Below are 57120 nucleotides of genomic sequence, written 5' to 3' on the forward strand. Positions count from 1 at the left end.
CGCGGTCATCTGCCGGATGGACGCGGCTTCGCCCTGACCGCGGGCGATGTCGCCGGGCTGGAACCAGTCGAAGCACTGGCTGATGTTGTTGGCGGTGGTCTGGCCCGGTAGTACGACCGAGAAGCCCCACCGGTCGGCGAGGGTCGTCCATCCGCTCTGCGTCCCGTAGTCGCGGGCGTTCTGGGTACAGCCGTGCAGGGCGACGACGACGGGGCGCCCCTGGGGGAGTCCGGCGGGGACGTACCGGTACATCTTCAGCGCGCCGGGATTGCTGCCGAAGCCGGTCACCTCCTCGATCGTGCCCGCGGCCCGGGCGGTGGCGGGTGGCAGGAAGGCGGCGGCGAGCGCCGCGATCAGAACGAGCAGGACCGCGCGCAGGCGGCCCGTGCGATGTTCGGCTGCGTGTGTGGTCATGGTGTCGGACGGTAAGTGCCCCGTCCCGTGCCCGACATGGGACGGGGCACCACATCACGCGTCCCCGGCGTGGTGTCCGCGCCGCGGGTCAGGAGCGGCGTCCGTCTCCGGAGGACGGGGGAGTCGCCACCTCCTGGTAGTGGTCGAATTCGTACTCCAGCACGCCCTCGCCGCGGGTGAGCGACGGCATCCGCTGCTCCAGGGCGTGGACGGACGCGGCGGGGATGTCGCCCTCGACGACGTACGAGGCCCCGTGCGGGGACGAGGTGCGCGGCACCGCGCGCAGCCGTCCGAGCACCGGCAGGACCGTGCCGTAGACGTCCGCCGGGATCTCGAGGCCGAAGCGGTGCACGGGCTCGTACACCCTGGTGCCGGCCTGCCGCAGGGCGCGCGCCAGCACCAGTGCGGTCAGACCGCGGAAGTCCCCGGCCGTGCTGGACATGCTCTTGTCGAAGACGGCATGGGCATGGCTCTGACGGGCGGCGTACCCGGAGTGCGTCATCGTGACCGTGCAGTCGGTGACCTGCCAGCCGTGGAGCCCGCCGCGCCGCAGCACCGCATGGACGCTCTCCTCGACGGCGCGGATGAACGCAGGGGGCATGGAGCCGAGTTCGACCTCCAGCCGGAAGTCCACGCCACTGCCGACGGGCGCGGGATCGACGCGCAGTCCAACGGTCGCCAGGAACGGGTTGGAGTCGGCGTGCAGGATCTCGACGGCGCAACCGGTGCCCTCAGGGCGTTCGATGTGGATCGTCGTCGTCTCGCGGAAGGTGACGTCCACGCCGAAATCGTCCGCCAGGGTCGCCTGGATGACCTCCTTCTGCACCTCGCCGTAGAGCGACACGGACAGCTCCCGGCGGGCGTCGTCCTGCCGCAGGTCGATGAGCGGGTCCTGTTCCGCGAGGCGGCTGAGCGCCAGGTGCAGTGCGGCCCGGTCGGCGCTCCGGCACGGGACCACGACCGTCTCCAAGGTCGGCGGGGAGAAGTGGCGGCCGCCTCCTGGTGGCGCGCTGTCCGGCTCGCCGATGGTGTCGCCGATACGGACGCCGCCGAGCCCCCACAGCCTGCCGATCCGCCCCGCGGACACCGAAGGCGACGGGGCATCGGTCCCCTGGTCGAAGACGCTGACCGCGGTGACCTTGCCCTCCTCCCCCTGTGCGCCGTAGCGCACCCGGTCCCGGACGCCGAGGGTGCCCGAGAACATGCGGACGTAGGCGATCTTCTCCCCGGCGGGCCCCCGGCCCACCTTGAAGACGGTGCCCGAAACAGGGCCCCTGGTGTCGCCCCCGGCGGCTGGCAGCAACTCGGTGATGCCGTCGACCAGGGTGTCCACGCCCGCACCGGTGATCGCGGAGCCGAAGTACACCGGGTGGACCTGTGCCCGGCGGGTCTGTTCGGCGAGCGCGGCGCGCAGCCGGCCGTACGGGAGGGCGGCCTCGTTCACATAGGCGGCGAGCAGTGCTTCGTCGCCGTCGGCGAGGACCTCGGCCAGCCGGGCCGTGAAGTCCGCGTCGTCCGCTGTGTACGCGACGGTGCGCGCGGTCCGCGTGCCCGGGTGCTCGACGCGGCACATCGCGACACTGGTGGCGGCGAGCTTGCCGGTGACGGCCCGCAGGACCGCGTCGCAGCGGGCCCCGGTGCGGTCGGTCTTGTTGACGAACACCAGGGTGGGGATGCGCAGCCGCCGCAGGGTCCGCATCAGGACGCGGGTCTGGGCCTGGACGCCCTCGACAGCCGAGACGACCAGCACAGCGCCGTCGAGAACGCCGAGCACCCGCTCGACCTCGGCGATGAAGTCGGGGTGACCGGGCGTGTCGATCAGGTTGACCGTGATGTCGCCGATCCCGAAGGAGGCGACGGCGGACTTGATGGTGATGCCGCGCTGTCGTTCCAGCGCCATGGAGTCGGTCCGGGTACTGCCGTCGTCGACGCTGCCGATCTCGTCGATGACGCCGGCGGCGTGCAGGAGCCGCTCGGTGAGGCTGGTCTTTCCGGCGTCAACATGCGCCAGGATTCCCAGGTTCAGCACGTGCATGGAACGTCGTGTCCTTCGCGTAGGCGATGATTCCCGGCTGAATGGACATCGACAGTCCCCGCATGATCACTTCTCCTGGGTCGAATCGGTCTTTCCCGGGCAGTGCAGCAGAGGGCGCGCGCGGCGGGCAACCGAATTAGGGCCGGTAGTGCCGCAAGGGGCCGGGCCGCGAAGATTTTTTATCGATCAATCCACAACCGTGCTACGGTGGGCACCATGGGACGCACCCGGGAGTTCGACACCGACCAGGCCATCGATCGAGCGATGGACCTGTTCTGGCGCCGCGGCTATGCCGAGACGTCCCTGCAGGACCTGCTCAAGGAACTGTCGATCGGAAGCGGCAGCCTGTACTCCGCCTTCGGGTCAAAGGAGCAGCTCTACGCCAGAGCCCTGGAACGGTACTGCTCACAGCAGGCCGGAGGCCTGACGGAGATCCTGGAGAACGCGACCGAGATCCGGCCCGCGGTGCACCAGGTGCTCACGGAGATGGTCGAGGCCGATCTGGCCGACCCCAGCCGGGGGTGCCTCGTCGTCAACGCCGCCACCGAGCGCGGCGACGACCCCGACACGGTGGACCGCGTCGCGGCCGCCATGCGCTCGGTCGAGTCGGCCCTGGCGGGCGCCCTGGAACGGGCGAAGTCCCGTGGCGAACTGTCCCAGGACAAGAATCCGGTGGAACTGGCGCGCTTCCTGACCACCTTCGTCCAGGGCCTCCGCGTCGTCGGCCAGGCACGCCTCGGCCGGACGTTCACGCAGGACGCGGTCGCGACCGCGCTGCGCAGCCTGGACTGACCTCCTCCCCCGCACTCCCTCGCCACAGTGGCGGCGCTGCACTGGCGCCCGCCCGCAGCTCACCGTACCGTCATTGTTTATCAATCAATCCAGAAAAGGACATGTCATGGAACTGCGCCTCAAGGACAAGGTCGCTGTCGTCACCGGGGCCAGCAAGGGCATCGGCCTGGCCATCGTCGAGGCGATGGGCCGGGAAGGGGTCCGCGTCGTCGCGGGCAGCCGCGGCTCCACCCCCGAACTCGACGCGCTGCGCGACACCTACGACGTCACAGTCGTCCCGGTCGACCTGTCCACCGCCGAAGGGGCCGAGACGCTGGTGCGGCGCGCCGTGGAGCAGCACGACCGGATCGACATCCTCGTCAACAACCTCGGCGGCGCGGACGCCCGTTCCGGCTTCCTGGAGGTGGGCGACGCCGAGTGGCAGCGGATCTTCGACCTGACCTTCTTCAGCGCGGTGCGCACGAGCCGCGCGGCGCTCCCGCACCTGCTCGCGGCCGAAGGCGCCTCGATCGTGAACATCAGCTCGATCAACGCCCGGCTGCCTTTTCCCATGGTCGTGGACTACTCGGCGGCGAAGGCCGCACTGACCAGCCTGACCAAGGCACTGTCGGAGGAGTTCGCGCCCCGCGGCGTGCGCGTGAACGCGGTCTCCCCGGGGCCGGTCCGCACCCCGTTCTGGACGGCCCCGGGCGCCTTCGCCGACGCCACGGCCAGCGCCGCCGGCACCACGGCACAAGAGGCCCTCGACGTGGTCGTGCCGCAGAGCATGGGCATCAGCACGGGCCGGATCACCGAGCCGCACGAGGTCGCCGACCTCGCGCTCTTCCTGGCCTCGCCGGTGGCGGCCAACATCACCGGCGCCGAGTTCCTCATCGACGGCGGCCAGAACAAGACCATCTGAGCGCCGCCCCGGAACCGCGGCCCCCGGCGAGGGGGCGACACGGGGCAGGGGCGCCCGGGCAGGCGCCGACGATGAGGCGGCAGGGGGGGAGCCGTCCGGGGGCGGACCGGGCGACCCGTAGGCTGCGCCCGCCGGAAACCACCGCACCGAGGGATCACTGTGAAGCTCACCGCCGCACTGCTCGATCTGCTGAACCGCCCCAGCACGTGCTACCTCGCCACGACGATGCCGGACGGCTCGCCGCAGCTGACCCAGACCTGGGTCGACACCGATGGCGAGCACGTGCTCGTCAACAGCGTCCAGACCCACGTGAAAACCCGGAACATCCAGCGGGATCCGCGCGTGGCGGTGACGATCTCGGACCCCGACCACCCGTCCCGCTACTTCCAGGTCCGCGGGCGCGTGATCGAGGTGACGACCGACGGCGCCGCGGAGCACATCGAGAAGCTGTCCCAGAAGTACACGGGCGGGCCCTACGCATGGTTCGGCGGGCGTGACCAGGTGCGCGTCCTCTTCGTCATCGCTCCGGAGAGCATCAGCGGCACGGGCTGACCCCACCGCCACCCCACCGCCACCTCAGCGCCGGCGGTTGCCCGGCGAACTTCGTCTCACCCGTTCGAGAGCACTGCTCTTGACTCTGATCAATGCACCACGAGAGCATTGCTCACAGTCCGAAGCATGCGTCAACGTTCATGAATGGGGTTCGCCATGAAACTGCTCTACCACGGCCCGAGCCGGCAGGTCCTCCACGACCAGCTCGCCAAGCGCCGGCGCATCGACGCCGACGCGCCGGTCGTGAGCATGTCCGAGGTGCGGATCGAGGCGCCGCCGGAGCGGGTCCGGCGGATCATCGCCGACCCCTCCGGCCGGTCGTCCGTGCCGCCCGGCCGCCGTGTCGTGCGGCTCGACGACGGCGCGACCCGCGGCGCCGAGTTCATCTGGGCCATGGGCCGGAAAAACATCAGGTCCCGCTTCGCCGTGGTCGACGAGGGGCGAGAACTCACCCGGACCGGCGTCGCCATGGGCGTCAAGGCGGTGGACCGCCAGGTGCTCACGGCGACGCCGGACGGCGGGACCGTCCTGCGCATCGAGGAGTCGATGGCGGCCCCGCTCGTCCGCCTCCTGTTCAGTCCCCGCAAACTCAGTGCGCAGCACGGGATACGGCCGGCCGCCGTCAAGGCCGCCGCGGAGGCCCGGGCTCGTGCCGGGGCGGGTGCTCAGCCGCGCGGATAGCCGATCTGCTCGATGTCCTTGACGAGATCGGCCGGGTCCACGTCCGGGTTGAGCGCAGCGATCACGTCGCCGGTCAGCGGGCGCAGGTCATGGACATGTCGGACGGCCTCCAGGTCGACCGCGCGCTCGTAGTAGTCCTCGGCGAACTCCCGATAGGCCTCTGCCGAGCGGTCGGCCAGCAAAGCGAAAAGAGCGCCCGCACCGTCCGGGTCGTCCGTCCCGTCCTCGGGGAAGTCGATCGTCCCCGCCCGCCACGCGTCGTCCTGCGGCTGCCGCCACATACAGACGGTCACCACCGGAGTGCCGTCCTCGTCCGAGAACGCCGGCTCATCGACGTACGGGCGGAAGACCTCGGGCACCTCGTCGAGGACACCCGGCCAGGGGCCGTCGGCCGCATAGGGGCTCATGTGCGAGTCATGGGCGAACCCGCAGACGTAGGCGCCCGCCGGCGAGAAGACGATCGCGTACTCGTCGCCTGAGCCGTTCCGCATCGAGGCCATTTCCTCGGTCCCGGACCACCGGGAGTCGAAGGAGTAGTAACGGTCCGCCCACTCGGGGCTGAGGATCGCATCCAGCATGGCCAACGCACGGCAGTGGTCACGGAGTACAGGGATGCCGGGCAGGCGCCGGGCGGTGTCGTGAACGGTCATGCCCACATCCAAGAGCATGCCGTTGGCGGACCCGCACCCGCCCACGGCAATGCCGGCCGCCGGCCGACCCCGGATTCCGGACACCTCCGCGAACCATGACGTGGAGTAATCATCAGGCGCTCTCCAGCAACTGGAGCGACACCTATCGAGGAGGTAGTCACTTCACTTGACCCACTCCAGAAAAGTAGTAATGTCGCATTTGAGGCTTCCTTGCCCATCCATCCCCTGGGCAGGTGTTGATCATGGACGCCGCACTCCTTCCCTCCCATATCCCTTGTTCCGGCGACCACGGACCGCAATCCACGCCGTCCGCGGCCGTGGGCTCCTGGGCCCTGCCCTGGTCCAGTCAGGCCTGCCACCATGCGCGCGCGGCGGTCCGCGGGGCGCTTCACCAGTGGGGCCTGGACGATGTCGCGGACACCGCGGAACTCCTGGTCAGCGAACTGGTCGGCAACGCTCTGCGGCACGCTCGCGCACCGCTGGCGCTCAACTGCGTGCTCCTGGGCGACACCGTGTGCTGCGTCGTCATCGACGGAAGTCCGGACCTGCCCCAGGTCATGAGGGCCGGTTCCGAGGACGAGAGCGGGCGCGGGCTGGCGCTCGTGGAACAGCTCTCCGCACGCTGGGGCTCCGACAGCACCCCCGTGGGCAAGGCCGTGTGGTTCGAGCTGCACCGCCGGCCCGATGGGTCCCCGGCCGGCACGGAGAGTCACCGGTGACCGCCGTCGAACCCATGGCCGCCGCCACCGCCCGGCTGCGCGCGGCGGGGTTGCGGGTGACGGCGCAGCGCATCGCGCTGCTCATGGCCGTGGACGAGTCATCTGGCCACGCCGACGCCGAGACCCTGCGTGAGGTGGCCGGCCGTGTCACGGGAGGCCTCTCCCTGCAGGCCACCTACAACGTCCTGCGCGCCCTCGTGGACGCGGGGCTCGTCCGTTGCACCCTGATCCCGGGCCACCCCGGCCGGTACGAGACCGAGAGCGGCGACAACCACCACCACTTCGTCTGCCGGTCCTGCGGCAGCATCCGCAACGTGAAGTGCGCCGTGGGCCGTGCGCCGTGCCTGGACCCCGGTCTCCCCGACACGTACACGGTCGACGAGGCCGCCGTCACCTTCTGGGGGCGGTGCCCCGACTGCGCCGTGGCGGACTGACGCCGAACACGAACGGAGGGCCCGCCTCCACAGCGGGCCCTCCGTCACAGCGACCGTCGCATCGGCCGGCGCGGCCGCGTCAGGCGGCGGTGCGCCGGTTGCGCCGGACCGTGAACCAGGTGCCGGTGCCACCGGCGGCCAGCAGCGCGCCGACGGCCAGGCCCACCGGCAGCGCCGGGAACGCCGGGGCGTCGCTGGTCGCGGCGGTGGTCCTCATGGCCGGCCCCGGCGTGATGCTGGTGCGGACCGGTGCCACGTGCCGGATCGGGCCGTAGGACTTGACCGAGCCGTCCGTGTTCAGCACCAGTTGCTTGTTGTTCGGGTGCCGGAAGTCGAACATGCCCGTGAGCGAGCCGGCCGTGGCGTCGAAGGAGTGGTCCCCGACCCGCCCGGTGCGCCAGTTGTCCTCGACGAAACGGATGATCGAGGACTGGTCCGTCAGCGTGTGGTCCACCTTGTTGACCTTGCTGTACGGGGAGACGACCAGGAGCGGCTGACGGGTGCCCGGCCCGCAGCGGTCCGCGTAGCCGCCCGCGGCCTTGGGGCCTGCCTGGCACGCGGGGCTGTCGGTGGTCTTGCCGTTGGAACCGACCGTGGTGTCCTTCGAGCCGTTGCGCGGCTTGACGAAGGTGTGGTCGTACCAGCCGTCGGAGTCGTCGTACGCGACGACGACAGCGGTGGAGCTCCACTGCGGCGACTGCTGCACGGCGTTGATCTGCTGGACGAGGAAGTGCTGCTCGTCGATCGGGTCGGAGTAGGCGCCGTGGCCGTCCTGGTACTCGGGCGCCTTGACGAAGCTCACGGAGGGCAGCTTGCCCGCCTTGAGGACCGCGTCGAAGTCCGAAAGGTCGTAGTTGTGGTTGGCCTGGCCGTTGTGCCCGATCTCGTCGAGGCTCTTGGGCGGCAGGTGGTGCGGGTTGGACGTCGACTTGAAGTACTCGAACGGCGAGTGGTGCGGGCTGTAGTCCACGACCGCCGCGCCGCCGATGTTGGCGTGCGTGGTGTCGCACTTGGCGTAGTCGCCCTGCTTGCCGTCCCACGCGGTGGAGGGCCGGAAGCCGCCCTGGAACCAGCCCCAGCTGACGTTCTTGGCGTTGAGCAGGTCGCCGATGTTGCGGCCCTGCATCGCGCCGAGCGCGTTGGTGCTGGTGTGGTCCTTGTCGGAGCAGTCGTCGTAGGCCGGGTCCGGGTCGTTGATGACCGTGCCGACGCCCTTGGAGTTCGGGGAGGCAACGGTGTAGGCGTCCGGCGTGGACGTCTGCTTCGGGTGCTCGGTGCCCGTGGCCGGGTCGACGGAGGTGACGCCGTGCGTCTGACCCGCGATCAGGTTGAGCGCGCCCGGGGTGGACGGGCCGTAGACCGAGCTGAAGGAGCGGTCGCCCAGGGTGTAGTGCTGGGCGTAGTTCCACAACGCGGTGACGGTGTTGCCGTCGTAGTAGTCCATCACCAGGCCGGGCTCGCCGAAGAGGCCGCCGCTGCAGGTGTCCACGTTGGTGTTCTGCACGAACTGGTCGGCCTTGCCGCCGTTGTAGGCGTACTGCTCCGGCCCGTAGTTGTGGTTCTGGTCGCAGGTCAGCGCCTGCGAGGAGGCCAGCCGCTTCGGCGCGTACTGGTTGGGGTTCTTCGTCAGCAGCCCGGCGTGCGCCAGGGTGTCGACGTCCCGGGGGGTGTTCTTGGCCGCCGTGAATGTGGTGCCGTCGGTGTTGGCGGCCTTGGGGTAGGTGCCGAAGTAGTGGTCGAACGAGACGTTCTCGTCGAAGAGGACGACCACGTGCTTGATGGGCGTGGCCGTCGAGGGGGCGGGATGGTGCCTGGTGGGTGTCGCGGCCCAGGTGGCCGCGCTCCCGCCGAGCACGGTGAGCGCGGCGGCGCCCGCAAGCGCCCCCAGGCTCCGCATCGCCGCTCGTCTCTGCCTGCTGATCATGTTCTCTCACGCTCCGCGGAGGATCGTTGCCTTGGCGTACGTTCTCGGATACTCCGCCCGCAGAACGGCCTGATACCGGAGCGTTGATGGCCACGGGATGAACACAGGGTCAGGGAAGCCGGGCCAAAACTTGACCACCAGTTGACCCGGGGCACCTGCGGTGCCCGGACGGTGCGGGCAGGGTTCAGCCGAGCAGGGCGCGCCCGTACCAGTCGTCCGCGTCCCGCACACCGGGCAGGGCGAAGAAGTAGCCTCCGCCGAAGGGCTTGATGTAGTCCACGAGCGGTTCGCCCGCCAGACGGTGCTGCACGGCCTCGAACTGGCGGGCCAGGTCCTGCTGGTAGCTGCAGAAGATCAGGCCCATGTCGAGGTTGCCGTTGGAGTCCGCGCCCCGGTCGTAGTTGTAGGGGCGCCGCAGGATGCGCTGGTCGGAGGTGCCCGCGGTGCGGGGGTTGGCGAGCCGGATGTGGCTGTCCAGGGGTATGACGTCGCCCTTGGGGTCGTCCGCGTAACGGGGGGCGTCCCGCTCGTGGTTGCCGTCGAGCGGCGCCCCGGACTCCCGGGCCCGGCCGAACATCCGCTCCTGCTCCGGGAGCGAGACCCGGTCCCAGAACTCCACGAGCATCCGGATCAGCCGGACCACCTGGTAGCTTCCGCCGACCGCCCAGTCCGGCTCACCGGCGCCCTGCCCCACCCACACCAGGCGGTCCATCTCGCGGGCGTCGGAGGGGTCCGGGTTGGCCGTGCCGTCCCTGAACCCCAGGAGGTTGCGCGGGGTGCCGGCAGGGCGCGGCGGGCTGCTGAATCCGTCCAGCCGCCAGCGGACCTGCATGCCGCCGCGGGTGTGCCGGGTGATGTCGCGCAGCGCGTGCAGCACGGTGTCCGTGTCGTCCGCGTGCAGTTGCAGGCTGACGTCGCCGTGGCACCACTCGGGCAGCAGGTCGTCGTCGGGGAATGCGGGCATCGCCGTCAGCCGCCGGGGCCTGCGGTCGCCGAGGCCGAAACGGCCGTCGAAGAGGGAGCCGCCGACGCCCACGGTCACCGCGAGCGCGCCGGCGGGCACCCGCTCCCCGAGCAGCCCTGAATCGGCGGGCGGTCCGGTGATGCCGACCGGTCGCGGCAGACCGCCGGAGGTGAGCGCGCGGGCGCGGTCGGTGAGCGTGCGCAGCAGGTCGGTCAGTTCGGCGCGGGTGCCGGCGGTCACGTCGAGGGCGGTGACCGCGGTGACCCGGCGCGCGGCGGCGATCACCGACTGCTGGTGCCTGCCGTGGAACGGGGCGACGGGTGTGCCGGCCGCTTCGCCGCCACCGCCCGCACCGCCCTCGCCGGCGGGGGGCGGCGCGGCGGCGCCGGCGGCGAGCCCGGCACCGGCCAGAGCCGCGCCGCGCAGGAAGCCGCGCCGTCCGACTCCCCCGCCGCCCGGTCGCCCCGCGGAGCTCACACCGTCCTCCGCGGCTCGCACAAGGTGGCCACCGACGCCAGCCGTTCGACCAGTTCGTCCAGGGCCGCGTCGACCTTCTCCCGCTGGGCGCGGGTCAGCCGGGACAGCGGGGTCCACTCGCCGTCCGGGGCGAGCCCGTCCAGGGTGTCCTGCGTCTCGTCCAGTTCGCGGTCCAGCTCCGGCAGTTCCGGGTACCGCGTCGAGAGCAGGGGGCGCAGCCGGGACAGGACCTCGCGGGTGCCGTCGAGGTTGGCACGGGCGGTGGCCAGATTGCTGCCGCTGCCGTAGTCGGTCCGTCCGGTCAGCTCGAACTGCACGGTGTTCTCCAGGATCTCGTGTGCCCGCAGGCCGAGTTGGGCCGGGTCCATGCGGGTCTGCGACCAGCTGTCGCGCAGCGCGGTGACGGCTGCCACCAGGGCACCGGCCGGGGCGCGCAGGCTGCCCGCGGACCGGCCGTGCCACAACCCGTACTCGATGCGGTGGAAGCCGGTGAAGGACGGGTCGCCGACGCCGCCGGGCAGGCCCGCGTCCGTCCCGTTGATCTGCCCGTCCGCGTCGCCGAAGGCGTCGTAGGCGGCGCCGAGCCGCTCGTACTCCAGGTGCGCGGGCAGCCAGGCCCTCCGCGCCGCGGCAAGATCCCCGCGGTCGACGGCGTCGCGCACGTCCCCGGTGAGCCGCACCACGCGGTCGAGGCCTCCGGCGACCCACTTCTGGTAGGCGATGGACGGCGGGACCAGGTCCTGCCGGCTGACGGGGGCGGCCGCGGGGCCGCCCTGGCCCGACGTGACACGGACCGTGGGCCCGGTGATCGCGTCGCCGTCGTCGGGTACGCACCGGAAGGCGTACGCGCCCTTGCCGAGGTCGACGGTCAGCGAACGGGTCGTGCCGGGGCCCACGCCCTCGACCTCGCCGTACACGGCCCTGCTCGCCGGGTCCTCCAGGTAGACCTCGGAGGCCACGTCGGAGGTGTTGCGCAGGTCGAAGACCTGAAGGCCGGGCCGGGCGTCGTCCCAGCCGTGGCCGCAGGCGCCGCGCGACACCTCGACGGTGGTGTGCCGCGGTCCTGCCGCGGTCGTGGTCGTGGCGGGCGGGTCCTGCCAGGGGACGACGGCGGCGAAGACGGCGAGCACCACCACGAGACCGGTGGCGCCCCACAGGCGGGACGAGCGCGACCCGGGGCCGGGCAAGGGCATTCCGGGCCTCCCCCGGTGTCGTACGGTGCGTTGATCACCTCATGCTAGGCAGCGGAATCAGGTCAAAACGTTTCCCAGAGGAATCGATGACCAAGAGTTCCCTCCTGGTTCACCCGGCCCGCCGCACATACGCGAAGGCCGCCGCCCCCGGAGGGACGGCGGCCTTCGGCCGACCGGGAAGGTCAGAGGGAGCCACCGGGCTTGAGCGCGGCGGCGATGCGGGTCACGCGGGCACCCAGGTACTGGGCGGCCTCCAGACGGGCGGCGTCCGGGAGGTCGGCACCGTTGTTGGAGGGGTGCGAGGGGCCGTAGGGGTTGCCACCGGCCGCGAAGAGCAGCGGGTCCGTGTAGCCGGGGGACGCGATGAGTCCACCCCAGTGGTAGAAGGTGTTGTTGATCGCCAGGATGGTGCTCTCCTGACCGCCGTGGGCGTTGGCCGCGGAGGTGAAGGAGGCGTAGACCTTGTTCGCCAGCTTGCCCTGGGCCCACAGCGGGCCGGTCTGGTCGAGGAACTGCTTGAGCTGCGCGGCCGGCAGGCCGAAGCGGGTCGGCGAGCCGACGAGCACGGCGTCAGCCCACTCGAGGTCGTCGTTGGTGGCCTCGGGGATCTCCTGCGAGACGCGGTGGTTCTCGGCCCACACGGGGTTGCTGTTGATCGCGGCCTCGGGCGCGAGCTCCGCCACGCGACGCAGCCGGACCTCCGCCCCCTCCTTCTGCGCGCCCTCGGCGATCGCCTGCGCCAGGCTCCGCACCGAGCCGGTGGCCGAGTAGTAAATGATCGAGACGCGTGTCACGTGTATCGCTCCTTGCTGTGCCGGATCTTGCGGGCAGGGCACCGCCCTCCGCATGGTTGAACGTTAAACGACTATGCCGCAATCCGCCAGTTCCGGCATCGGAAGTGGCACGCGTCTCACCGCACACGGCGCCCTCGCCGCGAGCGGACGCCGCGCGGCACCCTCGGGACCCGGCAGAACCGGTCGCCCAACGGCCCATTCGAGCACCCGATGTGACGCCACATCAGGCAGCGGCCGCGGCCTCGGCGATCTGCTCCGCGCTCGGCGCGATCCTGGGTGAGGCGAGGGTCACCAGCACATTGACCACGGCGAAGGCGGCCGCAACGAGCAGCCCGCGGTGGAAGCCCTCGACCAGAGCCTGCTGCGGCGCCGTGCCGTCGGCGAGCGCGGCGTCGGCACGCGAGACGGACAGGGTCGTCGCGAGGGCCAGCCCCAGCGCGCCGCCGACCTGGTAGAAGGCGGTGACCACGCCAGAGGCCGCACCCGCCTCGTGGTGCTCGACGTCCACGACGGCCGCGATCTGGGCGGGGACGCCGACGGCGATGATGCCGGCCCCGAAAAGGATGAGCCCCGGCAGCAGGTGCGAGGCGTATCCGCTGTCCGCGCCCGTCCGGGCGAGCAGCAGCAGGCTCAGCGCACTGAGCACGGCGCCGGACAACTGGACGGTGCGCGTGCCGAAGCGGTGCACCAGCGGAGGGGTCACCACGGCGACGAGGATGGCGGCGGCACCCATCGGCAGGATCTCCATACCGGTCCTCAGCGCCGAGGCGCCACGGACCTGCTGCAGGTAGATCGCGGTCAGGAAGAACATCGTCAGGAAGGCCGCGCCGTTGAGGGCCAGGGCGCCGCTGGACGAGCTGAGGGCACGGGAACGGAAGAGCCGCAGCGGCACCAGGGGCGCCGCGGAACGGGCCTCGACCGCGACGAAGGCGGCCAGCAGGGCCACCCCCGCGACGAGGCAGACGACCACCTCGGCCGAGCCCCAGCCCACCGGCTCGGCGCGTACCACGCCGTAGACCACGGCCAGCAGTCCCGCGGTGCTCAGGCCCGAGCCCAGGACGTCGAATCCGCGGCCCGCCTGCCGTGCCGTGGCGCGGATGATCAGCGGGGTGGCCGCGATCAGGGCCACGACGACGGGGACGTTGACGAAGAAGACCCAGCGCCAGCCGAGGGAGTCGACGAGCAGTCCGCCGGCCACCACGCCCAGCGTGCCGCCGAGGCCCGCCAGGCCGCCCCACACGCCCATGGCGATGTTCCGCTGCCTGCCGTGCGCGAAGGTGACGGTCAGGATCGACAGCGCCGCCGGGGACATCAGCGCCCCGCCCAGCCCCTGCACCGCCCGGGCGGCGATCAGCTCACCGGGGGTGTCGGCCAGGCCGACGACGAGCGAGGTGACGCCGAAGAGGGCGAGGCCGGCGAGGAAGACCCGCCGGGAGCCCAGCAGGTCGGCGGCGCGGCCGCCGAGCAGCAGGAATCCGCCGAACAACAGGGTGTACGCGCTGATGACCCACTGGAGGCCGTCGGTGGTGAAGTCCAGATCGGTCTGGATATGGGGCAGTGCGACGTTCACGATCGTCACGTCGAGCACCACGGTGAATTGTGCGAGGGCCAACACCGTCAGGGTCGCCCAAGGGCTGCGCCGCATGGAATTCCTCGTCAGAACGGGAGAACGGGAGGGTGGGACAGGGGAGTTGTCACGCCTTCGAATGCCGCCTCCCCGGACCGGGAACGGGCCGGAACCGTGCCGGGGGGAGCGATGTTTACAGCGTAAGCATAGGCATGAGATTACAGCGTAAACAAGCCTGTCCTCGCACAAGCCCCCGCACATGTACGCTGTAAACCCGGCCGGTCAGGGAGGGCGCACATGGAGTCACCGCGAAAGCGCCTGGACCGCGACGTCCTCGTGACCACGGCCCTCGCCCTCGCCGACGCGGAGGGACTGACCGCCGTCACCACGCGCCGCGTGGGCCAGGAGCACGGGGTCTCGCCGATGGCCCTCTACCGGCACTTCCGCGACAAGGACCAGATCCTCGACGCCATCGCCGAGCGCCTGCTGTCCGAGGTCCGGCTCCCCGAACCGGACGACCGCGTCTGGGACGTCCAGCTGCGCGACGTGCTCACCGCGCTGCTCACCGTCCTGCGCCCGCACGCCGCGGCGGCCGGGCTCGTCACCACCCGCATCCTGGGCTCGCCGCCTGGGCTCGCCATCGCGGAGCGGACCCTGGAACTGCTGGCCGCCGCCGGCTTCGGGGTCGAGCAGGGTGCGGAGATCGCGAGCCAGTCCCTGTGCTCGATGGTCACGCTCGTCGTGACCGAACCGGGGCGGGTCCAGACCGAGGACCCGCAGGCCCGGGAGGACGCGGTCCAGGCGAAGCGGGCGTCACTGGAGTCGCTCTCCCCCGTGCGCTACCCGCACCTCGTCGCCGCGGCGGGCGCACTGGCGTCCTGCGCGAGTGGCGACGTCTACTACGCGCGCGGCGTCGAGCTCCTCGTCGCCGGAATTCGCGGCGTCCGCACCGGGACACCCACCCCCGCCGTCTGACGCGGGGCCGCTCCGCCGCCACGGCGACCACCAGAGCACACTCCAGGGCCGGCCGCGCGCTGCCGCGCGCCCGTATGACCGGCCTCACGTTGGTACCGGACTCGCAGGTCCGGTACCGTTCGGTCATCCGGACCTTTGAGTCCACATCTCTGTGCACCGCCTCTCGGAAGGACACACGAGCGATGACCCACGCACGGATCAGCGAAGCCCTCACGGCCCTGGTGTTCGAGCCCCGACTCCCCCTGGACGAGGCCCTGGACACGTACTACGCCCCCGACTACACCCACCGCAGCGACGGCACGACCATGGACCGCGCGGAGTTCGCCGCCATGGTCGCCCGCACCCGCGCCGGGATCACCCGGGGCACCGTGACCGTGCTCGACGAACTGCGGGACGGCTCCACCTATGCCGAACGGCACGTCTTCGAGATCACCCTGGCGGACGGCTCCACCCAGCACCGGGAGATCGCCGTCTTCGGCACGCTCGCCGAGGACGGCAGGTTCCGGCACCTGAGCGAGACGGGCTTCAGCGTCGCCACGGACCCTGCCGCCTGATCCGCCCGTCCACCCCTGCGAACGGAGAACCACATGCCCCGCCTGGCGAACCCCGACCCCGACACGCTCCCCGCCGACGTACGCGAATTCCTCTCCTTCCTCCCGCCGGACCCGCTGGTCAAGATGCTGTCCCACGCGGCCGGCACGGTGCGGCCCTTCATCGAGCTCGCCAAGGCGCAGTTCACCTCGCTGGAACTGCCCGCCCGCTCGCGGGAGCTGGTGATCCTCACGGTGGCCGCGTACGCGGACTGCGCCTTCGTCGCGGCTCAGCACGAGCCGATGGCGCAGGCCGCCGGTATCGACGAAGCAACCCGCCGGCTCATCGCCGACCGGGAACCGGAGAGCCCCGGCCTGTCCCCGTACGACCGGGCGGTCGTCCGCCTCACCGCAGAGGTGGTGCGGCACCCACGGGTGTCCGACGAGATCTTCGGGGAGGCACGGCGGTTCCTCAGCGCGCGCGAACTCGTCGAGGTACTGCAGGTGGCGGGCTACTACTGGTCGTTCAGCAGGGTGTGCACCGTGCTCGACGTCGAGATCACGAAGGTGTACGGCGCCGGGGAACCCCTCCTGTCCGACGACGCCCCCGGCCCCGGCGCCGACGCGCAGTGACCCGAGGGCGCCCGGCGTCCGCGCTCAGGGCCGCAGTGCCTGGAGCACCAGTTCCCCGTAGCGCCGCCACACCGCCGGATCGCGTTCCGCGACGGTCATGAGCTGCAGGGCCGCACCGCACAGGATGACGCGCAGATCCAGCAACGTCGCGTCCTCGCGGACCGTCCCGGACACCTTGGCCGCCTGCATCAACTCCGTCAGCACGGTCAGGACCGAGCCGGCCGCGGGCGAGGTCGCCTCGGCCAGCCGTCCGGCCAGCAGCCGGTCGCGGGCCAGGTTCTCGAAGAGCCGCAGCACATAGGCGTGGAACGCGCGCTCGGGGCCGGTCTCGCCCAGCGCGGCCTCCGTGTCCCGCTTGAGTTCCTCAAGGCGCAGTTGCGCGATCGCCTCGACCAGATCCTCCTTGGCCGGGAAGCTCCGGTACACCGTGGCCTTGCCGACCCCCGCCCGGGCCGCGATCTGCGGCACGGTGGCCTGCGGGCCGAACTCGGCGAACACCTCGATCGCGGCCGCCACGACCCGCTCGTGATTCCGGCGTGCGTCCGCCCGCCTCAGCGGTGCCGCCTGCGCCGGTTCCCCCCGCGCCTCGGAAGTCTGCATGCCACCAGTCTGCACGTCCTGCCCGGTGGACCGTGCCAGGCCGCCGCCCGGCCCCGGCCCGGCACCCCTCGGTCACGGCCGGTGACGCGGATCACGTCCGGAACCGCATCGGCGCGGCCGGGAGGGACCTCCCACGCGAACGACAACGGCCGCTCGGCGCCCCGCCCGTGACGGCCGGTCGGACGCGGTCGCGCCGGAGGGGTTGCTCCCGGGCACACGTCCCGATCCGCCGGCCGGTCCGGCGCCCGCCGGAACCGGCGTCACGGGCGTCGTCCCGCGGGGGGACGCCGACCGCAACGCCCGCGGCGCGCCATGGCACGCCCGCACAGGACAGCGGGTCAGGAAGGTTCGGGCGCGGGCTCCAGAATCGCGACGCACTCCACGTGGTGCGTCATCGGGAAGAGGTCGAACGCCCGCATGCGCCGCGGGACATAGCCGGCTTCGCCGAACCAGCGCAGGTCGCGGGCGAGGGCGGCGGGGTCGCAGGCGACGTAGGCGATGCGGCGGGGGCCCAGGGAGGCGACGTGGCGGACGGTCGCGTGGCCCGCGCCGGTGCGGGGCGGGTCGAGGACGACGAGGTCGGCCTCGGTGATGCCGGTGCGGGGCAGGACGGTCTCGACCTTGCCCTGTTCGATGCGGACCCGGTCGAGGTCGCCGAGATTGTGGCGGGCGTCCTCCACCGCGCGCTTGCCGGACTCGATGCCGAGCACGGCACCGGTCTCGCCGACGCGCTCGGCCAGGGCGCCGGCGAACAGGCCCACGCCGCAGTACAGGTCGAGGGCGGTCTCGCCCTTGCGGGGCGTGAGGCCCTGCATGACGGCCTCGACCAGGAGCTCGGCGGCCATCGGGTGGACCTGCCAGAAGCCGCCGGACCCGACGCGCCAGGTGCGGTCGTCGGCCCGTTCGCGGACGAAGCCGCGGCCGTGGACGCGGTGCACACCGCCCTGCTCGTCGACCCGCATGACCGACACCGGCCGGTCGAGCTCCACGATGGGCAGCCGGCCGCCGGGACGCGGCGTGACGATGACCTGCCGGTCGGAGGAGCCGGTGGCGGAGATCGCCTCGACGGTGGCGATGCCCGGCCAGTCGCGGGACTCCACGCCCAGCTCGGAAACGCCCGGGGCGGCGATCAGGCAGCGGTCGATCCGCTCGACCTCGTGGGAGCGGTGGCGGCGCAGGCCCGCGTGCCCCTCAGCGTCGACGGCGTACTGGACGCGGGTGCGCCAGGCCGGGACCTCGCCCTTGGCGACCTTGTCGCCCGGCGCGGGCTCCACGGTGCCGTCCCAGCCGGCCTCCTGCGGGGTGAGGCCGCCGAGCCGCTCCAGCTGCTCGGTGATGACCTGGACCTTCAGCCGCCGCTGCGCGCCGGGCGCCGCGTGCTGCCAGTCGCAGCCCCCGCACTTGCCCGGTCCGGAGAAGGGGCAGGGCGCCTCGACCCGGTCAGGGGAGGCCTGGAGGATCTCCACCGCGTCGGCGCGCAGGAAGCGGGAGTCCGGGCCGCCCTCGGTGACCTCGGCGATCACGCGCTCGCCGGGGAGGGCGTGCCGGACGAACAGCACCTGGCCCTCGTGGCGGGCGACGCAGTGACCGCCGTGCGCGACGGGGCCGACCTCGACCTCGTAGCGCTCGCCGACGAGGGCGTCGGCCTCAGGGGCCTTCGTACGGTGCTGCATCTCGGAACGGGCTCCTGACAACGGGGGCGGGATGAGGACGGCAGCTCACCAGTCTACGGTGCGCCACCGCCCTCCCCTCACGCCCGTCCGCTGGGCTCCCGGCGCCTGCGCGGGCGGCCGACCTCGCCGCGGCGCACCGAACCGGGCGCGTTCCACTCGGCGCCCTTGCGGGCCCGGACCTTGGCACGCTCGGAGGACTCCAGCTGCCAGGGCACCGAGGTGACCATCACACCGGGGGTGAACAGCAGCCGGCCCTTGAGCCGCAGGGCGCTCTGGTTGTGCAGCAGATGCTCGTACCAGCGGCCGACCACGTACTCCGGGATGAAGATCGAGACGACGTCGCGCGGGCTGCTGCGGCGCAGGCTCTTGACGTAATCGACGATCGGCCGGGTGATCTCGCGGTAGGGCGAGTCCAGCACCTTCAGCGGCACGTCGATGCCGCGCCGCTGCCATTCGGCCTGCAGCGACTTGGTGTCGGCGGGGTCGACGTTGATGCTGAGCGCCTCCAGCGTGTCCGAGCGGAACAGCTTGGCGTAGGTCAGGGCGCGCAGCGTGGGCTTGTGGACCTTGGAGACCAGCACGATCGAGTGCACCCGGGAGGGCTTGGCCTCCTCCTCGCCGGGCTCCTCCGCGGCGGCGAGCTCGCTGGAGACCCGGTCGTAGTGGCGGCGGATGGCGGTCATCGTGGCGTAGAACAGGCCCATGCCGAGCACCGCGACCCAGGCGCCGTGGGTGAACTTGGTCAGCAGGACGACGACCAGCACCAGACCGGTGAAGAAGGCGCCGAAGGTGTTGATCGCGCGTGAGCGGATCATGTGACGGCGCACCGCCGGGTCGGTCTCGTCGGCCAGGTGCCGGTTCCAGTGCCGGACCATGCCGATCTGGCTCAGGGTGAACGACACGAAGACGCCGACGATGTAGAGCTGGATCAGCCGGGTCGAGTCGGCCCCGTAGAGGTACACCAGCACCGCGGCGAACGCGGCCAGCAGCACGATGCCGTTGCTGAAGGCGAGCCGGTCGCCGCGGGTGTGCAGCTGCCGCGGCAGGTAGCGGTCCTGGGCGAGGATCGAGCCGAGCACCGGGAAGCCGTTGTAGGCGGTGTTGGCGGCCAGGAAGAGGACCAGGGCGGTGGCCCCCGCCAGGAAGATGAAGGGGATCGAGCCGTCGCCGAAGACGGCCGAGGCGACCTGGGCGATCACCGGGTCCTGGGTGTAACCCGCGCCGACCGGCTTGCCGTTGACCAGCAGGTCGGTCGCCGGGTTCTCGGCCATCCGCACCTTGGTGTACAGCGCGAGCGCGATGATGCCGCAGAACATCGTCACCGCGAGCAGGCCCATGGCGGCCAGCGTCGTGGCGGCGTTCTTCGACTTCGGCTTGCGGAAGGCGGGCACGCCGTTGCTGATCGCCTCGACGCCGGTGAGCGCCGCGCAGCCGGAGGAGAAGGCGCGCAGCAGCAGGAAGACCAGGGCGAAGCTCGCCAGCCCGGTGTGCTCGGCCTTGATCGTGTAGCCCGCGGTCGGGGCGTGCATCTCACTGCCGGTGGCGATCTTGAAGATGCCCCAGAGCAGCATGCAGAAGACGCCGAACACGAACGCGTAGGTGGGGATCGCGAAGATCGTCCCGGACTCGCGGACGCCGCGCAGGTTCATCAGCATGAGCAGCACGATCATGCCGATCGCGCCGATCACCTTGTGCTCGACGAAGAACGGCACCGCGGACCCGAGGTTCTCCACGCCCGAGGCGACCGACACGGCGACGGTGAGCACGTAGTCCACGAGCAGCGCGCTGGCCACGGTGAGCCCGGCACGCGGCCCCAGATTCGTGGTGGCGACCTCGTAGTCGCCGCCGCCGGAGGGGTAGGCGTGCACGTTCTGCCGGTACGAGGCGACGACCGTGAACATCAGCACCACGACCGCGACCGCGATCCAGGGGCTGAAGTGGTAGGCCGACACTCCCGCGATCGACAGGACGAGGAGCACCTCGCCCGGCGCGTACGCAACGGAGGACAGCGGGTCCGAGGCGAAGACCGGGAGGGCCAGCCGCTTGGGCAGGAGGGTCTCCCCGAGCTTGTCGCTCCGCAGCGCCCGCCCGATCAGGATCCGTTTCGGAAGGTCGGTCAGTTTGGACACCCGAGGATGTTAGAGGATCGTCAAGGTTTTCGATCCACCGCCCACCTATCGAGCGGTTACGTGCGTGTGTAGCTTTGGCCGCGGTCTGAGACCCTGAGAGGGAATCGGCCACATTGTTGACAGCCGGAAGGACGGTCGTGCACGTCGTGATTATGGGTTGCGGGCGAGTGGGTTCCACTCTCGCGCACTCCCTTGAGCAGCAAGGTCATACAGTGGCCGTGGTGGACCAGGATCCGACGGCGTTCCGCCGCCTGGGCTCGGGTTTCAGCGGACGCCGCGTGACCGGGGTCGGATTCGACCAGGACACGCTGCGCGAGGCGGGCATCGAGGAAGCCGGCGCGTTCGCCGCCGTCAGCAGCGGGGACAACTCCAACATCATCGCGGCCCGGGTGGCCCGTGAGATGTTCGGCATCGAGAACGTGGCCGCCCGTATCTACGACCCCCGCCGTGCCGAGGTGTACCAGCGCCTGGGCATCCCGACCGTGGCCACGGTGCGCTGGACGGCCGACCAGATGCTGCGCCGCCTGCTGCCGTCGGGGGCCGAGCCGTTGTGGCGCGATCCGAGCGGTGGGGTGCAGCTCGCCGAGGTGCACACCGACACCGCGTGGGTGGGCCACAAGGTCAGCCGGCTGCAGGAGGAGACCGGAGTGCGCGTGGCGTTCCTCACCCGGCTCGGCGAGGCGATGCTGCCCACGTCCGAGACGGTTCTGCAGGAGGGCGACCTCGTGCACGTGATGATGCGCACGAACGAGGTCGAGCAGGTCGAGGCCGCGTTCGCCAAGGGTCCCGAGGAGACGAACCGATGAGGGTCGCCATCGCCGGGGCGGGCGCCGTGGGCCGCTCGATCGCGGGTGAGCTGCTGGAGAACGGCCACGAGGTCCTTCTGATCGACAAGAACCCCACCTCGATCTCGGTCGAGCGGGTGCCGCAGGCGGAGTGGTTGCTGGCCGACGCCTGCGAGATCACCTCGCTGGACGAGGCGGCGCTGCAGCGCTGCAATGTGGTGATCGCCGCCACGGGTGACGACAAGGTCAACCTCGTGGTCTCGCTGCTCGCCAAGACGGAGTACGGCGTGCCGCGCGTGGTCGCCCGGGTGAACAACCCGAAGAACGAGTGGCTGTTCAACGAGGCCTGGGGCGTGGACGTGGCGGTCTCCACACCGCGTCTGATGTCGGCCCTGGTCGAGGAGGCGGTGAGCGTCGGCGACCTGGTCCGGCTGCTGCGCTTCAGCCAGGGTGACGCCAACCTCGTCGAGTTGACGCTGCCCGAGGAGGCCGCGCTGGTCGGCACCCGCGTCGGCGACGTGAACTGGCCCGAGGACACCGCGCTGGTGACCATCATCCGCGGTCACCGGGTGCTCACCCCGTCCAAGGACGACGCGCTGGAGGCGGGCGACGAGCTGCTGTTCGTCGCGGCCCCGCACCGCGAGGAGCAACTGGAGGACCTGCTCTCGGTCCGCAGCGGCGCGTAGCAAGACCAGCACCGCGCAGACGAAGGGGCGCCCGGAACCGTGCGGTTCCGGGCGCCCCTTCGTTCGTTGCGGAGCAAGCCGCCGGCGGGCGGTGTCAGCGCTCCGCGGCCTCCTTGGCGGCCCGTTCCTCGGCCTCCTTGGCCTCCTCCGCCTCCATCTCGGCGATCACGTCGATCGGCGGCGGGGCCTTGGCGAGGAAGATCCACGTCAGGTAGACGGCGAGCAGGAACGGCGGGATGCCGAGTGCGACCTTGACCCAGCCGAGCTGGGTGGCGTTGCCCCAGAAGTACAGGGGGAAGAGGATCGCCGACTTGGCCAGCAGGATGACGCCCCAGGCCCAGGTGGACTTGGTGTACGCGACCAGCCGCCCGGGGTTCCTGGTCTTCCAGGACAGGTTCTCCTTCAGGATCGGGCCGAGCAGCAGCCCGATCAGGGGGTACCCCACCAGCGCCGAGACCACGTAGGCGACCGCGAGCCCGAGGGTGTACAGCATGCCCGGCAGGTAGAAGTTCTTCGCGTCCCCGGAGAGCATCGCGAAGACCGCGCCGAAGGCGACGCCGAAGACACCGCTGAAGGCGTGCTTGAGGGTCTGCTTGCGCACCACCCGGGCGAGGGCCAGCACCAGCGAGAGGCCGAGCGCGGCCGCGGCCGCGGTCTTGATGTCGCGGTTGATCGTGTAGATCAGCACGAAGACCAGGCCGGGCACCGTGGTGTCCACCATGCCCCAGACGCCGCCGAAGGCCTCCAGGAGCGCGTGGTCGGCGGCCGCCCTGGAAGCGGCCGCGTCGTGCTCCGGGCCCTGAGGCCCGGCATCGGTGCCGGGCTCTGTCCCGGTCCGCTTGTCGATCGACGCCACCGGCTACTCCTGTCCGACCGGACGCAACTCGTACTTGGGGTTGAACAGCACCGGACGGCCTCGGTTCATGGAGATCCGGCCCGACGCGATGATCCTGCGGCCCGGCTCGATGCCGACGATGCTCCGCCGGCCGAGCCACACCACGTCCAGCGGTGCCGAGCCGTCGAACAGCTCCGCCTCCAGCGCGGGAACGCCCGCACGGGGACGCAGCGTGACTGCGCGCAGTGTACCCGTCACCGTGACGATGTCACGGTCGTGGCAGTCGCAGATCCGCGTGCACCCGACGTCCGCTGTGTCCTTGCGCAGTTCGTCGGAGTGCAGCTCCTCCTGGGAGGTGGACAGGCGGTCGAGCATCCGGCGAAAACGGCCGCCAGGTCGGTCCGAACGGGTGGTACCACTCATACTCCGAAGGGTACCGGGCCGCGGGGCAGGATCACTTCTCGAAGCGGTAGCCCATCCCCGGCTCGGTGATGAAGTGCCGGGGATGCGCGGGATCCGCCTCCAGCTTGCGCCGCAGCTGCGCCATGTAGACCCGGAGGTAGTTGCTCTCCGTGCCGTACGAGGGCCCCCAGACCTCCTGGAGCAGCTGCTTCTGGCTGACCAGGCGGCCGGTGTTGCGGACCAGGACCTCCAGCAGGTGCCACTCGGTCGGGGTCAGGCGCACGTCGGCGCCGTCGCGGTTGACCTTCTTGGCGGCCAGGTCGACGGTGAAGGACTCGGTCTCCACCGTGGCGGCGCCGTCCTCGGGACCGCCGGGCGTGGCCCGCCGGACGGCCGCGCGCAGCCGGGCCAGCAGTTCGTCCATGCCGAAGGGCTTGGTGACGTAGTCGTCCGCGCCCGCGTCCAGCGCCTCGACCTTCTCGTCCGACGCCTGGCGGGCGGAGAGCACGATGATCGGCACCCGGGTCCAGCCGCGCAGGCCCCGGATCACCTCGACGCCGTCCATGTCGGGCAGACCGAGGTCGAGCACGATGACGTCGGGGTGGCGGGCGGCCGCGAGCGCGAGCGCGGTCGCACCGTCATGGGCGGCGTCGACCTCGTATTTGCGGGCACGCAGGTTGATCACGAGAGCCCGCACGATCTGCGGCTCGTCGTCGACCACGAGCACCCGGTTCATGGGGCCTGCCTTTCGTTCACTGCGACATTCGTGGGGGCGGCGGTCGTGGGACCGGGCGACGCGCTCATGTCGTCGCCTCGGCGGGGAGGTCCGGCGTCGCGGGAGGACTGCCGGGCGCGGCCTTCAGGGTGAGCACCATGGTCAGCCCGCCGCCGGGGGTGTCCTCCGGGTGCAGCGTCGCGCCCATGGCGTCGGCGAAGCCGCGGGCGACCGCCAGGCCGAGGCCGACACCGTTGCCGCGAGGGGCGTCGCCGTAGCGCTGGAAGGGCTCGAAGATGCGGTCCTTGGCACTGTCGGGGACGCCCGGTCCGCGGTCGACCACGCGCAGGTCGACGCGGTCGCCGAGGGCGCTGGCGGCGACCAGGACCCTGGTGCCCTCGGGGCTGTACTTCACGGCGTTCTCGACGATGTTGGCGACGCTGCGCTCCAGCAGTCCCGGGTCCACGGAGACCATGGGCAGGGTCTCGGGGACGTCCAGGCTGACGCTGCCGTCGGGAACGCCGCGCAGGGCCTTGGGCACGACCTCGTCCAGGTCGATCTCGCGGATCAGCGGATTGACGGTGCCGGTCTGCAGCCGGGACATGTCGAGCAGGTTGCCCACCAGGTTGTCCAGCCGGTCGGCGCCGTCCTCGATGCCCTCCAGCAGCTCGGCCTCGTCCTCCTCCGACCAGGCGACGTCGTCCGAGCGCAGGGAGCTGACCGCTGCCTTGATGCCCGCGAGGGGGGTGCGCAGGTCGTGGGAGACGGCGGCGAGCAGGGCGGTGCGGATGCGGTTGCCCTCGGCGAGCCCGCGGGCCAGGGCGGCCTCGTCCTCCAACCGCTGCCAGTCCAGAACCCCGGCCGCCTGGGCCGCGAAGGCGGACAGCACACGGCGGTCCGAGGCCGGCAGCACGCGGCCGGTGAGGGCGAGCGAGAGGTTGTCGCTGACCGGCACCTCCACGTCGGCGTCCTCGGGGCGCAGGCACGGGCTGCCGCCGACACCGGCGGCGCAGGTCCACGCCTCGTGCTCGCCGGCCCGCTCCAGCAGGACCACGGAGTCCATGCCGAAGGTCTCCCGTACCCGCTCCAGCAGCGCGTCCAGCGAGTGCTCGCCACGCAGCACGCTGCCCGCCAGATAGGACAGGATCTCCGCCTCGGACTGGAGTCTGGCCGCCTGGTGCGTGCGGCGGGCCGCCAGGTCCACGACCGAGGCGACGGCGAGGGCGACCACCACGAAGATGACGATGGCGATCAGGTTCTCGGGCTTGGAGATCGTGAAGGTGTGCAGGGGCGGCGCGAAGAACCAGTTCAGCAGCAGGGAGCCGCCGACGGCGGAGACCAGTGCCGGGTAGAGGCCGCCGGTGAGCGCCGCCGCCACCGTCAGGGCCATGAAGAGCAGCATGTCGGTGGCCAGACCGAGGCCGCTGTGCAGATTGGTCAGCACGACGCAGAGCAGGACCGGGCCGAGCACGCCGGTCAGCCAGCCGGCGATCACCCGGGAACGGCCGAGCCGGGCGCCGCGCGCGATGGGCAGCCCGCGCCCCTTGGCGGCCCGCTCGTGGGTGACGATGTGCACGTCGAGGTCGGGGCCGGACTCCCGGGCCACGGTCGCGCCGACGCCGGGGCCGAGTACGTACTGCCAGGCAGGGCGGCGGCTGGTGCCCAGCACGATCTGGGTGGCGTTCACGCCGCGCGCGAAGTCCAGCAGCGCGGTGGGCACGTCGTCGCCGACGACGTGGTGGAAGGAGCCGCCGAGGTCCTCCACCAGGGTGCGCTGGACCGCGATCTCCTTGGGCGAGCCGGCGGCCAGGCCGTCGCTGCGGGCGATGTGCACGGCGAGGATCTCGCCGCCCGCGCCCTTGGCGGCCATCCGGGCCGCGCGCCGGATCAGGGTGCGTCCCTCGGGGCCGCCGGTGAGGCCGACCACGATGCGCTCGCGGGCCTGCCACGTGGACGAGATGTGGTGGTCGGCGCGGTACTGCCGCAGGTACTCGTCGACCCGGTCGGCGACCCACAGCAGCGCGAGTTCGCGCAGCGCGGTCAGGTTGCCCGGCCGGAAGTAGTTGGACAGGGCCGCGTCGACCTTGTCGGAGGCGTAGATGTTGCCGTGCGCCATGCGGCGGCGCAGGGCCTGCGGCGACATGTCCACCAGCTCGATCTGGTCGGCCCTGCGGACCACCTCGTCGGGGACGGTCTCGCGCTGCCGCACCCCGGTGATCGACTCGACGGCGTCGCCGAGCGACTCCAGGTGCTGGATGTTCACCGTCGATATGACGTTGATCCCGGCCTGCAGCAGTTCCTCGACGTCCTGCCAGCGCTTCTCGTTGCGGCTGCCGGGGACGTTGGTGTGGGCGAGCTCGTCGACCAGGGCCACCTCGGGGCGGCGGGCGAGCACCGCGTCGACGTCCATCTCGGTGAACGTGGTGTCCCGGTACTCGATCTCCTTGCGCCGTACGACCTCCAGGCCGTGCAGCATGACCTCGGTACGGGGGCGCCTGTGGTGCTCGACGAAGGCCACGGCAAGGTCGGTGCCCCGCTCCAGCCGCCGGTGGGCCTCGGAGAGCATGGCGTAGGTCTTGCCCACTCCAGGGGCGGCCCCCAGGTAAATCCGCAAAATGCCGCGTGCCATGACTCCACGTTCCGCTTCGTTGCGCCGACCGTCCGACGCGCCGACGTTGCAAATCCTATGGTCCCAGCAAAGGACAAACAGGACATGGTGCTCGGCACCTGGTCATGTTGACGTGGCCTTGACGCCCCGTGGCGGCCACTGGTCCTCAGGCGGCCGCCTGCCGCGGCGTCCGGGCGGCGGGCAGGGACAGCACCATGGTGAGCCCGCCGCCCGGTGTGTCCTCGGGGACGAGGGTGCCGCCCATGGCCTCGGCGAGGCCGCGGGACAGGGCGAGCCCCAGGCCCAGGCCGGTGCTGTTGTCAGTGTCGCCCAGGCGCTGGAACGCCCCGAAGACCCGCTCGCGCGCGTCCGGCGGCAGCCCCGGTCCCCGGTCGGCGACGCGCAGCTCCACCCGGTCGGCCAGCGAGCCGGCGGTGACCAGCACGGGCTTCCCGGCGGGCGCGTACCGGACCGCGTTCGCGACCAGATTGGCCAGCACCCGCTCCAGCAGCGGCGCGTCCGCGAGGACGTCGGGGGCCCGCTCCAGCTCCGGCGCGAGCACCGCCGCCCGGTCCTCCGGAAGGCTGTCCAGGGCGAGCGGCAGCACCTCGCACAGCGCCGTGGGCACCGGCCGCGGCGTGAGGGCGCCGGCCTGCAGGCGGCTCATGTCGAGCAGGTTGTCCACCAGGCGGCCGAGCCGGGCCATGGACTCGTCGGCCGTGGCGAGCAGTTCCTCGCGGTCCTCGGCGGAGAATTCGACGTCGCTGCTGCGCAGCGAGCTCACCGCCGCCCAGCCGCTGGCCAGGGGGGTGCGCAGGTCGTGGCTGACGGCGGCGAGCAGCGCGGTGCGCATGCGGTCGGCCGCCTTGACCGGCTCGATCTCGGCCGCGGCCTCGGCCAGCCGGGCGTGCTCGACCGCGGCGGTCAGGTGGGCGGCGAACGCGGTGAGCACCCGGCGTTCCGAGGCGGCGAGACCCCGGCCGCGCAGCACCAGGCGGGCGTCGGCGCCGATCGGCACGATGACCGGCGGCGGCCCCTCCCCGCCGGCCGGCTCGCCGGCTCCGGTCAGCAGCTCGGCGCTGTCCATTCCGAAGACCTCGCGGGTGCGCTCCAGCAGCAGGGGCACGGCCTGGTCGCCGCGCAGGACGTCGCCCGCCAGCGAGGACAGCGTCTCCGCCTCGGCCGTCGCGCGGGCGGCCCGGCGGGACAGCCGCTGCGAGCGGTCGACCATGGCCGCGACGGTCACCGCGACCGCGGCGAACACGAGGGTGGCCACGGCGTTGTTGGTGTCGTTGATCGTGAAGCGGCCGACGGGCGGGATGAACCAGTAGTTGAGCAGCAGCGAGGCCGCGACCGACGCCAGCAGCGCGGAGACCACCCCGCCGATGCAGGCGACGCCGACCACCGTGAGCAGGAAGAGCAGCGCCTGGCTGGTGAGGTTGAGGTGCCCGCGGGTGTTCGCGAGCACGACGGTCAGCAGCGCGGGCAGCACGAGGCCGGCCACCGGCCCGGCGAGCCTGCGCGCCGGCGGCACTCCGCCGCCGGGCGCGGAGGGCAGGCGCCCCAGGCCGGCCCGCTCGTGGGTGACCATGTGGACGTCGATGTCCCCGGAGTGCTCGACGGTGGTCTCGCCGACGCCCGGCCCGGTCACCATCCGGGCCAGCCGGCCGCGCCGGCTCACCCCGACCACCAGCTGGGTGGCGTTCTCGGCGCGGGCGAAGTCCAGCAGCGCTGTGGGCACGTGGTCGCCCACGACGGTGTGGTGGCTGCCGCCCAGGCCCTCCACGAGCTGCCACTGCTCGGCGAGGCTGCCGGGCGGGATGTCCGTGAGGCCGTCGCTGCGGACGACGTGCACCGCCAGGACGTCCCGAGCCCGGCCCGCCCCGAGGGTGCGCCCGCCCGCCGCGCGGTCGGCGATCCGTACCGCCCGGCGGATCAGCGTCTCGCCCTCCGGGCCGCCGCTCAGCGCCACCACGACGCGCTCGCGGGTCTCCCAGACCCGGCCTATACCGTGTTCCGTGCGATACCGCTGCAGGGCCTCGTCGACCCGTCCGGCCAGCCACAGCAGGGCCAGTTCGCGCAGAGCGGTGAGATCGCCGATCCGGAAGCGGTGGGCCGGCGCGGCGTCGATACGGCCGGGTTCGCAGACGTTTCCGTGCGCCAGGCGACGGCGCAGCCCCTCGGGCGGGATGTCCACGAGCTCGATCTGGTCGGCCCGGCGGACGATCGCGTCGGGCACGGTCTCCGGCTCCGGGACACCGGTGATCTCCCGCACCACGTCGTTCAGGGACTCCAGGTGCCGGATGTCGACCGCGGTGACCACGTCGATCCCGGCGGCCAGCAGCTCGGCGACGTCCTGCCACCGCTTGGCGTTCCGGCCGCCGGGCGCATTGGTGCGGGCGAGTTCGTCGACCAGCGCCACCGCGGGACGGCGGGCGAGCACGGCGGCGACGTCGGGTTCGGCGCGCTCCACACCCTGGTGCGTACTCCGCCTCGTGGGCACGGCCTCCAGGCCGTGCAGCATCTCCAGCGTGCGCGGGCGGCCGTGGCACTCCGCGAGGGCCACGACCACGTCCGTGCCGCGCGCGGCCCGCCGTCGGCCCTCGTCGAGCATCCGGTACGTCTTGCCGACCCCCGGAGCCGCGCCGAGGTACACCTTGAGCCGACCGGGCACCCGGCCCGGCGGATGGCCCGCGACGACGCTGTGCGCCACCTGATGCGCCTCCTTGCGCGGAGTGTGCGGTTCGGAGCACCGCCTCACTGGCAGCGAAGCGCTTCGCCGTCTTCGCCGCCCAGGCCGTTGGCGAAGCCATGACGCCGCGCGGAGCGCCCTTGACATCCCCTTGACGTGGGCTGACCGGCCGCCCCCGCCGGCACCGGTCAGCGGAACTCGGCGAGGCGGGGGCGCAGGCCCAGCAGGACCAGGGCCGCCGCCGCGGCCACACCGCCCGCGAGCCCGAGCGGCTGAGGGAGCGCGCCGCGGGCGCCGTCGGCGGAGGCGCGTTCGTAGGCGGACATGTTGATGGCGATGACGTCGCGCAGCGCCGCGTCGAGGGCGGCGAAGTCGTGGTTGGACTCACCGGGGCCGTAGCCGGTGCAGTAGGCGACGGCCTCGGTGTGCCGGCCGGCCCGGGCGAGGGTGCGGACGGTGCGGTCGTCGCGCTGGTAGGCCCGGTAGCGGGCGAGCACCCGGCCGGCGGCGGCGCGTTCGCCGGGGAAGGTGATGTTCCGGAACTCGTCGCCGAAATAGCCCGTCGCGCCGTCGGCGACGCGGACGTCGTCGAGCCCCGTGGCGTAGGTGTCGATCGTGGCGCCCGGCACCCGCAGCAGCCGCTGGCTCTTGCCGAGGAAGGCGGCCTCCTGCGCGCCGGAGTGGGCCCGGTCCAGCAGGTAGCGGGACTCGTCGGCGTTGGCGTCGTACGCGACGGCACGGGCGCGGGTGAGGGCCAGAACGGAGTCGAACGCGTCCCGCCGGGCGACGTCCAGGTCGTGCCGCTGGGTGCCGATCCCGGCCGCGCCCACGACGGTCACCGCGAGCACGAGGAGAGTGGCCGCGACGGCACCGGGGTTGACCACGCGGCGGAAACGTCCCGCGAGGTGGATCTGCAGCGCGACGAGGACGGCCAGCAGCGCCAGGCCCGTGCCGATCAGCGCGGCGCGCGCCCACGCGGCCCGTCCGAGGGCGTCCCGGTAGGTGTGTTCGAAGGCGCGGTCGTTCGCGGTCACCAGGGCGTCGGCCTCGGGCAGCAGGCGCGTCCGCATCAGGTGCGAGGCGTTGCGGTACTCCGCGGTGCGGCCGAGGGCGAGGGCGCGGGCGGCCAGTTCCTCGTACGCCCCGAAGTCCGCGATGGCGCCGGCGACCTCACGCCCGCCCGCCGGATCACCGGCGGCCGCCGCGGCCAGGTCGCGGAGGTAGCCGGCGGCCTCGACGCGGCGCCGCTCGTACACGCGGGCCGCGTCGGCGCGGGTCCGGGCGAGGGACGCGGTGTCGCCGGCCAGCAACTGGTTGGCGATCTGGGCGTCCATGTCGTTGAGGGCGAAGTACAGCCCGGTCGCGCTGGTCACACGGGGTGCTGAGTGGTCCCGGACCGCGTCCCAGGAGGCGTCGGCGGCCACGCCGCCGGTCACCAGGACGGCCGCGAGCGCGGCGCACGCGGTCAGCACGACCGCGCGGAAGCCGCGCAACCGTGCCGGTTCGGTGACCGGGCGACGGCCGCGCGGCCTCCGTGGCCGGCGCGCGGGGGCCTCCGGCGGGACGCGGTGGCGTCCTTCCGGGTCCGCTTCCGGCGCCCCCGCAGGCGCCTCCCGGCCTTCCGCAGCAATGACGGCGACCGCCATCGGGCTGCGCCCCCCTCCGCACACCGCGGAGCGGCCTCCGCAGGCCCCCCTCGCGAGCACCACTCTTCCCGCGATCGCGGCCCCGTCCCCCCGCCTTGGCGGGTTCCGTACGCCGCCCCCGACGCCCTTGACGCGTCCCTGACGCGCGGCCCGCGTTCTCCCACGCCGGCGGCCCCCCTGCCGACCGGGCGCGGGCGCGATCCCTTCGAGGCTCACGGCCTGGATCTGCGGCCGGTGCACGGCGGACCGGGGCCGCCCCCTTCGGAGCGCGACGGCGGGACGGCGTACGCCCGCACCCGTCGCGGACGGGAGGGGATGGTCAGCGGGCCAGCTGCCGGAGGGCGATGTTGAGCTCCAGGACGTTGACGGTCGGCTCGCCGAGGAAGCCCCACTCACGGCCGTGCGTGTGCTCCTCGACGAGCCTGGCGACCTCTGCGGTGGGCAGGCCGTTGGCCTTGGCGACCCGCGCCGTCTGGACGGCCGCGTAGGCCGGGGAGATGTCCGGGTCGAGGCCGGAGCCGGAGGCCTGGACCGCGTCGGCGGGGACCTCGGACCGCGGCACGTGGTTGAGAGCGGCGACCTCCTGCCCCCGCTCCTTCACCAGGTCGGTCAGCGTCTTGCCGGTGACCGCCAGGTTGGAGGCACTGGTGTGGGTCGGGTCGTAGGGGCCCGCACCGGCGCCCGCGTCGGCGGCCGAGGGGCGCGGCTGGAACCACCGGGGGTCGGGCGCGAAGTCCTTGCCGGTCGTGAAGTTCTGGCCGATGAGCCTCGACCCGACGACCCTGCCGTCGGCCCTCACCTCCGAGCCGCCCGCCTGCCGGCGGAAGGCCGCCTGGCCCACGCCCCACACCGCGACGGGGTAGGCCACGCCGAGCACCACGGTCAGGACCAGCAGAGCGCGCAGCGCGCTCCACAGCAGCCGGGCGGAATGGCGTACGGAAGCGTTCATGGCCGTCAGCCGATCCCGGGGATCAGGGAGATGAGCAGGTCGATGATCTTGATGCCGATGAACGGGGCGACCAGGCCGCCGAGGCCGTAGATCCCGATGTTGCGGCGGAGCATCCGGTCGGCGCTGCTCGGCCGGTACCGCACACCGCGCAGGGCGAGGGGCACCAGCGCGATGATGATCAGCGCGTTGAAGACGACCGCGGACAGGATCGCGGACTCCGGCGAGGACAGCCGCATGATGTTGAGCTTGTCCAGGCCCGGGTGGACGACCGCGAACATCGCGGGGATGATCGCGAAGTACTTCGCCACGTCGTTGGCGATGGAGAAGGTCGTCAGCGCGCCACGGGTGATCAGCAACTGCTTGCCGATCTCCACGATCTCGATCAGCTTGGTCGGGTTGGAGTCCAGGTCCACCATGTTCCCGGCCTCCTTGGCGGCCGAGGTGCCGGTGTTCATCGCCACGCCGACATCGGCCTGCGCCAGCGCCGGGGCGTCGTTGGTGCCGTCACCGGTCATCGCGACGAGTTTGCCGCCCGCCTGCTCCCGCTTGATCAGCGCCATCTTGTCCTCGGGCGTCGCCTCCGCGAGGAAGTCGTCCACACCCGCCTCCTGCGCGATCGCCCGCGCGGTCAGCGGGTTGTCACCCGTGATCATCACCGTGCGGATACCCATCCGCCGCAGCTCGTCGAACCGCTCCCGCATGCCCTCCTTGACGACGTCCTTCAGATGGATGACACCCAGGACCCGGGCCCGGTCACGGTCCTTCACCGCGACCAGCAGCGGGGTGCCGCCGGCGGCGGAGATGGAGTCCACGACCCGCTGGGCGTCGGCCGCGACGTCGCCGCCGTTCTGCGCGACCCACGCGGTCACCGCGGACGCGGCGCCCTTGCGGACCTTCCGGTCCTCCAGGTCGACGCCGGACATGCGGGTCTGGGCGGTGAAGGCCACGAACTCGGCGCGACCGAGCTCGCCCTCGCTCCGGGCCCGCAGGCCGTACCTCTCCTTCGCCAGGACGACCACGGAGCGGCCCTCGGGCGTCTCGTCGGCCAGCGACGACAGCTGCGCCGCGTCCGCCAGTTCGGCCTCGCCCCCGCCCGGCACGGGGACGAGCTCCGAGGCCTGGCGGTTGCCGAGGGTGATGGTGCCGGTCTTGTCCAGCAGCAGGGTGGAGACGTCACCGGCGGCCTCGACGGCACGGCCGGACATGGCCAGCACATTGCGCTGCACCAGCCGGTCCATGCCCGCGATGCCGATCGCCGACAGCAGGGCGCCGATGGTCGTCGGGATGAGACAGACCAGCAGCGCGACCAGGACGATCATCGACTGCTCGGCGCCCGCGTAGATCGCGAACGGCTGCAGGGTCACGACCGCCAGCAGGAAGACGATGGTCAGCGAGGCCAGCAGGATGTTGAGCGCGATCTCGTTGGGCGTCTTCTGCCGTGAGGCGCCCTCGACCAGCGCGATCATCCGGTCGATGAAGGTCTCGCCCGGCTTGGTGGTGATCCGGACCTCGATGCGGTCCGAGAGCACCTTGGTGCCGCCCGTGACGGCCGAGCGGTCGCCGCCGGACTCCCGGATGACCGGGGCCGACTCACCGGTGATCGCCGACTCGTCCACCGACGCAACGCCCTCGACGACGTCACCGTCACCCGGGATGACGTCACCGGCCTCGCACACCACCAGGTCGCCGACGCGCAATTCGGCGCCCGGGACGTGCTCCTCCTTGCCGTCGACCAGACGGCGGGCGACGGTGTCGGTCTTGGCCTTGCGCAGGGTGTCGGCCTGGGCCTTGCCGCGGCCCTCGGCGACCGCCTCCGCCAGGTTGGCGAAGGTCACGGTCAGCCACAGCCAGACGGTGATCGCCCAGCCGAACCAGGCGGCGGGGGACAGCGCCGCCAGCACGGTGGTGAGCACCGAGCCGACCAGGACGACGAACATGACGGGGGACTTGACCATCACCCGGGGATCGAGCTTGCGCAGCGCGTCCGGCAGGGACTTCAGCAGCTGCGCCGGGTCGAACAGACCGCCCGAGACGCGCCCGCCCTGACCCGTGTCGGGGGCGTGCGGCGCCGTCCCTCCCTTGGACGCGCGCGCGGACGATTCCGTGGACTTGGATTCCCCCGCGGGGTCGGTACGGTCCGGGCGGCTCATGACAGCCCCTCCGCCAGCGGGCCGAGGGCCAGCGCCGGGAAGTAGGTCAGACCCGTCACGATCAGGATCGCGCCGACGAGCAGGCCCGCGAAGAGCGGCTTCTCGGTGCGCAGGGTGCCGACGGTGGCCGGGACCGGCTTCTGCTGGGCGAGCGAACCCGCCAGGGCCAGGACGAAGATCATCGGCACGAACCGGCCGAGGACCATCGCGAGGCCGAGCGTGGTGTTGTACCACTGCGTGTCGGCGCTCAGCCCCGCGAAGGCGGAGCCGTTGTTGTTGCCGGCCGAGGTGTAGGCGTACAGCACCTCCGAGAAACCGTGCGGGCCGCTGTTCAGCATGGAGTGCGGCGGGGTCGGCAGCGCCATGGCCAGGGCCGTGAAGCAGAGCACGATCGCCGGGGTGACCAGGATGTAGAGCGCGGCGAGCTTGATCTGGCGCGTGCCGACCTTCTTGCCCAGGAACTCCGGGGTGCGGCCGACCATCAGACCCGCGAGGAACACCGCGATGATCGCCATGATCAGGATGCCGTACAGGCCGGAACCGGTGCCGCCGGGAGCGATCTCGCCGAGCATCATCGACAGCAGGGCGATGCCGCCGCCGAGCCCGGTGAAGGAGGAGAGGGCGGAGTCCACCGCGCCGGTCGAGGTCAGTGTCGTGCTGACCGCGAAGAGCGACGAGGCCCCGACGCCGAAACGCTGTTCCTTGCCCTCCAGCGCGGCGCCCGCGATCTGGTTCGCCGATCCGGGGTGGGCGAACTCCACCCAGCTCATCAGGGCGACGAAGCCCACCCAGATGACCCCCATGGCGGCGAGGATCGCGTAGCCCTGCTTCACACTGCCGACCATCGTGCCGAAGGTCCTGGTGAGGGAGAACGGGATCACCAGGATCAGGAAGATCTCGAAGAGGTTGGTGAACGCGTCGGGGTTCTCGAAGGGGTGGGCCGAGTTGACGTTGTAGAAGCCGCCGCCGTTCGTGCCCAGCTCCTTGATGGCCTCCTGGGACGCCACCGGTCCGCCGGTCAGGGTCTGCCGGCCACCCGCGAGCGTGGTGACGTCGTGCCAGCCGGCGAAGTTCTGCACCGCGCCGAAGGCCATCAGGACGATCGCGGCGACGAAGGCGATCGGCAGCAGGACGCGGATGGTTCCGCGGACCATGTCGGCCCAGAAGTTGCCGAGATCTCCGGTGCGGGACCGGGCGAAACCGCGGACCAGCGCCACGGCCACCGCCATGCCGACCGCCGCCGAGACGAAGTTCTGCACCGCCAGGCCGCCGGCCTGGGCGGCGTGCCCCATGGTGTTCTCGCCCATGTACGACTGCCAGTTCGTGTTGGTCACGAACGAGGTCGCGGTGTTGAACGCCTGGTCGGGGGTGATCGCGGCGAACCCCAGGGAGAGCGGCAGGTGGTTCTGGACCCGCAGGAACAGGTAGAGGAACAGCACGCCCACGAAGGAGAAGGCCAGGACCGCTCGCAGATAGGACGGCCAGCGCATCTCGGCGTCGGGGTCGGCCCCGAAGCAGCGGTACAGGACGCGCTCGACCCGCAAGTGCCTGCGGGAGCTGTAGACGGCGGCCATGTAGTCGCCGAAGGGCCGGTACACCAGGGCCAGCGCCGCCACGAGGGCGGCGACCTGGAGCACCTGCGCGAGGACGGGGCTCATGTCCGCGCCTCAGAACCTCTCGGGGAAGACGAGGGCGAGGACGAGATAGCCCAGCAGAGCGACGGCCACGACGAGGCCGACGATGTTCTCGGCACTCACAGCTTCGTCACCGCCTTGGCGATGAAGGCCACCAGCGCGAAGACCGCGACCGTGGTGGCCACGAAGACCAGATCGGCCATCGTGCGCTCCCGGATCAGGAAAGAACGGACAATGACCAGGACAGCAAACATCCCGTCAACAGGCCGCCCGAGCGCGTCCGCGTCGTACTGACGGGCGCCCGGGCCCGCCGTGGTGATCTCTTGGGAGGAACCCATTCGACCTGCGAAAACGCCGATGGGCCGACCCCGCGGAAGCGGGTCGGCCCATCGGACGGGCGGTACGGCGGCGCTAGTGCACCTCGGTGATCTCCGGTCCGCGGCGCATCGGGTCGATGCCGTCGGAGAAGCGCCCGCCGTCCTGGTCCTGGGCGATGCCCTCGGGGACCATCTGGGCGTCGTTCGGCAGCTTCAGCACGATCGGGTCGCGCGGCGCCATCGGGGTCTCGCCGCGCAGGACCACGGTGTCGCGGAAGATCTGCTCCAGCAGGCCCGCGGTCTCCGGCTGCACGGCACCCTGGCCGGAGATGACGCCGCGCAGGAACCAGCGCGGTCCGTCGCAGCCGACGAAGCGCACCACCTGCACGCCGTTGTTCCCGTTGGGCAGCTGGACCGGCACCTGGGCGCGCAGCTCCCAGCCGAGCGGACCCTCGACCTCGTCGACGATGCCGCCCTGCTTGGTGATCCCGGACGCGATCTCGTCACGGACCTCGCCCCAGATGCCCTCGGACTTCGGCGCCGCGAAGCCCTGCAGCTGGATGGCGCTGTCCCGCAGCACCACGGTGGCGGCGACGATGGACTCGCCGGCCACCTCGACCCGCAGCTCCATGCCCTGGACGCCGGGCACGAACAGACCACCGAGGTCCACCCGGCCCTCGCCGGGCGTGCCGACCTCGCTCACGTCCCACGGACCGTCCGGCCTCGGGGCGGGCGGAAGGTTGTACCGACGGGACTCCATGGAGTCGTCCGACTCCTCGGCGTCTTCGGCCAGCTCGTCAGGGCTCTCGGCCTCGAGCTCGTCGAGGGCGTCTTCGCGCTCCTTGCGACGACGACGGAACACGTCACTGTCCTTCCCGGTCAGCGATGACCGATGCGTATCCATGGCCGGACGGACCGACCGGAGGGCCGTCCACCGCGGCATGACCCCCCGTGGAGCCGAAGCCCCCCGTCGCCCGCGCCGAATCGGGCAGTTCCGCCACCTCGTGGAAGCGGACCCGCTCGACCTGCTGGACGACCAATTGCGCGATCCGGTCCCCCGGGGCGAACCGCACACTCTCGCGCGGGTCCAGGTTGACCACGATCACCTTGATCTCCCCACGGTACCCGGCATCAACCGTTCCTGGGGCATTCACGAGCGCCACTCCGCACCTCGCGGCGAGCCCGGAGCGCGGATGCACGAAGGCCGCGTACCCCTCCGGCAGGGCGATGGAGACGCCTGTCGGCAGCACCGCCCGCTCACCGGGGGCCAGCTCCGCCGCCCGGGTGGTGACCAGGTCCGCTCCGGCGTCGCCAGGGTGCCCGTACGAGGGAATCGGGACGTCCGCGTCGAGCCGGCGGATCAGCACGTCCACCGGCGGGCGGGTCACGGGTTCACCTCGAAGGCGCGGGCGGCCTTGACCTGGTCGGGGTCCTCGATGACGGCCTGGATCTCCTGCGCGCGGCCGTGGTCGGTGAAGTGCTCCAGTTTGACCTCGATGAAGAGCGCGTCCGCGCGGACCGCGACCGGGCCGTCGGGGCCGCCGATCCGGCCGGTGGCGGTGCAGTAGATCTTGCGCCCGGCGACCGCCGTGCAGCGCGCGTCCAGGTGGAGGGTGGAGCCGACGGGGACCGGCCGGACGTACTCGGTCTCCAGGCGCCCGGTGACCGCGATAGTGCGCAGCAGCCAGTTGAGGGAGCCGAGCGTCTCGTCCAGCGCGGTCGCCAGCACACCGCCGTGCGCGAGGCCGGGAGCGCCCTGGTGGGCCGGTTGTACGGTGAACTCGGCGGTGACGCCGACGCCCTCTGCGGCCCGTGCCTCCAGGTGCAGGCCGTGGGGCTGTGCCCCGCCGCAGCCGAAGCAGTGCTCGTAGTGCGCGCCGAGTGGTTCGCCGGGCGCGGGCGCGCCGGGGTGCCGCACCGGCGGCGAGGCGTCCTTCGGCGGTGTCAGGCCCGGGCGGGCCGGGACGTCGGGTGTGGCTCCGTTCACGCGGGAGACCCTACCCTCCTGCGGGATCCTTTCCCGCCGCCCGCCCGTTCTCCTTCCGGCCACGCGGCACGTGTCCCCCATCCCTTGGAGCACCCCATGACCCCCAGGTCCGTCGTCGTCACCGGAGCCGGATGCGGGATCGGGCTGGCGATCACCCTCGAACTGGCCCACGCCGGCTACGACGTCATCGGCACGGTGCGCACCGAGGAGAAGGCCGAGGCCCTGCGCGCGGCGGTGGCCAGGACCGGCGCCTCGGTGCGCACCGTACTGCTCGACGTCGCGGACGCCACGTCGTCCGTACGGGCGTTCACGGAGATCGCCACGATGACCGACGGGGGTCCCTGGGCGGTGGTCAACAACGCGGGCATCGCGCAGCCCGGTGCGATCGAGGACGTCGACGACGAACAGGTGCGCCAGCAGCTGGAGATCAATCTGGTGGCACCGGCGCGCATCGCCCGGCTCGTGCTGCCGACCATGCGCGCCCGGCGCGCGGGGCGCATCGTCAACATCTCCTCGATCTCCGGCCGGGTCTCGATGCCGCTGCTCGGCTGGTACTGCGCGAGCAAGCAGGGCCTGGAGGCGATCACGGACGCGCTGCGCATGGAGGCGGCGCCGTTCGGGGTGAAGGTGGTGCTGGTCGAGCCCGGGGCCTTCGGCACCGACATCTGGGAGCGCGGAGCCACCCGGCTGCCCCAGGGCACGGCCTCGCCGTACCGCGACCGGTACGAGGCCGCGGACGACCTGCTCAAGCGCGAGCTGCCGGGACCGCGCCCGGTGGCCCGTGCGGTCCTCAGGGCGCTGTCGGCGCCCCGGCCGCTCCCCCGGTACCTGGTGGGCAACGACGCCCGCTCCTCGGCCGTCCTGGACGCCGCGCTGCCCACCGCGGCCACCGACTGGGCCAAGCAGGTCGCCATCGGCCTGCGCACCGCGCCGCGCGCCGCGCAGGCCCTGTCGCGTCTGCGGTCCCGTGGCGGGCGCTGACAGGGCGGCATGACAAGCTGGGTCCCATGACCGGCATGACCTATGAGGAGCGGCTGACCGCGCCGCGTTCCTGGTGGCTGCTCGCCTTCGGCGCGGGTGTGTCACTGGCGCTGATCCTGCTGCCCTTCGGGGCGCTGCCGCTGCTGGGCGGCCTCGTCGGGGGCACGGCCGCCGGAGCGGTCGCGGTGAGCTCGTACGGCTCGGCGCGGCTGCGGGTGGTGGCCGGGTCGCTGGTCGCCGGCGACGCGCGGATCCCGGTGGGGGCGCTCGGCGAGGCGACCGTGCTGGACCACCAGGAGGCGCTGGCCTGGCGCTCGTACAAGGCCGATCCGCGCGCGTTCATGCTGCTGCGGTCGTACGTGCCGACCGCGCTGAAGGTCGAGGTCACCGACCCCGCGGATCCGACGCCCTACCTGTACCTCTCCACGCGGGCCCCCGAGCGGCTGGCCGCCGCGCTGCGGGACGTGCGGACCGCCTGAGGCGCCCGCACCGGCGGCCTCAGTCGTCCGTCTCCGCGGACTTCGCCGGCAGCTCCCCGGGCCCGCCGGGTCCCAGGGCGGGCGGCGGCTCCTCGACGGAGAGCAGCCCCCAGGGCACCTGCCGCTCGCGCAGGTCCTTGCGGATCTGTTCCGCGAGCTTCCTGGTGTCGCGCCGGTTCATCACGGCGCCGACGGCCGCGCCGACCATGAACGGGGTCAGCGTCGGCAGATTGCGCATGGTGCGCTTCATGAGCTGCTGGCGCAGCTCGCGCTTCATCCGGCCGCCGAGCGCCACGTTCAGCGTGGACGGCTTGGAGAAGTCGATGCCGCGTCGCTCGGTCCACTCGGCGATGTACATCACCGCGCGCTGCCGCAGCGTGCCCGGGGCGCGCAGCCCGTAGACCTCGTGCAGCTCGGCGATGAGCTTGTACTCGATCAGGGCGACGCCGATCGTCTCGCTCGCCAGCTCGGCGGGCATGGCGGGCGGGGTGGGCAGCATCGCGGCGGCGCCGATGCCGGCGCCGACCGTCGCGGTGCCCAGGGTGGCGGCGCTCACGAGCTTGTCCGCCAGCTCCTCGGGCCCCAGCCCGGGGAACTGCCGGCGGAGCGCCTCCAGGTCCCGTACGGGTATCCGCGGGGCCGTCTCGAGAAAACCCTCGGCGAGGGTCGACAGTGCCGCCCTGGCGCGGGCACGCCCGCGGGCGGCACGGCTCGGAGGTCCGGGAAGGCCGTCGTCGACCGCCGGTTCCTCCGATGCGCCCGCGAGCGAGGCCGCGCGGCCTCGCTCGTCGTCGCTGTCCACGATCCCGGTGTCCCGTCAGGCCGCGCAGTCGCGGCAGATCGGGTTGCCGTTCTTCTCCGAGGCCAGCTGGCTGCGGTGGTGCACCAGGAAGCAGCTCATGCAGGTGAACTCGTCGGCCTGCCGGGGCAGGACCCGGACCGAGAGCTCCTCGTTGGAAAGGTCGGCGCCGGGCAGTTCGAGGGACTCGGCCTGGTCGAACTCGTCGACGTCCACCGTGGACGTGGACTTGTCGTTCCGGCGAGCCTTCAGTTCCTCGATGCTGTCCTCGTTGACATCGTCGTCGGTCTTGCGTGGTGTGTCGTAATCAGTAGCCATGTATCGCTCTCCCCCTCTGGGTGTCTGCGGTGTCTCCAGCGCACGTAACGCATGGGAGGCCGGTCTTGTGCCCGGCCCGAAGCGGAGATTTTGCCTTACATCAAGTGCCGTTACTCAATCGACACCCAACCGCACCCCCGAAGAGGTGATCGGATCCACTGCCGGTCATGACCGGAAAGGGCCGGGTTGTCGCACCTTGCTCACGCCTCCACGTGTACTTCCCGTGATCATGACCTGCGGAAACATGGATTTTTCCGCTCTTTTCCCGGACCGGCGAACACGGAGCGTACCCGCGGCCGGAATCGTATGTGTAATCGCTCACAGCATGCCGCCGCGGGGATCAGACCGCAAAATTCAGCGCAAAGCGAACACGGTCCCGGGGGTGTCGCGGAACGGCTCCCGGGTGCCTCAGACGGGGATCGCAACCCGCATGACCAGGCCACCTCCCTCGCGGGGCACCGCGGAGATGGTGCCGCCGTGGGCCCGCGCCACCGATCGCGCGATCGACAGCCCGAGTCCCACGCCCTTGTCGCTCCCGGTCCGCTCGGTGCGCAGCCGCCGGAACGGCTCGAAGAGGTTGTCGATCTCGTAGGCGGGAACCACCGGGCCGGTGTTGGTGACCGTCAGGACCGCGAGACCCGGTTCCAGACCCGTGGTGGCCTCGACCCAGCCGTTCTCGGGGACGTTGTAGCGGACGGCGTTCTGGACGAGGTTGAGCGCGATCCGCTCCAGCAGCACGCCGTTGCCCTGGACCACCGCCTCGTGCAGTTCGCTGCGGAGCGCCACACCCTTGGCGTCGGCCTCGCTGCGGGTCTGCTCCAGGGCTTGGGAGGCCGCCTCGGCCACGTCCACGGGCTTGCGGTCCACGATCTCGTTGTCGCTGCGGGCGAGCAGCAGCAGGCCCTCCACGAGCTGCTCGCTGCGGGTGTTGGTGGCCAGCAGGGTCTTCCCCAGCTGCTGGACCTCCGGGCCGGCCGCGGTGTCGGACAGCTGGACCTCCAGCAGGGTCCGGTTGATCGCCAGCGGGGTCCGCAGCTCATGGGAGGCGTTGGAGACGAAACGGCGCTGCGCGTCGAAGGACCGCTCCAGCCGCTCCAGCATCTCGTCGAAGGTGTCCGCGAGCTCCTTGAGCTCGTCGTCCGGCCCGTCCAGGTGGATACGGCGCTTGAGGTCGGAGGAGACCACGGCCTGCGCGGTGCGGGTGATCCTGCCCAGCGGGTACAGCACACGGCCCGCCAGCAGGTAGCCGAAGGCGAAGGCCAGCACGGCGAGACCCACCAGCGCGAACAGCGACCGCCGCAGCAGGCTGTCGAGCGCGACCTCGCGCCGGTCCTGCATACAGGCGTTGATGGCGTCGGTGAACTCGTCGGTCGTCCCCGAGCTCGGCAGCTGGCAGCTGGGCGTCGTGGTGGCCACGTGGCCGCTCAGCAGCCGGAAGGGCAGCTCGTTGCCGTCGTGCAGTGCCTGTGCGGCCAGCAGGTAGATGATCCACAGCAGGACGACGCCGGCGATCAGGAACATGCCGCCGTAGAGCAGGGTGAGCCGTATCCGGATCGTGGGACGGAACAGCGGACCGCGGCCGGCCGGCGACGCCGGCTCCCAGGTGGGCTTCGGCGGGATGCGCGGCGGGGTCGTCGGCGAGGACGACGACGAAGAGGAGGACGAGGACGACGAGGAGGACGCCGGCGAGGAGGAAGAGGAAGTGGCCACGGCGCATCAGATCCGGTAGCCGGAGCCGGGCACCGTGACGATCACGGCGGGCTCGCCGAGCTTGCGGCGCAACGTCATGACCGTGACCCGCACCACATTGGTGAAGGGGTCGGTGTTCTCGTCCCAGGCCTTCTCCAGCAGCTGCTCCGCGGACACCACGGATCCCTCGCTGCGCAGCAGTACCTCCAGCACCGCGAACTCCTTGGGCGCCAGATGCACCTGCCGCCCCTCGCGGACGACCTCGCGGCGGTTGGGGTCGAGGCGGATGCCCGCGCGTTCCAGCACCGGCGGCAGGGGGGCGGTCGTCCGCCGGCCGAGCGCCCGCACGCGGGCGATCAGCTCGGTGAAGGCGAAGGGCTTGGGCAGGTAGTCGTCGGCGCCGAGCTCCAGGCCCTCGACGCGGTCGCTCACGTCGCCGGCGGCGGTGAGCATCAGGACCCGGGTGGGCAGGCCGAGCTCGACGACCTTGCGGCAGACGTCGTCACCGTGGACCACGGGCAGGTCCCGGTCGAGGACGACGACGTCGTAGTCGTTCACCCCGATCCGCTCCAGAGCGGCCCCGCCGTCATAGACGACGTCCACGGCCATGGCCTCGCGGCGCAGTCCCGTGGCCACCGCATCGGCGAGCAGCTGTTCGTCCTCGACGACCAGTACGCGCAAGGCGCCCTTCCTTCCGTGAACACTTCTCAACGGCCTGTGCGCAGGCCGAATGCGTCTCCATCCTGCACCTGAAGGCCGTAAACCGGCGGTAAGAGCGCGTTCCCGGGCCGCGCGCGACGGCCCCCGCGGCCGTGCCCCGGCCGCCCTCCGGCCGCCCTCCGACCCCGAGCCGCCCGGCACCGCACGTGACACGGGCCACACCGTGCGTGGCGGGGAGCGGCGTCCGTACCGGTCGTGGGCCGCGCGTGGCGCGGACGGGAACTCGGCGCGGAATTCTTCGGGTTGCGGAGGTTTCCGCTCCGGCGGGCCTGGGGAGGACGACTGCACACCCCCGATCGCGCCCCTTGGGCGTTCGCAGTGGACTTGTGGCGGCAGCCGTCGCGCGATCCGCGGGGATCTCGGAACAACCTGCCCGCAGCCGCATCGACCCGTACCCACCCACACCCTGTGTCACCTATCGACGACGAGGGGGCGCCACCTGATGGACGCATTCACCACTGGCATCCTGCAGCGCATACACAGCACTGAGTCGGACCTGCTCGCCGCCCGGGAGGCGGGGGACGAGTTCCTGGCCGAGGTCGAGGAGGCCGAACTGGCCGATCTGCGCCGCCTCGCCGCCGACCACGGCGTACAGGTGCTGCCCAAGATCGCCTGAGGGCAACCGGAACCGGCGCCGCGCCCCGGCCACCGCACAGGTGCCGGGGCGTTCGCGTGCCCGGGTCCGGGGCCGCCGGTCAGTCGTGCCAGGCGCCCAGTTCCTCCAGGAGTGCCTGCAACGGCTCGAAGACCCCCGTCGGCGCCGCCACCGTCAGCTGCGGTGACGGCGGCTCCCCGGGGCGGCCGCCGGTGAGCGCGCCCGCCTCGCGGGCGAAGAGGTCGCCCGCGGCGTAGTCCCAGATGTTGAGCCCGCGCTCGTAGTAGGCGTCGAGCCGGCCGCAGCCCACGTCGCACAGGTCGATCGCGGCCGAACCGGCCCGGCGGATGTCCCGCACCTTCGGGATCAGCCGGCGGGCCACCTCGGCCTGTCCGGTGCGCACCTCGGTGGAGTACCCGAAGCCCGTGCCGACCAGCGCCTGCTCGAACGGCGGCGCGGGGCGCGGCCGGGCCCGGACGTCGCCCACCCAAGCGCCGCGGCCGAGGACGGCGCGGTAGCTCTCACGCCTCATGGGCGCCTCGACGACGCCGACGACGGTCTCGCCCTCGACCTGGGCGGCGATGCTCACCGCCCAGCCGGGCAGGCCGTAGAGGTAGTTCACCGTGCCGTCGAGCGGGTCGATCACCCAGCGGACACCGGTGGTGCCCGGCGCGCTGGCGCCCTCCTCGCCGAGCAGCCCGTCGTCCGGCCGGCGCTCGCCGATGAAGGAGGCGATGAGCTTCTCCGCGGCGAGGTCCATCTCGGTGACGACGTCGATCGGACTGCTCTTGGTCGCGGCCACCCCGAGGTCGGCCGGGCGGCCGTCGCGCAGCAGTTCCCCGGCCCTGCGGGCGGCCTCCAGGGCCACCGCCAGGAGTTCGTCCTTCAGCTGGTCGGTCACGGCGCTCCTTGTGCTGTGCGTCGGCATGTGTCGGTCACTCGGCGCCCGCCGCGGCGGGGCGCGGGCTGCGGGCCGGGCAGCAGCCGACCGGGCAGACGTCGTGGCTCGCGCCGAGCCGGCCCAGCGCGCAGCGTTCGGGCGTGAGGCCGCGCTCGGCCGCGGCCCGCTCCCGGACCAGCTCGCGGACGGCGGCGGCGAACCTCGGGTCGGCGCCGACCGTGGCCGAGCGGGCCACGGGCAGCCCGAGCTCGGCGGCCTTGGCGGTGGCCTCGGTGTCGAGGTCGTAGCGGACCTCCATGTGGTCCGAGACGAAGCCGATCGGCACCATGACGGCGGCCGGCGCCCCGGAGGCGTGCACCTCCTCCAGGTGGTCGCAGATGTCGGGCTCCAGCCACGGGATGTGGGGGGCGCCGCTGCGGGACTGGTAGACGAGCTTCCAGGGACGGTCGGTGCCGGTGGCCTCCCGGACGGCGTCGGCGATCACCTGGGCGACGTCCAGGTGCTGGGCGACGTAGGCGCCGCCGGCCCCGTCCATGGTGTGCGCGTCGGCCGGGCCGGAGGTGTCGGCGGCGGCGAGGGGGATGGAGTGCGTGGTGAAGGCCAGGTGCGCACCGGCGCGCGCCTCTTCGGGCAGCTCGGCGAGCGCGGTCAGGACACCGTCGACCATGGGCTGCACGAAGCCGGGGTGGTTGAAGTAGTGGCGCAGCTTGTCCACCCGCGGCACCGGGCGGCCCTCGGCCTCCAGCGCGGCAAGGGAGTCGGCCAGGTTCTCGCGGTACTGGCGGCACCCGGAGTAGGAGGCGTACGCGCTGGTGGCCAGCACCAGGATGCGGCGGCGGCCGTCGTCGGCCATCTCGCGCAGGGTGTCGGTGAGGTAGGGCGCCCAGTTGCGGTTGCCCCAGTACACGGGAAGGTCGAGGCCGTGCTCGGCGAAGTCCTTGCGCAGCGCCTGCAGCAGTTCGCGGTTCTGCGCGTTGATGGGACTGACCCCGCCGAACAGGAAGTAGTGCTGCCCCACTTCCTTCAGGCGTTCGCGCGGGATGCCGCGCCCCCGCGTGACGTTCTCCAGGAAGGGGACGACGTCGTCCGTCCCCTCGGGCCCTCCGAAGGACAGCAGGAGCAGGGCGTCGTAGGGAGCGGCAGTGGCGGCCTCGGTGTGATCGGACATGTCTCCGATCCTCCCACCGCCCGGTGACGGCCGTGGAACGGCGCGGGCCTCGGGGCGGGAGCGGTCGCAGGAGGCCGGCGGGCGGCGGGGCCGGCGGGCGGCGGGAAAAATCGCTTGCGCTCCATTTGTAAGCTGTGATGAGCAGCCACATTCCTTACCCGCACCCCCTCGTGGATCGGCGACGAAGCCGAGGAGCGCCCCTTGCCCAGTCCCTATCGCGCGATCTTCTCCACCCCCGGGACCAGGGGCTTCGCCGCTGCCGGCCTCATCGGCCGGATGCCGCTGTCCATGCTGGGCATCGGGATCGTGACGATGATGTCCCAGGTCACCGGCCGCTATCGGATCGCGGGCGCGCTCGCGGCCGTACTGGCGCTGTCGGGGGCGGCGCTCGGGCCGCAGGTCTCCCGGCTGGTGGACCGGTACGGCCAGCGCCGGGTGCTGCGCCCGGCGGCCGGAACCACGGTGCTCGCCGTCGCCGCGCTGCTGGTGTGCGTACGGACCGGGGCGCCGGACTGGACGCTGTTCGCCTGCGTCGCGGCCGCCGGGCTGACGCCGAGCCTGGGCGCCATGGTGCGGGCGCGGTGGGCTGCCATCCACCGGGGCTCGCCGACCCTGCTGCACACCGCGTACTCCTTCGAGTCCGTGGTCGACGAGATCTGCTTCATCGTGGGCCCGATCCTGTCCATCGGGCTGTGCACCGTGTGGTTCCCCGAGGCCGGTCCCCTGCTGGCGGCGGTCTTCCTCGCCGCCGGCACCTTCCTGCTCACCGCGCAGCGCTCCACCGAACCGCCGCCGCACCCGCGCGAGCAGCACACGCGGGGTTCGGCGCTCGCTTCGCCCGGGCTGCGGGTCCTCGTGCTCACCTTCGTGGCGACCGGGGCGATCTTCGGCGCGGTGGACGTCACCACCGTGGCGTTCGCCCAGGAACAGGGCCACAAGGCCGCCGCCAGCCTCGTCCTCGCCGTGTACGCGTCAGGATCCTGCCTCGCGGGAGTCCTTTTCGGCCTGATGAGACCGCGTGGCACGGCCTCCCGTCGCTTTTTGCTGGGCGTGGGGGCCATGGGCGTGAGTATGATCCCGCCACTACTGGTCGGGAACTTGCCGTTCCTGGCCGTGGCGCTGTTCGTCGCGGGCCTGTCCATCGCGCCGACGATGGTCACGACCATGGCGCTCGTCGAGCAGTTGGTACCGCGCGCGAAGCTGACCGAGGGCATGACGTGGACGAGCACGGGGCTCGCGGTCGGTGTGGCGCTCGGGGCCTCGCTCGCCGGGTGGGTGATCGACGCGGCGGGGGCCCGGGCGGCGTTCGCGGTGCCCGCCTCCGCCGCGGCACTCGCCGTGGTGGCGGCCTTCCTGGGGTACCGCCGGCTGGAGCCGGCGCCGGAGCTGGAGGGATCGCGTACGCATGGCTACGACGAACAGAACCGCCGGGAAGGCCACATGGCATAACTGGGCGGGCAACGTGCGGGCCGTCCCGGCGCGGGAGGTGTCACCCGCCTCGCTGGAGGAGCTGGTCGCCGCCGTGCGGAAGGCGGCCGCGGACGGCCTGCCGGCCAAGGCCGTGGGCACCGGGCACTCCTTCACCTCCGCCGCGGCCACCGCCGGCGTCCTGATCCGCCCGGAGCGCATGAGTTCCATACGCTCCCTGGACCGCGCGGCCGGGACCGTGACCGTCGAGGCCGGCGTCCAGCTGAAGCACCTGAACGCGTTCCTCGCCGCCGAGGGTCTGTCGCTCACCAATATGGGCGACATCATGGAGCAGACCGCGGCCGGGGCGACCAGCACCGGCACCCACGGCACCGGCCGCGACTCGGCCTCCATCGCCGCCCAGATCACCGCGCTGGAACTGGTGACGGCCGACGGCTCGGTGCTCACGTGCTCCGCCGAGGAGAACGCCGACGTCTTCGCCGCCGCCCGGATCGGGCTCGGCGCCCTGGGCGTGGTCAGCTCCCTCACCTTCGCGGTGGAGCCGGTCTTCCTGCTCACCGCCCGCGAGGAACCGATGCGTTTCGACCGGGTGCTCGGGGAGTTCGACCAACTCGTCGAGGAGAACGAGCACTTCGAGTTCTACTGGTTCCCGCACACCGACGGCTGCAACACCAAGCGCAACAACCGCAGCCAGGGCCCCGCGGCGCCGGTGCCCCCGGTGCGCGGCTGGCTCGACGACGAGTTCCTTTCCAACGGCGTCTTCCGGGCCGCCTGCGCGCTCGGGCAGGCCGCGCCGTCGCTGATCCCCGGGATCGCGCAGGTCTCCAGCCGGGCCCTGTCCGCGCGCACCTACACCGACATCCCGTACAAGGTCTTCACCCACCCGCGCCGGGTGCGCTTCGTGGAGATGGAGTACGCCGTTCCACGGGCCGCGGCGGTGGAGGTCCTGCGGGAGCTGAAGTCGATGGTCGACTCCTCGGCCCTGCGGATCAGCTTCCCGGTGGAGGTGCGGGTCGCCCCGGCGGACGACATCGCGCTGTCGACGGCCTCGGGGCGCGACAGCGCCTACGTGGCGGTCCACATGTACCGGGGCAGCCGGTACCAGGAGTACTTCACGGCCGTCGAGGAAATAATGACGGCGCATCAGGGCCGGCCGCACTGGGGCAAGGTCCACACCCGGGACGCGGACTGGTTCGCCAAGGCGTATCCGCGTTTCGGCGAGTTCACCGCGCTGCGGGACCGGCTCGACCCGGACCGGCTGTTCCGCAACGACTACCTGCGGCGGGTGCTGGGCGAGTAGATCCCAAGCCTCCATTTGTGGAGATTGCGTAACGGTCCCCGGCCAACTCCCTTGACCCGCACAAAGTTCGACGGCGCGGCGCCCCACCGGCGTGGCCCAAATGGAGTACTGTGACAAATCCTGGCTCCGGGGGGAGACGGCGCACTTCATCCCGGGGTGCTGTCGAGCGACCCGGAGACACGTGGCGCCGAGTGACGCGTTTGGTCACTCAGCGTTGCAAATAGGTAACCGTGCCATAACGGCGCGTCACGGCACATGCCCGACACGCCGGGAAACTCAGCAAGGTTGTGGCAGGCTGCACCCGGGCAGGTCACACTCGTCCATCGGGAGCAGCGACGCACGTGACGTCGGCAGGCACCACCCGGGAGGTAACCGTGCCCGAATTGCGTGTCGTGGCCGTCAGCAACGACGGCACACGACTGGTGCTCAAGGCTGCCGACAGCACGGAGTACACACTCCCGATCGACGAACGCCTGCGTGCCGCCATTCGCAACGACCGGGCGCGGCTGGGCCAGATCGAGATCGAGGTCGAGAGCCATCTGCGCCCCCGCGACATCCAGGCGCGGATAAGAGCGGGCGCCACCGCCGAGGAGGTCGCGCAGCTCGCCGGCATCCCCGTCGAGCGGGTGCGGCGCTTCGAGGGCCCCGTGCTCGCGGAGCGCGCCTTCATGGCGGAGCGGGCGCGCAAGACCCCGGTACGGCGTCAGGGCGAGAGCACCGGACCGCAGCTCGGCGAGGCCGTCGCCGAACGGCTGCTGCTGCGGGGCGCCGAGAAGGACTCCGTCGTCTGGGACTCCTGGCGGCGCGACGACGGCACCTGGGAGGTGCTGCTCGTCTACCGCGTCGCCGGTGAGCCGCATTCGGCGAGCTGGACCTACGACCCGCCGCGGCGGCTGGTCCAGGCCGTCGACGACGAGGCGCGCGCGTTGATCGGCGAGGCCACCCAGGAGCCCGCGGAACCGAGCTACCCCTTCGTGCCGAGGATCGCGCGGCTGCCGCGCGACCGGGTCATGGAGCGGCCGGAACGCGCGAGCGGCGCGGAGGAGCGGGCCGAGGAGGAACGCGACTCCCTGACCAGCCTCCTGGAGGCCGTGCCGAGCTTCCGCGGCGACATGGTCGTCCCCTCGCAGCCCGCATCGCCCGCGGCACCGGAGGTTCCCGCGGCCGCGGCGGCGGGCACCGACGGTGCGGTCGACGACCCCGAGGCCGAGGAGTCCGTGCCGCCGGCGCCCGCCGCGAGCGCGGGATCCGCGTACGCGGACGTCCTCATGCCGCGGTCCGTTGGCGCCCACCGGGACCGGCTGGTCGGCTCCACCGACCGGCAGGCCGAGGCGGACGGGGTCCGGCCGGGACGGCGGGCGACGGTGCCGAGCTGGGACGAGATCGTCTTCGGCAGCCGCCGCAAGAAGCAGGACTGACACGGCGGCACCACCGTCGGGCGACGGGTCAGGGCACACCGCAGGGCGCGGCCCGTCGAAAGCCGCCCGGTTCTCCCGCCCGTCCGCCGGCCGGCACCGTCGCGGGGCCACGCGAGGGTGACGCGCCGTGGACGGACGGGTGGGAGTGCCGGGCCTCAGCCCGGCTGGGGGCCCGTCGCCACGGGGCGGCCGGAGTGCGACCACTCGCTCCAGGAGCCGACGTAGAGGGCGGCGGGAACGCCGGCCGCCGCGAGGGCGAGCACCTCGTGGGCACCCGAGACACCCGAGCCGCAGTAGACACCGACCGCGGTGCCGGCGGTGGCACCGACGCCGGCGAAGCGGGCCGTCAGGTCGCCGGGCGCAAGGAAGAGCCCGGTGGCGGGGTCCACGTTCTCCGTCGTGGGGGCGCTGACCGCACCGGGGATGTGCCCGGCGACGGGATCGATGGGTTCGACCTCGCCGCGGTAGCGCTCCGACGCCCGGGCGTCGAGGAGCACGCCCTCGCGCGCCAGTGCCGCCGCGCCGTCGGCGTCGAGCAGGGGCAACCCGCCCGGGACCGCCGTGAAGTCCCCGTCCCCGTCGGCCGGTGCGCCCGTCTCCAGCGGGAGGCCGGCCGCCGTCCAGGCCGCGAGGCCGCCGTCCAGCACCCTCACCCGCTCGTGTCCGGCCCAGCGCAGCAGCCACCAGGCACGGGCGGCGCCCCAGCCCAGCCAGTTGTCGTAGACGACGACGTCCCGGTCCGGGCCGACGCCCGCGCGCCGCATGGCGGCGGTGAACACCGCCACGTCCGGCAGGGGATGGCGGCCGGCGTCGCCGGGCGGCCCGGCGAGTTCCGTCTCCAGGTCGACGTAGTGGGCGCCGGGGAGGTGGCCGGCCTCGTACTCGGGGCGTCCGGGCGGCCCGCCCATCCGGTAGCGGACGTCGAGCAGGACGGGCCCGCCGTCTGACGCGCCCTTCGGCCGCGCGGCCAATTCGGTTACGGTAATGACAGGATGCATGAGCCCATTGTGGTCACCCGGCACGGGGACCCTGCGGCGCGGCCCCCGGACGCGGCAGGCCCTGTGGTGCGAGCATTGCTGTGGTACCTCCTCCACGACCCCGAGCGCCGCTCCCCAGGAGAGAATTGATGACCGAGGTAGGGAACCGCCACCCGCACGGGACTCCGTGCTGGGTCAGCCTGCTGGCACGCGGCGTCGAGGCCACGCAGGAGTTCTACGGCCACCTGTTCGGCTGGGAGTTCCACCCGGGTCCGTCCTCGCTGGACACCTCTGTGCGCGCCACGCTGAACGGGAAGAGCGTGGCCGGTATCGGCGAACTGCCCCGGGGCCGGCAGCTGCCGATCGCGTGGACCACGTACTTCGCCGCCGACGACGCGGACAAGACCGCCGAACTGGTCCGCGGTTGCGGCGGCACGGTCGGCGTGGGCCCGCTGGACGCGGACGACGCTGGGCGGCTGGCGATCGCCCTGGACCCGCTGGGGGCGGTGTTCGGGATCTGGCAGGCCGTGCGCCACCGGGGCATCGAGACCTCCGGCGAACCGGGCTCGCCCGTGTGGAACGAACTGGTCACCCGCGAGACGTCGATGGTCGCCGCGTTCTACTCGCTGGTCTTCGGCTTCGAGACCCAGCACGTCGTCTCGACCGACTTCGACTACCTCACCCTGCAGCTCGACGGCCACCCGGTGGGCGGCATCCACGGCGTCGGCCGGGGTCTGCCGCGCGATCGCGGCGCGCACTGGATGGCGTACTTCGAGGTGACCGACACCGACGCGGCCGCGCGCCAGGTCGTCGAGCTCGGCGGCAACGTCCTGCGCGCCCCGCGCGACTCCGCGTACGGGCGGGTGGCCACCGTCACCGACCCCGAGGGCGCGGTGTTCACCGTGATCCGCACCGAGCCGCTGCCGGCCTGAGCCGGTCCACCGCCCGGCCGCCCGCGTGCAGGCGGGCGTTCGTCACCGGCTCGGAGACGACCGCCGGCACGTCCTCGGCAGGTCGGCTCCGCGACCGGCGGCCGGCCCCCGGTCGTGCGGGGCCCGCCGGCTGACGTCACGGGCCAGGGGCACGACGCCCGGCCTCAGACGGTGCCCGCGTGCTCCGGTGCGGTCTGGACCGGGACGAAGACCTTGTGGCCGAGGATCCCGGTGTCGACGGTGCCGTCCTCCTCGGCGTACCAGCGCCAGTGGGCGCCCGGGACGTCCCCGGCGGCGAGCACGATCCAGCCGCCGTCCCGGGAGGAGAGCCGGGCGAGCGCGGGGAGATCGTTCCCGGTGGGCGGCTGCGCCAGCACGAGGACGCCGGTGACGGGGCCGGTGCGGGTGGCGCTTCGGATGAGGCCGGCACCGACTTCCGGCGCGGGGACGGCCAGCGGGGACCGGGATCCACCGCTGACGTCCTGAAGTCCGGGGACCCTCAGCAGTCCGTGCTGGGCGTGCAGGTCGGGCAGAACGGTGCGGGCCGGGTCGACGGCCACCACGGTGACCGCGGCGCTGTCCTGGCGCGCGGTGTCCAGCAGGCTGCGCACCAGCGCCGCCAGGGTGTCGCGGGCGACGCGGAGGTCACCGAGGATGCTGAGGGTCCCGTTGAGCTGGCCGAGGTCGACCAGGAACTGGGCGTGGCCGCGTCCGGTCACACCCGCTCGGGCCAGCAGCGGCAGGGGCAGGCCGCCGGACTGGGCGTCGTTTTCCACGGACGTGGGGACCCCCGTGCGCTCCCAGCGGGTGGCGTCGAGGGCGGTCCACCGCGCCGGGGCGGGCGCGCCGCCGGCGGAGACGGCGGCGAGCATCTTGGTGGGGAGCGCGAGCACGCTGTAGACCCGGGTGGACGCGCCGGCCGGCCCGGTGACCGGACCGGGTGCGGCCAGCAGCTCGCGCAGGGTGTGCCGTACGACCGGCAGCGTGCGGGTGTCGGCTACCAGGGAGCGGCCCAGGGCGGCCCGGCGCCGGCGGCGCAGCGCGCGCTGGGCGGCCCGCGGCAGGCGCGGCCGCAGGACGCGGGCGGCGGCGCGCAGGGCGGTGCCGGTGCGGCGGGCGATCCGGCCCAGGGTGCGGCGGGCGATGACAAGGACGGTCAGCAGGGCCAGGCCGATGCCGCCGACGACGAGGGGGCCGATCGGAACCCGTCGGCCGGACGCGGCCGTTCCGGTGGCGGCGGGGTCCGGGGACGCCGCCGCGATCGGGACCGCCGCCGTGGCCTCGGGCAGCGGCCCCACCCGCACGCCCTCTCCGTTCGCGTCGTCGGGCAGGCGCAGCGCGAAGCCGGGGACCAGTTGCTCGGGCCTGGTGAACGTGGAACCGCCCGGAAGCACGCGGCCGGTGTTGAGGGCGAGGATCTCGGAGAACCGGTCGCCGTCGCCGAGGGTGCGCTCCGCGATGGCGAGGAGGGTCTCCTGCTGTCCGCCGTTCTGCTCGGGGGACGTGACGACGTAGTACCTGACGTCGTCCGCGGCGTCCGCGGTGACCGCTGCGACAGCGATCGCGGTGGCTGCGCGGGCCGGAACCGCCGACGCCGTACGGGCCGGCGTCAGGGCCGTCGCGGCGACAGCGATCCCGAGGGCCAGTACGAGCGCGGCCGGGCGCCTGACCAGGACCGCGACGCACATGGCCGAAACGTTTGCGGAGCGCAATCTCCATCCTCCTGAGCAGTACCCGCCCGAAACGCTGCTGTCATGAACAGTTCACCCGGGCGCGAGAAAGTCATGTTGTGAACTGAGCCTAGCCATACCGGAGTTACTACTGGCACGGCCGAGCGGTGAACGATCGGGGAAGGGCGACAGCGCTATGGCGAGACGGCACACCAGCGGATGGGAAGCGCTCGGTTTCGACAGCGACCCCACCCCGGGCGACCCGGAGGCCATCCGCACCCTCGCCCGGACGTACCGGGACCTGGGCGACCAGGCGGACCAGGCCTACCGGTTGCTCGGCACCGACGCCGCGATCCGGCACGGCAAGGGCCAGGCGATGGCCGCCCTGCAGGACAAGATCAGGGACATGCCGCGCTTCCTGGACCAGACGCGGACGTCCTTCCACTCGGCGGCCGACGCGTACTCCGTCTACGCGGGCGTGCTCACCGAGGCGCAGAGCCTGCTGGACCGGGCGATCGACCAGGGCGGGCCCGTCGCGGCGGCCGCCTCGGTGGTGGTCCCCGACCTGCCCCAGAACGCCACGCCGGAGCAGACGTCGAGCCATGACGCGCAGGTGACGGAGGTCGGCAACGCCAAGTCGCAGCTGTCGGCGGCGGCGGTGCTGGCCCAGCAGGCCCAGCAGATGCGCGAAGACGGGTCCGCCACCGCCTCCCGGGCCCTGGACGCGGCGGCGGACCAGGCCATTCCGGCGCGCAACATCTTCCAGAAGATCGGCGACTGGCTCGCGGACCACCCGATCTTCGAGATCATCATCGGCATCTTCGCCGGTCTCGTCGCGATCTTCTTCCCGGTGGTCGGCATCCTCATCGGGGCACTCGCCTTCGGCTTGTCGGTGATCCGGATGGTCTCCCAGGGGCATCTGGAGATAGGCGAGTTGATCGTCGGTCTGCTCACCATCGTGCCGGGCGGGGTGCTGCTGGGCCAGCTGGGCAGACTCGGCAACGTCCTCTCGAAGTTCGCGCCGCTGGGCAAGGCGCTGGCGACCGCGGGCCGTGGCGCGGGCACCATGTCGAACGCGGTCAAGGGCTGGGCGAAGACCTCCACCTTCACCCGCAAGGTCCTCACCCCGCTGGGCCGGGGCGTCAACTACGACGGGCTGAAGGTGAGGCCGGCCTTCGTGGTGACCCAGAAGGCGGTCGCCGAGGGGAGCACCGAGTTCGCGCTCGGCGCGACCGCGACCGTCATCTCGGACGTCGCCGCGGGCAGACAACTGGACGCGGGGAGGATCCTCGCCGGGGCCGCGGTGGGTGCGGCCGTCGGCGGCGGCTTCGCCGTGCTCGGAGGCACGAAGTTCGCCAACAACCTCAAGGACGCCTTCACCACGCAGGGCAAGTTCAAGAGCAACGTCGGCAAGGCGTTCTCGGCGTCGAGCTTCACCCCGGGCAGCCTGCTGCACGTCAACGGCCGGGAGATGCCGCAGAAGACCGGCTTCCACGGGATCACGAGCAAGACCGAGGGCGACCAGACCACCGGCGCGCTGAAGACCAAGGTCACCACGCCGGACGGTACGACCACCGAGACCAAGACCGAGCCGCCCACGCCCAAGCCCGCCGCGACGGCGGACGGGGGTCCGCAGCCGGAACCGAAGACCACGACGAAGACGACCACCCCGGACGGCTTCACCTCCAAGACCTCGGGCGGCACGAACACGATCGAGAGCCCGCAGGGCGACAAGGTCACGTACGACGGCACCCGGACCGGTGTGGACACCCCGGCCGGCAACGGCTCCCACCTCACCACCACGCTGTCCGACCACGGGTTCACGACGGCGAACGGCCCGTTCGGCGGGGGCGTCACCCAGGGCGCCGACGGCACCGTCGCCTTCAACGGCACCGGGGAGGCGGGGGTCCACGGCCCGAACCCGCCCGCCTTCACGGTCGCGGCCGGCGGTGACATCCACACCGGGGGACTCACGGTCCACGACGCGGGCGGCACCACCACGGTGTCCGGGGACGGGGTCTCCGTCCAGCACCAGGGCACCGTCACCTCGGTGTTCCACGGTGCTCCGGGCAATCCGCCGGTGGTCACACACGACACCGGGGCCGGTGCGGGCGGTAGCGTCGACGTCAATCTCGCGGGGCACCACGTCACGGCGCCCGCCGACGGCATCGGCGGCGGTGTGTCGCTGCCCGGCCACCAGCACGTCGCCCCGCCCCATGCGGGCGGTGTCCCGGTCCAGGACAATGGAGTGACCGGCACACTGCATCCGGACGGCACCGCGACGGTGAGCTCGATCGGCGGCCCGACCACGCACCTGGCCGGCGACGGGTTCACGGTCGTCCCCGACCCTCACCACCCCGGCACCACGGTGCGGTTCGAGAGCAACGCCGGGCACTACGGACTGGATTCCGCGGTCAACGTGACGACGCAGGGCGGCCCGTCCGTCAGCGCCGACAGCGACGGCATCGTGACCGTGCAGGCCGGCCCGGGCGCCCACGGGGGCACGGCGTTCTTCACTCCGGACGGCGTCACGCTGACCGGCGACAACGGCGCCCCGTTCACCGTCGGCCAGAACGGCTCCTTCACCGTCGGCGGCATCAGCCACAGCGGGAACGGCGACCTCACGGCCGGCGGCACCACCGTCCACGCCGACGGCACCGCCGACTTCACGCAGGGCGGGTTCCGGTACCACGTCGGCGCGGACGGCGTCATCGCCCCCGCACCCGGCCAGCACGGCCCTCCGGGACCCGACGGTGTCCCGACCCAGCCTCCACCGCTGGCGCAGGCGGCCCCCGGCCACCCGGTGTCCCACGGCAACCTCACGGTCTCCGTGGACGGCCATGGAACACCGACGGTCGGCGTGCAGGGGACGAGCACGGTGGACGCCGGTGGTCACGTCGTGACCACGACGGCTTCGGTGTCGGGCGGCGCCACGACCCTGGACTCCGGCGGATTCCAGGTGACCACCGGCCCGAACGGCACGACGGCGACCGGGCCGGGGTTCACCGCCCACCGTGGCCCCGGCGGCATCACGGCGGGCGTGCCGGGCGGCCCGCCCGCCGTGTCGGTCACGCTCGGCCAGAACGGCGGGGCCACGGTCGCCGTCGGCGGCAGCACGACGACGCTCGGCCCGGGCGGCGCCACGACGCACGTGGCCGGTGGCGTGGTGGCCACCGGCAACGGAACGGTCTCCAGCGCACCGGTCGGGCAGGGCACCACCGTGGACACCGGCGCGGGCGGCGCCAGCGCCACCGTGAACGACGGTCAGGGCGGCGCGTTCACCGTCCGCGCCGGTACCGACGGCGCCCACCGCCCGACCGCCGACATCACCCACCCGGACGCCCAGGGCAATCCGGTCCGGGCCCAGGTCGGCGCGAACGGGATCAGCTCGCAGGGCGTCACTGTCCAGAGCGCCCCGGGCCACGACGGCGTCAGCTTCAGCCAGCAGGGCACCACCGCGACGACGACCACGACCTCCGGCGTCGACGGCACCGTGAACGTCACCGGCCCCGACGGCAGCGTCCAGGTCGGCGGCCCGTCGGTCACCGTCTCCAACACCGCGGGGCAGAGCGTCACCACCACGCACGGCACGATCACGGCGGCGGGCAACGGCTACACCACCACGCTCACCCCGGACGGCCACGGCGGCTTCAGCACCCGGACGGTCGACGACACGTCCGGCGTCGGCCACACCGTCGACCC

At 72.4% G+C, this 57120-nt stretch carries 53 protein-coding genes (2 of these 53 cut by a window edge); 20 read left to right on the forward strand and 33 right to left on the reverse strand.

The genetic code is table 11. From position 1 onward, the window contains the following. Together PV364_RS08205 and PV364_RS08210 are read right to left on the reverse strand one after the other, a co-directional pair. On the reverse strand, positions 1–414 hold the 5' end (the start) of the coding sequence (locus PV364_RS08205) for a PHB depolymerase family esterase (protein WP_319659062.1). Its footprint begins 582 nt before the window's first position; the window shows 414 of its 996 coding nt (coding positions 1–414); it begins with the start codon at positions 412–414; its stop codon lies off the left edge, out of view. Between the two features lie 88 nt (positions 415–502). Further along, on the reverse strand, positions 503–2449 hold the full coding sequence (locus PV364_RS08210; RefSeq protein ID WP_319659063.1) for a translation factor GTPase family protein: 1947 nt from the start codon (positions 2447–2449) through the stop codon (positions 503–505). Positions 2450–2665: 216 nt separating this feature from the next. On the opposite strand from PV364_RS08210, the gene PV364_RS08215 reads away from it, so the two are divergent. From PV364_RS08215 to PV364_RS08230, 4 genes are all read left to right on the forward strand, one after another. After that, complete coding sequence (locus PV364_RS08215; protein WP_319659064.1) at positions 2666–3241, forward strand: TetR/AcrR family transcriptional regulator; 576 nt, start codon at positions 2666–2668, stop codon at positions 3239–3241. Between the two features lie 106 nt (positions 3242–3347). Then, positions 3348–4142 (forward strand): oxidoreductase, encoded by a 795-nt coding sequence (locus PV364_RS08220; protein ID WP_319659065.1) that lies wholly within the window; start codon positions 3348–3350, stop codon positions 4140–4142. A 159-nt stretch (positions 4143–4301) separates the two neighbouring features. After that, positions 4302–4694, forward strand: a complete 393-nt coding sequence (locus PV364_RS08225) for a PPOX class F420-dependent oxidoreductase (protein ID WP_319659066.1) — start codon at positions 4302–4304, stop codon at positions 4692–4694. Between the two features lie 144 nt (positions 4695–4838). After that, positions 4839–5375 (forward strand): SRPBCC family protein, encoded by a 537-nt coding sequence (locus tag PV364_RS08230; protein WP_319659067.1) that lies wholly within the window; start codon positions 4839–4841, stop codon positions 5373–5375. Here PV364_RS08230 and PV364_RS08235 read toward each other — a convergent pair. Next, a complete protein-coding gene (locus PV364_RS08235; protein ID WP_319659068.1) occupies positions 5360–6025 on the reverse strand; it encodes a hypothetical protein in 666 nt (221 codons plus the stop codon). The two genes, PV364_RS08230 and PV364_RS08235, sit on opposite strands and share 16 nt — an antisense overlap. Before the next feature lie 242 nt (positions 6026–6267). Here PV364_RS08235 and PV364_RS08240 point away from each other — a divergent pair, with 242 nt between their 5' ends. Both PV364_RS08240 and PV364_RS08245 read left to right on the forward strand, forming a co-directional pair. Then, positions 6268–6744: an ATP-binding protein gene (locus PV364_RS08240; protein ID WP_319659069.1), complete on the forward strand. Its 477-nt coding sequence runs from the start codon at positions 6268–6270 to the stop codon at positions 6742–6744. After that, entirely contained in the window at positions 6741–7178 is a 438-nt protein-coding gene (locus PV364_RS08245) for a Fur family transcriptional regulator (RefSeq protein WP_319659070.1), read from the forward strand. The genes PV364_RS08240 and PV364_RS08245 overlap by 4 nt, the downstream gene beginning before the upstream one ends. Before the next feature lie 79 nt (positions 7179–7257). Here PV364_RS08245 and PV364_RS08250 read toward each other — a convergent pair whose 3' ends face one another. From PV364_RS08250 to PV364_RS08270, 5 genes are all read right to left on the reverse strand, one after another. Beyond that, a complete protein-coding gene (locus PV364_RS08250; RefSeq protein WP_319659071.1) occupies positions 7258–9102 on the reverse strand; it encodes an alkaline phosphatase family protein in 1845 nt (614 codons plus the stop codon). A gap of 184 nt (positions 9103–9286) precedes the next feature. Then, positions 9287–10543, reverse strand: a complete 1257-nt coding sequence (efeB, locus tag PV364_RS08255) for an iron uptake transporter deferrochelatase/peroxidase subunit (protein ID WP_319659072.1) — start codon at positions 10541–10543, stop codon at positions 9287–9289. Continuing rightward, entirely contained in the window at positions 10540–11736 is a 1197-nt protein-coding gene (locus tag PV364_RS08260) for an EfeM/EfeO family lipoprotein (protein WP_319659073.1), read from the reverse strand. Before PV364_RS08260 ends, efeB begins: the two co-directional genes overlap by 4 nt. Positions 11737–11918: 182 nt before the next feature. Next, positions 11919–12584, reverse strand: a complete 666-nt coding sequence (wrbA, locus tag PV364_RS08265; RefSeq protein WP_415924533.1) for an NAD(P)H:quinone oxidoreductase — start codon at positions 12582–12584, stop codon at positions 11919–11921. 169 nt (positions 12585–12753) lie between these two features. Next, positions 12754–14142 (reverse strand): MFS transporter, encoded by a 1389-nt coding sequence (locus PV364_RS08270; protein WP_319659075.1) that lies wholly within the window; start codon positions 14140–14142, stop codon positions 12754–12756. A gap of 252 nt (positions 14143–14394) precedes the next feature. Between PV364_RS08270 and PV364_RS08275 the strand changes: the two genes are divergently transcribed. From PV364_RS08275 to PV364_RS08285, 3 genes are all read left to right on the forward strand, one after another. After that, positions 14395–15072, forward strand: a complete 678-nt coding sequence (locus PV364_RS08275) for a TetR/AcrR family transcriptional regulator (RefSeq protein ID WP_319659076.1) — start codon at positions 14395–14397, stop codon at positions 15070–15072. A gap of 182 nt (positions 15073–15254) precedes the next feature. Beyond that, the gene (locus tag PV364_RS08280) at positions 15255–15626 is read left to right on the forward strand and encodes a nuclear transport factor 2 family protein (protein ID WP_319659077.1); all 372 of its coding nucleotides are present in this window, start codon (positions 15255–15257) and stop codon (positions 15624–15626) included. 33 nt (positions 15627–15659) lie between these two features. After that, entirely contained in the window at positions 15660–16235 is a 576-nt protein-coding gene (locus PV364_RS08285; RefSeq protein ID WP_319659078.1) for a carboxymuconolactone decarboxylase family protein, read from the forward strand. A gap of 24 nt (positions 16236–16259) precedes the next feature. Here PV364_RS08285 and PV364_RS08290 read toward each other — a convergent pair whose 3' ends face one another. The 3 genes from PV364_RS08290 to PV364_RS08300 all read right to left on the reverse strand — a co-directional run bounded on the left by PV364_RS08290 (position 16260) and on the right by PV364_RS08300 (position 20637). Further along, positions 16260–16835: a helix-turn-helix domain-containing protein gene (locus PV364_RS08290; protein WP_319659079.1), complete on the reverse strand. Its 576-nt coding sequence runs from the start codon at positions 16833–16835 to the stop codon at positions 16260–16262. A gap of 338 nt (positions 16836–17173) precedes the next feature. Next, complete coding sequence (locus PV364_RS08295) at positions 17174–18508, reverse strand: class I SAM-dependent RNA methyltransferase (protein ID WP_319659080.1); 1335 nt, start codon at positions 18506–18508, stop codon at positions 17174–17176. A gap of 77 nt (positions 18509–18585) precedes the next feature. After that, complete coding sequence (locus PV364_RS08300) at positions 18586–20637, reverse strand: APC family permease (RefSeq protein ID WP_319659081.1); 2052 nt, start codon at positions 20635–20637, stop codon at positions 18586–18588. 137 nt (positions 20638–20774) lie between these two features. Here PV364_RS08300 and PV364_RS08305 point away from each other — a divergent pair, with 137 nt between their 5' ends. Beyond that, a complete protein-coding gene (locus tag PV364_RS08305) occupies positions 20775–21443 on the forward strand; it encodes a TrkA family potassium uptake protein (protein ID WP_319659082.1) in 669 nt (222 codons plus the stop codon). Next, a complete protein-coding gene (locus PV364_RS08310) occupies positions 21440–22108 on the forward strand; it encodes a potassium channel family protein (protein ID WP_319659083.1) in 669 nt (222 codons plus the stop codon). The genes PV364_RS08305 and PV364_RS08310 overlap by 4 nt, the downstream gene beginning before the upstream one ends. Before the next feature lie 94 nt (positions 22109–22202). Here PV364_RS08310 and PV364_RS08315 read toward each other — a convergent pair whose 3' ends face one another. The 14 genes from PV364_RS08315 to PV364_RS08380 form a co-directional block, all read right to left on the reverse strand. Beyond that, positions 22203–22964, reverse strand: coding sequence for a DUF3159 domain-containing protein (locus PV364_RS08315; protein ID WP_319659084.1), 762 nt, complete (start codon positions 22962–22964; stop codon positions 22203–22205). A 3-nt stretch (positions 22965–22967) separates the two neighbouring features. After that, a complete protein-coding gene (locus tag PV364_RS08320) occupies positions 22968–23366 on the reverse strand; it encodes an OB-fold nucleic acid binding domain-containing protein (protein WP_319659085.1) in 399 nt (132 codons plus the stop codon). Positions 23367–23397: 31 nt separating this feature from the next. Beyond that, positions 23398–24081 carry a response regulator gene (locus PV364_RS08325; protein ID WP_319659086.1) on the reverse strand — a complete coding sequence of 228 codons (684 nt, stop codon included), beginning with the start codon at positions 24079–24081 and terminating at the stop codon, positions 23398–23400. 64 nt (positions 24082–24145) lie between these two features. Then, positions 24146–26689, reverse strand: coding sequence for a sensor histidine kinase KdpD (locus tag PV364_RS08330; RefSeq protein WP_319659087.1), 2544 nt, complete (start codon positions 26687–26689; stop codon positions 24146–24148). Positions 26690–26834: 145 nt separating this feature from the next. After that, on the reverse strand, positions 26835–29381 hold the full coding sequence (locus PV364_RS08335) for an ATP-binding protein (protein ID WP_319659088.1): 2547 nt from the start codon (positions 29379–29381) through the stop codon (positions 26835–26837). A gap of 167 nt (positions 29382–29548) precedes the next feature. Further along, positions 29549–30853: a hypothetical protein gene (locus PV364_RS08340; RefSeq protein WP_319659089.1), complete on the reverse strand. Its 1305-nt coding sequence runs from the start codon at positions 30851–30853 to the stop codon at positions 29549–29551. Between the two features lie 472 nt (positions 30854–31325). After that, positions 31326–31955 (reverse strand): potassium-transporting ATPase subunit KdpC, encoded by a 630-nt coding sequence (gene kdpC / locus PV364_RS08345; protein ID WP_319659090.1) that lies wholly within the window; start codon positions 31953–31955, stop codon positions 31326–31328. Positions 31956–31960: 5 nt separating this feature from the next. After that, positions 31961–34105, reverse strand: coding sequence for a potassium-transporting ATPase subunit KdpB (kdpB, locus tag PV364_RS08350; protein WP_319659091.1), 2145 nt, complete (start codon positions 34103–34105; stop codon positions 31961–31963). Next, positions 34102–35763, reverse strand: a complete 1662-nt coding sequence (gene kdpA / locus PV364_RS08355) for a potassium-transporting ATPase subunit KdpA (RefSeq protein ID WP_319659092.1) — start codon at positions 35761–35763, stop codon at positions 34102–34104. The genes kdpB and kdpA overlap by 4 nt, the downstream gene beginning before the upstream one ends. Positions 35764–35772: 9 nt before the next feature. After that, positions 35773–35862, reverse strand: coding sequence for a K(+)-transporting ATPase subunit F (gene kdpF, locus PV364_RS08360; protein ID WP_073491767.1), 90 nt, complete (start codon positions 35860–35862; stop codon positions 35773–35775). Beyond that, positions 35859–36077, reverse strand: coding sequence for a hypothetical protein (locus tag PV364_RS08365; RefSeq protein ID WP_319659093.1), 219 nt, complete (start codon positions 36075–36077; stop codon positions 35859–35861). The genes kdpF and PV364_RS08365 overlap by 4 nt, the downstream gene beginning before the upstream one ends. A 73-nt stretch (positions 36078–36150) precedes the next feature. Next, positions 36151–36918 (reverse strand): DUF3710 domain-containing protein, encoded by a 768-nt coding sequence (locus PV364_RS08370; protein ID WP_319659094.1) that lies wholly within the window; start codon positions 36916–36918, stop codon positions 36151–36153. 1 nt (position 36919) lies between these two features. Continuing rightward, positions 36920–37444: a dUTP diphosphatase gene (dut, locus tag PV364_RS08375; RefSeq protein ID WP_319659095.1), complete on the reverse strand. Its 525-nt coding sequence runs from the start codon at positions 37442–37444 to the stop codon at positions 36920–36922. Beyond that, positions 37441–38043: a PaaI family thioesterase gene (locus PV364_RS08380; RefSeq protein ID WP_319659096.1), complete on the reverse strand. Its 603-nt coding sequence runs from the start codon at positions 38041–38043 to the stop codon at positions 37441–37443. The genes dut and PV364_RS08380 overlap by 4 nt, the downstream gene beginning before the upstream one ends. 96 nt (positions 38044–38139) lie before the next feature. Between PV364_RS08380 and PV364_RS08385 the strand changes: the two genes are divergently transcribed. Together PV364_RS08385 and PV364_RS08390 are read left to right on the forward strand one after the other, a co-directional pair. Next, positions 38140–39024, forward strand: coding sequence for an SDR family oxidoreductase (locus tag PV364_RS08385; protein WP_319659097.1), 885 nt, complete (start codon positions 38140–38142; stop codon positions 39022–39024). A gap of 26 nt (positions 39025–39050) precedes the next feature. Beyond that, positions 39051–39503, forward strand: coding sequence for a DUF3093 domain-containing protein (locus PV364_RS08390; RefSeq protein WP_319659098.1), 453 nt, complete (start codon positions 39051–39053; stop codon positions 39501–39503). 19 nt (positions 39504–39522) lie between these two features. Here the strand turns inward: PV364_RS08390 and PV364_RS08395 are convergent, their stop codons facing one another. From PV364_RS08395 to PV364_RS08405, 3 genes are all read right to left on the reverse strand, one after another. Next, a complete protein-coding gene (locus tag PV364_RS08395; RefSeq protein WP_319659099.1) occupies positions 39523–40305 on the reverse strand; it encodes a hypothetical protein in 783 nt (260 codons plus the stop codon). Positions 40306–40320: 15 nt separating this feature from the next. Further along, positions 40321–40620, reverse strand: a complete 300-nt coding sequence (locus PV364_RS08400; protein ID WP_319659100.1) for a DUF4193 domain-containing protein — start codon at positions 40618–40620, stop codon at positions 40321–40323. Positions 40621–41028: 408 nt separating this feature from the next. Beyond that, positions 41029–42141, reverse strand: a complete 1113-nt coding sequence (locus PV364_RS08405) for a HAMP domain-containing sensor histidine kinase (RefSeq protein ID WP_319659101.1) — start codon at positions 42139–42141, stop codon at positions 41029–41031. Positions 42142–42175: 34 nt separating this feature from the next. Between PV364_RS08405 and PV364_RS08410 the strand changes: the two genes are divergently transcribed. Continuing rightward, positions 42176–42349, forward strand: coding sequence for a hypothetical protein (locus PV364_RS08410; protein ID WP_319659102.1), 174 nt, complete (start codon positions 42176–42178; stop codon positions 42347–42349). Here PV364_RS08410 and PV364_RS08415 read toward each other — a convergent pair. Further along, a complete protein-coding gene (locus PV364_RS08415) occupies positions 42337–42990 on the reverse strand; it encodes a response regulator transcription factor (RefSeq protein ID WP_319659103.1) in 654 nt (217 codons plus the stop codon). The genes PV364_RS08410 and PV364_RS08415 overlap by 13 nt on opposite strands. Positions 42991–43471: 481 nt before the next feature. Here PV364_RS08415 and PV364_RS08420 point away from each other — a divergent pair, with 481 nt between their 5' ends. Next, on the forward strand, positions 43472–43645 hold the full coding sequence (locus PV364_RS08420) for a hypothetical protein (protein WP_319659104.1): 174 nt from the start codon (positions 43472–43474) through the stop codon (positions 43643–43645). 79 nt (positions 43646–43724) lie between these two features. On the opposite strand, the gene PV364_RS08425 is transcribed toward PV364_RS08420, so the two are convergent. Further along, on the reverse strand, positions 43725–44552 hold the full coding sequence (locus tag PV364_RS08425) for an inositol monophosphatase family protein (RefSeq protein ID WP_319659105.1): 828 nt from the start codon (positions 44550–44552) through the stop codon (positions 43725–43727). Positions 44553–44559: 7 nt separating this feature from the next. After that, entirely contained in the window at positions 44560–45693 is a 1134-nt protein-coding gene (locus PV364_RS08430) for a ferrochelatase (protein ID WP_319659106.1), read from the reverse strand. Between the two features lie 201 nt (positions 45694–45894). On the opposite strand from PV364_RS08430, the gene PV364_RS08435 reads away from it, so the two are divergent. The 3 genes from PV364_RS08435 (at position 45895) to sepH (ending at position 49839) form a co-directional block, all read left to right on the forward strand. Continuing rightward, positions 45895–47142 (forward strand): MFS transporter, encoded by a 1248-nt coding sequence (locus tag PV364_RS08435; protein ID WP_319659107.1) that lies wholly within the window; start codon positions 45895–45897, stop codon positions 47140–47142. After that, positions 47099–48421, forward strand: coding sequence for a D-arabinono-1,4-lactone oxidase (locus PV364_RS08440; RefSeq protein ID WP_319659108.1), 1323 nt, complete (start codon positions 47099–47101; stop codon positions 48419–48421). Before PV364_RS08435 ends, PV364_RS08440 begins: the two co-directional genes overlap by 44 nt. Before the next feature lie 341 nt (positions 48422–48762). Beyond that, positions 48763–49839: a septation protein SepH gene (gene sepH, locus PV364_RS08445; protein WP_319659109.1), complete on the forward strand. Its 1077-nt coding sequence runs from the start codon at positions 48763–48765 to the stop codon at positions 49837–49839. 155 nt (positions 49840–49994) lie between these two features. Here sepH and PV364_RS08450 read toward each other — a convergent pair whose 3' ends face one another. After that, on the reverse strand, positions 49995–50837 hold the full coding sequence (locus PV364_RS08450; RefSeq protein ID WP_319659110.1) for a sulfurtransferase: 843 nt from the start codon (positions 50835–50837) through the stop codon (positions 49995–49997). 128 nt (positions 50838–50965) lie between these two features. Between PV364_RS08450 and PV364_RS08455 the strand changes: the two genes are divergently transcribed. Then, the gene (locus PV364_RS08455; RefSeq protein ID WP_319659111.1) at positions 50966–51748 is read left to right on the forward strand and encodes a VOC family protein; all 783 of its coding nucleotides are present in this window, start codon (positions 50966–50968) and stop codon (positions 51746–51748) included. A gap of 164 nt (positions 51749–51912) precedes the next feature. On the opposite strand, the gene PV364_RS08460 is transcribed toward PV364_RS08455, so the two are convergent. Then, complete coding sequence (locus PV364_RS08460) at positions 51913–53436, reverse strand: hypothetical protein (protein WP_319659112.1); 1524 nt, start codon at positions 53434–53436, stop codon at positions 51913–51915. A gap of 178 nt (positions 53437–53614) precedes the next feature. Between PV364_RS08460 and PV364_RS08465 the strand changes: the two genes are divergently transcribed. Further along, a protein-coding gene (locus tag PV364_RS08465; RefSeq protein WP_319659113.1) for a hypothetical protein crosses the window boundary here: on the forward strand, positions 53615–57120 show its 5' portion. The gene runs 1657 nt beyond the window's last position; 3506 of the gene's 5163 nt are visible here — the first part of the coding sequence; it begins with the start codon at positions 53615–53617; its stop codon lies beyond the right edge, outside the window.

The sequence above is a fragment of the Streptomyces sp. MI02-7b genome, from assembly GCF_033793585.1.
Classification (GTDB): Bacteria; Actinomycetota; Actinomycetes; order Streptomycetales; family Streptomycetaceae; genus Actinacidiphila.

What these genes read in the sequence shown, in the direction of transcription:
- PV364_RS08385 (WP_319659097.1), top strand. Translation starts at nt 38,140, where the DNA reads ATGACCCCCAGGTCCGTCGTCGTCACCGGAGCCGGATGCGGGATCGGG.
- PV364_RS08275 (WP_319659076.1), top strand. Translation starts at nt 14,395, where the DNA reads ATGGAGTCACCGCGAAAGCGCCTGGACCGCGACGTCCTCGTGACCACG.
- PV364_RS08330 (WP_319659087.1), bottom strand. Translation starts at nt 26,689, where the DNA reads ATGGCACGCGGCATTTTGCGGATTTACCTGGGGGCCGCCCCTGGAGTG.
- PV364_RS08420 (WP_319659104.1), top strand. Translation starts at nt 43,472, where the DNA reads ATGGACGCATTCACCACTGGCATCCTGCAGCGCATACACAGCACTGAG.
- PV364_RS08400 (WP_319659100.1), bottom strand. Translation starts at nt 40,620, where the DNA reads ATGGCTACTGATTACGACACACCACGCAAGACCGACGACGATGTCAAC.
- kdpB (WP_319659091.1), bottom strand. Translation starts at nt 34,105, where the DNA reads ATGAGCCGCCCGGACCGTACCGACCCCGCGGGGGAATCCAAGTCCACG.
- PV364_RS08320 (WP_319659085.1), bottom strand. Translation starts at nt 23,366, where the DNA reads ATGAGTGGTACCACCCGTTCGGACCGACCTGGCGGCCGTTTTCGCCGG.
- PV364_RS08290 (WP_319659079.1), bottom strand. Translation starts at nt 16,835, where the DNA reads ATGCAGACTTCCGAGGCGCGGGGGGAACCGGCGCAGGCGGCACCGCTG.
- PV364_RS08215 (WP_319659064.1), top strand. Translation starts at nt 2,666, where the DNA reads ATGGGACGCACCCGGGAGTTCGACACCGACCAGGCCATCGATCGAGCG.
- PV364_RS08455 (WP_319659111.1), top strand. Translation starts at nt 50,966, where the DNA reads ATGACCGAGGTAGGGAACCGCCACCCGCACGGGACTCCGTGCTGGGTC.
- wrbA (WP_415924533.1), bottom strand. Translation starts at nt 12,584, where the DNA reads ATGCGGAGGGCGGTGCCCTGCCCGCAAGATCCGGCACAGCAAGGAGCG.
- PV364_RS08460 (WP_319659112.1), bottom strand. Translation starts at nt 53,436, where the DNA reads ATGTGCGTCGCGGTCCTGGTCAGGCGCCCGGCCGCGCTCGTACTGGCC.
- kdpC (WP_319659090.1), bottom strand. Translation starts at nt 31,955, where the DNA reads ATGAACGCTTCCGTACGCCATTCCGCCCGGCTGCTGTGGAGCGCGCTG.
- PV364_RS08425 (WP_319659105.1), bottom strand. Translation starts at nt 44,552, where the DNA reads ATGCCGACGCACAGCACAAGGAGCGCCGTGACCGACCAGCTGAAGGAC.
- PV364_RS08250 (WP_319659071.1), bottom strand. Translation starts at nt 9,102, where the DNA reads ATGATCAGCAGGCAGAGACGAGCGGCGATGCGGAGCCTGGGGGCGCTT.
- PV364_RS08430 (WP_319659106.1), bottom strand. Translation starts at nt 45,693, where the DNA reads ATGTCCGATCACACCGAGGCCGCCACTGCCGCTCCCTACGACGCCCTG.
- PV364_RS08390 (WP_319659098.1), top strand. Translation starts at nt 39,051, where the DNA reads ATGACCGGCATGACCTATGAGGAGCGGCTGACCGCGCCGCGTTCCTGG.
- PV364_RS08405 (WP_319659101.1), bottom strand. Translation starts at nt 42,141, where the DNA reads ATGTTCCTGATCGCCGGCGTCGTCCTGCTGTGGATCATCTACCTGCTG.
- PV364_RS08280 (WP_319659077.1), top strand. Translation starts at nt 15,255, where the DNA reads ATGACCCACGCACGGATCAGCGAAGCCCTCACGGCCCTGGTGTTCGAG.
- PV364_RS08325 (WP_319659086.1), bottom strand. Translation starts at nt 24,081, where the DNA reads ATGAACCGGGTGCTCGTGGTCGACGACGAGCCGCAGATCGTGCGGGCT.
- PV364_RS08295 (WP_319659080.1), bottom strand. Translation starts at nt 18,508, where the DNA reads ATGCAGCACCGTACGAAGGCCCCTGAGGCCGACGCCCTCGTCGGCGAG.
- PV364_RS08450 (WP_319659110.1), bottom strand. Translation starts at nt 50,837, where the DNA reads ATGCATCCTGTCATTACCGTAACCGAATTGGCCGCGCGGCCGAAGGGC.
- PV364_RS08260 (WP_319659073.1), bottom strand. Translation starts at nt 11,736, where the DNA reads ATGCCCTTGCCCGGCCCCGGGTCGCGCTCGTCCCGCCTGTGGGGCGCC.
- PV364_RS08285 (WP_319659078.1), top strand. Translation starts at nt 15,660, where the DNA reads ATGCCCCGCCTGGCGAACCCCGACCCCGACACGCTCCCCGCCGACGTA.
- PV364_RS08440 (WP_319659108.1), top strand. Translation starts at nt 47,099, where the DNA reads ATGGCTACGACGAACAGAACCGCCGGGAAGGCCACATGGCATAACTGG.
- PV364_RS08230 (WP_319659067.1), top strand. Translation starts at nt 4,839, where the DNA reads ATGGGGTTCGCCATGAAACTGCTCTACCACGGCCCGAGCCGGCAGGTC.
- PV364_RS08220 (WP_319659065.1), top strand. Translation starts at nt 3,348, where the DNA reads ATGGAACTGCGCCTCAAGGACAAGGTCGCTGTCGTCACCGGGGCCAGC.
- PV364_RS08365 (WP_319659093.1), bottom strand. Translation starts at nt 36,077, where the DNA reads ATGGGTTCCTCCCAAGAGATCACCACGGCGGGCCCGGGCGCCCGTCAG.
- kdpA (WP_319659092.1), bottom strand. Translation starts at nt 35,763, where the DNA reads ATGAGCCCCGTCCTCGCGCAGGTGCTCCAGGTCGCCGCCCTCGTGGCG.
- PV364_RS08210 (WP_319659063.1), bottom strand. Translation starts at nt 2,449, where the DNA reads ATGCACGTGCTGAACCTGGGAATCCTGGCGCATGTTGACGCCGGAAAG.
- PV364_RS08235 (WP_319659068.1), bottom strand. Translation starts at nt 6,025, where the DNA reads ATGACCGTTCACGACACCGCCCGGCGCCTGCCCGGCATCCCTGTACTC.
- PV364_RS08240 (WP_319659069.1), top strand. Translation starts at nt 6,268, where the DNA reads ATGGACGCCGCACTCCTTCCCTCCCATATCCCTTGTTCCGGCGACCAC.
- PV364_RS08310 (WP_319659083.1), top strand. Translation starts at nt 21,440, where the DNA reads ATGAGGGTCGCCATCGCCGGGGCGGGCGCCGTGGGCCGCTCGATCGCG.